This window comes from uncultured Fibrobacter sp., assembly GCF_947305105.1.
Lineage (GTDB): Bacteria > Fibrobacterota > Fibrobacteria > Fibrobacterales > Fibrobacteraceae > Fibrobacter.
Genome location: NZ_CAMZCS010000009.1, coordinates 1 through 57,671, shown reverse-complemented (window position 1 = coordinate 57,671; position 57,671 = coordinate 1). Strand labels below are relative to the sequence as shown.

46 protein-coding genes (1 of these 46 running past the window's edge) are annotated in these 57,671 nt (G+C 51.9%); 36 read left to right on the top strand and 10 right to left on the bottom strand.

The features are described from left to right. Positions 1–1,145 carry the 3' portion of a TonB-dependent receptor plug domain-containing protein gene (locus Q0Y46_RS06395; RefSeq protein ID WP_297945918.1) on the top strand. It extends 916 nt beyond the left edge of the window, so only the last 1,145 of its 2,061 coding nucleotides appear in the window; its start codon lies off the left edge, out of view; it ends in the stop codon at positions 1,143–1,145. A gap of 43 nt (positions 1,146–1,188) precedes the next feature. After that, on the top strand, positions 1,189–2,466 hold the full coding sequence (locus tag Q0Y46_RS06390) for a PQQ-binding-like beta-propeller repeat protein (protein WP_297945916.1): 1,278 nt from the start codon (positions 1,189–1,191) through the stop codon (positions 2,464–2,466). Between the two features lie 81 nt (positions 2,467–2,547). On the opposite strand, the gene Q0Y46_RS06385 is transcribed toward Q0Y46_RS06390, so the two are convergent. Beyond that, the gene (locus Q0Y46_RS06385) at positions 2,548–4,665 is read right to left on the bottom strand and encodes an HD domain-containing phosphohydrolase (protein ID WP_297945914.1); all 2,118 of its coding nucleotides are present in this window, start codon (positions 4,663–4,665) and stop codon (positions 2,548–2,550) included. A gap of 390 nt (positions 4,666–5,055) precedes the next feature. On the opposite strand from Q0Y46_RS06385, the gene Q0Y46_RS06380 reads away from it, so the two are divergent. The 7 genes from Q0Y46_RS06380 to Q0Y46_RS06350 all read left to right on the top strand — a co-directional run bounded on the left by Q0Y46_RS06380 (position 5,056) and on the right by Q0Y46_RS06350 (position 13,716). Continuing rightward, positions 5,056–6,588 (top strand): T9SS type A sorting domain-containing protein, encoded by a 1,533-nt coding sequence (locus Q0Y46_RS06380; protein WP_297945913.1) that lies wholly within the window; start codon positions 5,056–5,058, stop codon positions 6,586–6,588. Between the two features lie 155 nt (positions 6,589–6,743). Then, the gene (locus Q0Y46_RS06375; RefSeq protein WP_297945911.1) at positions 6,744–8,006 is read left to right on the top strand and encodes a putative DNA modification/repair radical SAM protein; all 1,263 of its coding nucleotides are present in this window, start codon (positions 6,744–6,746) and stop codon (positions 8,004–8,006) included. A 12-nt stretch (positions 8,007–8,018) separates the two neighbouring features. After that, positions 8,019–8,906 carry a TIGR03915 family putative DNA repair protein gene (locus Q0Y46_RS06370; RefSeq protein ID WP_297945909.1) on the top strand — a complete coding sequence of 296 codons (888 nt, stop codon included), beginning with the start codon at positions 8,019–8,021 and terminating at the stop codon, positions 8,904–8,906. Positions 8,907–9,051: 145 nt separating this feature from the next. Further along, positions 9,052–10,665, top strand: coding sequence for a cellulase family glycosylhydrolase (locus Q0Y46_RS06365; protein ID WP_295679625.1), 1,614 nt, complete (start codon positions 9,052–9,054; stop codon positions 10,663–10,665). A gap of 216 nt (positions 10,666–10,881) precedes the next feature. Then, a complete protein-coding gene (locus tag Q0Y46_RS06360) occupies positions 10,882–11,766 on the top strand; it encodes a TIGR02147 family protein (RefSeq protein WP_297945907.1) in 885 nt (294 codons plus the stop codon). After that, entirely contained in the window at positions 11,759–13,195 is a 1,437-nt protein-coding gene (locus Q0Y46_RS06355) for a LamG-like jellyroll fold domain-containing protein (protein WP_297945906.1), read from the top strand. The genes Q0Y46_RS06360 and Q0Y46_RS06355 overlap by 8 nt, the downstream gene beginning before the upstream one ends. Beyond that, positions 13,192–13,716 (top strand): PAS domain-containing protein, encoded by a 525-nt coding sequence (locus Q0Y46_RS06350; protein ID WP_295679618.1) that lies wholly within the window; start codon positions 13,192–13,194, stop codon positions 13,714–13,716. The genes Q0Y46_RS06355 and Q0Y46_RS06350 overlap by 4 nt, the downstream gene beginning before the upstream one ends. A gap of 145 nt (positions 13,717–13,861) precedes the next feature. On the opposite strand, the gene Q0Y46_RS06345 is transcribed toward Q0Y46_RS06350, so the two are convergent. After that, positions 13,862–17,722 carry a glycoside hydrolase family 9 protein gene (locus Q0Y46_RS06345; protein WP_297945904.1) on the bottom strand — a complete coding sequence of 1,287 codons (3,861 nt, stop codon included), beginning with the start codon at positions 17,720–17,722 and terminating at the stop codon, positions 13,862–13,864. A gap of 338 nt (positions 17,723–18,060) precedes the next feature. Here Q0Y46_RS06345 and Q0Y46_RS06340 point away from each other — a divergent pair, with 338 nt between their 5' ends. Beyond that, positions 18,061–19,719 (top strand): bifunctional indole-3-glycerol phosphate synthase/phosphoribosylanthranilate isomerase, encoded by a 1,659-nt coding sequence (locus Q0Y46_RS06340; RefSeq protein WP_297945903.1) that lies wholly within the window; start codon positions 18,061–18,063, stop codon positions 19,717–19,719. A gap of 5 nt (positions 19,720–19,724) precedes the next feature. Here the strand turns inward: Q0Y46_RS06340 and Q0Y46_RS06335 are convergent, their stop codons facing one another. Both Q0Y46_RS06335 and Q0Y46_RS06330 read right to left on the bottom strand, forming a co-directional pair. Next, complete coding sequence (locus tag Q0Y46_RS06335; RefSeq protein ID WP_297945902.1) at positions 19,725–20,396, bottom strand: hypothetical protein; 672 nt, start codon at positions 20,394–20,396, stop codon at positions 19,725–19,727. 12 nt (positions 20,397–20,408) lie between these two features. Further along, positions 20,409–21,929, bottom strand: coding sequence for a hypothetical protein (locus Q0Y46_RS06330; protein WP_297945900.1), 1,521 nt, complete (start codon positions 21,927–21,929; stop codon positions 20,409–20,411). A gap of 535 nt (positions 21,930–22,464) precedes the next feature. Here Q0Y46_RS06330 and trpB point away from each other — a divergent pair. Both trpB and trpA read left to right on the top strand, forming a co-directional pair. Next, positions 22,465–23,733, top strand: a complete 1,269-nt coding sequence (trpB, locus tag Q0Y46_RS06325; RefSeq protein ID WP_297945898.1) for a tryptophan synthase subunit beta — start codon at positions 22,465–22,467, stop codon at positions 23,731–23,733. Positions 23,734–23,855: 122 nt separating this feature from the next. Beyond that, positions 23,856–24,599 (top strand): tryptophan synthase subunit alpha, encoded by a 744-nt coding sequence (trpA, locus tag Q0Y46_RS06320; protein WP_297945896.1) that lies wholly within the window; start codon positions 23,856–23,858, stop codon positions 24,597–24,599. Here the strand turns inward: trpA and Q0Y46_RS06315 are convergent. Together Q0Y46_RS06315 and Q0Y46_RS06310 are read right to left on the bottom strand one after the other, a co-directional pair. Beyond that, complete coding sequence (locus Q0Y46_RS06315) at positions 24,596–25,591, bottom strand: hypothetical protein (protein ID WP_297945894.1); 996 nt, start codon at positions 25,589–25,591, stop codon at positions 24,596–24,598. The two genes, trpA and Q0Y46_RS06315, sit on opposite strands and share 4 nt — an antisense overlap. Further along, entirely contained in the window at positions 25,567–25,977 is a 411-nt protein-coding gene (locus tag Q0Y46_RS06310) for a hypothetical protein (protein ID WP_297945892.1), read from the bottom strand. Before Q0Y46_RS06310 ends, Q0Y46_RS06315 begins: the two co-directional genes overlap by 25 nt. On the opposite strand from Q0Y46_RS06310, the gene Q0Y46_RS06305 reads away from it, so the two are divergent. Genes Q0Y46_RS06305 through Q0Y46_RS06270 form a run of 8 tightly spaced genes read left to right on the top strand, consistent with a single transcriptional unit; the run spans position 25,960 to position 33,724 of the window. After that, positions 25,960–26,562, top strand: coding sequence for an ATPase (locus tag Q0Y46_RS06305; protein WP_297945890.1), 603 nt, complete (start codon positions 25,960–25,962; stop codon positions 26,560–26,562). The two genes, Q0Y46_RS06310 and Q0Y46_RS06305, sit on opposite strands and share 18 nt — an antisense overlap. Before the next feature lie 7 nt (positions 26,563–26,569). After that, positions 26,570–27,127, top strand: a complete 558-nt coding sequence (locus tag Q0Y46_RS06300; RefSeq protein ID WP_297945888.1) for a hypothetical protein — start codon at positions 26,570–26,572, stop codon at positions 27,125–27,127. A gap of 17 nt (positions 27,128–27,144) precedes the next feature. Beyond that, positions 27,145–28,902, top strand: a complete 1,758-nt coding sequence (locus tag Q0Y46_RS06295; RefSeq protein ID WP_295862367.1) for a V-type ATP synthase subunit A — start codon at positions 27,145–27,147, stop codon at positions 28,900–28,902. Next, positions 28,895–30,196 carry a V-type ATP synthase subunit B gene (locus Q0Y46_RS06290; protein WP_072799621.1) on the top strand — a complete coding sequence of 434 codons (1,302 nt, stop codon included), beginning with the start codon at positions 28,895–28,897 and terminating at the stop codon, positions 30,194–30,196. The genes Q0Y46_RS06295 and Q0Y46_RS06290 overlap by 8 nt, the downstream gene beginning before the upstream one ends. Position 30,197: 1 nt before the next feature. Further along, positions 30,198–30,830 carry a V-type ATP synthase subunit D gene (locus tag Q0Y46_RS06285; RefSeq protein ID WP_088627880.1) on the top strand — a complete coding sequence of 211 codons (633 nt, stop codon included), beginning with the start codon at positions 30,198–30,200 and terminating at the stop codon, positions 30,828–30,830. Beyond that, positions 30,827–32,755 carry an ATPase gene (locus Q0Y46_RS06280; RefSeq protein WP_297945885.1) on the top strand — a complete coding sequence of 643 codons (1,929 nt, stop codon included), beginning with the start codon at positions 30,827–30,829 and terminating at the stop codon, positions 32,753–32,755. Before Q0Y46_RS06285 ends, Q0Y46_RS06280 begins: the two co-directional genes overlap by 4 nt. 39 nt (positions 32,756–32,794) lie before the next feature. After that, positions 32,795–33,250 carry a V-type ATP synthase subunit K gene (locus Q0Y46_RS06275; RefSeq protein WP_083532182.1) on the top strand — a complete coding sequence of 152 codons (456 nt, stop codon included), beginning with the start codon at positions 32,795–32,797 and terminating at the stop codon, positions 33,248–33,250. 18 nt (positions 33,251–33,268) lie between these two features. After that, complete coding sequence (locus Q0Y46_RS06270; protein ID WP_072799628.1) at positions 33,269–33,724, top strand: V-type ATP synthase subunit K; 456 nt, start codon at positions 33,269–33,271, stop codon at positions 33,722–33,724. A 222-nt stretch (positions 33,725–33,946) separates the two neighbouring features. Here the strand turns inward: Q0Y46_RS06270 and Q0Y46_RS06265 are convergent, their stop codons facing one another. From Q0Y46_RS06265 to Q0Y46_RS06255, 3 genes are all read right to left on the bottom strand, one after another. After that, complete coding sequence (locus Q0Y46_RS06265; RefSeq protein ID WP_295679589.1) at positions 33,947–34,687, bottom strand: hypothetical protein; 741 nt, start codon at positions 34,685–34,687, stop codon at positions 33,947–33,949. Between the two features lie 177 nt (positions 34,688–34,864). Beyond that, positions 34,865–38,740: a phosphoribosylformylglycinamidine synthase gene (gene purL, locus Q0Y46_RS06260; protein WP_297945882.1), complete on the bottom strand. Its 3,876-nt coding sequence runs from the start codon at positions 38,738–38,740 to the stop codon at positions 34,865–34,867. Between the two features lie 115 nt (positions 38,741–38,855). Further along, positions 38,856–40,562 carry a hypothetical protein gene (locus Q0Y46_RS06255; RefSeq protein ID WP_297945880.1) on the bottom strand — a complete coding sequence of 569 codons (1,707 nt, stop codon included), beginning with the start codon at positions 40,560–40,562 and terminating at the stop codon, positions 38,856–38,858. A 297-nt stretch (positions 40,563–40,859) separates the two neighbouring features. Between Q0Y46_RS06255 and Q0Y46_RS06250 the strand changes: the two genes are divergently transcribed. From Q0Y46_RS06250 to Q0Y46_RS06175, 16 genes are all read left to right on the top strand, one after another. Then, positions 40,860–41,678, top strand: coding sequence for a hypothetical protein (locus tag Q0Y46_RS06250; protein WP_295679582.1), 819 nt, complete (start codon positions 40,860–40,862; stop codon positions 41,676–41,678). Positions 41,679–41,706: 28 nt separating this feature from the next. After that, positions 41,707–42,750, top strand: coding sequence for a hypothetical protein (locus Q0Y46_RS06245; RefSeq protein ID WP_295679580.1), 1,044 nt, complete (start codon positions 41,707–41,709; stop codon positions 42,748–42,750). Positions 42,751–42,767: 17 nt separating this feature from the next. Next, positions 42,768–43,457 carry a hypothetical protein gene (locus tag Q0Y46_RS06240; protein ID WP_297945878.1) on the top strand — a complete coding sequence of 230 codons (690 nt, stop codon included), beginning with the start codon at positions 42,768–42,770 and terminating at the stop codon, positions 43,455–43,457. 53 nt (positions 43,458–43,510) lie between these two features. Further along, entirely contained in the window at positions 43,511–44,323 is an 813-nt protein-coding gene (locus Q0Y46_RS06235) for a hypothetical protein (protein ID WP_297945876.1), read from the top strand. A gap of 61 nt (positions 44,324–44,384) precedes the next feature. After that, positions 44,385–45,356: a hypothetical protein gene (locus Q0Y46_RS06230; RefSeq protein ID WP_297945874.1), complete on the top strand. Its 972-nt coding sequence runs from the start codon at positions 44,385–44,387 to the stop codon at positions 45,354–45,356. A gap of 44 nt (positions 45,357–45,400) precedes the next feature. Next, a complete protein-coding gene (locus Q0Y46_RS06225; RefSeq protein ID WP_297945872.1) occupies positions 45,401–46,237 on the top strand; it encodes a hypothetical protein in 837 nt (278 codons plus the stop codon). A 30-nt stretch (positions 46,238–46,267) separates the two neighbouring features. Continuing rightward, positions 46,268–46,633, top strand: coding sequence for a hypothetical protein (locus Q0Y46_RS06220; RefSeq protein WP_297945870.1), 366 nt, complete (start codon positions 46,268–46,270; stop codon positions 46,631–46,633). A gap of 15 nt (positions 46,634–46,648) precedes the next feature. Next, positions 46,649–47,350, top strand: coding sequence for a hypothetical protein (locus Q0Y46_RS06215; RefSeq protein ID WP_297945868.1), 702 nt, complete (start codon positions 46,649–46,651; stop codon positions 47,348–47,350). A 74-nt stretch (positions 47,351–47,424) separates the two neighbouring features. Then, positions 47,425–48,501, top strand: a complete 1,077-nt coding sequence (locus tag Q0Y46_RS06210; RefSeq protein ID WP_295679564.1) for a TIGR04133 family radical SAM/SPASM protein — start codon at positions 47,425–47,427, stop codon at positions 48,499–48,501. Between the two features lie 159 nt (positions 48,502–48,660). After that, entirely contained in the window at positions 48,661–49,674 is a 1,014-nt protein-coding gene (locus Q0Y46_RS06205) for a hypothetical protein (RefSeq protein ID WP_297945866.1), read from the top strand. 141 nt (positions 49,675–49,815) lie between these two features. Then, a complete protein-coding gene (locus tag Q0Y46_RS06200; protein ID WP_297945864.1) occupies positions 49,816–50,817 on the top strand; it encodes a hypothetical protein in 1,002 nt (333 codons plus the stop codon). Positions 50,818–50,865: 48 nt separating this feature from the next. Then, on the top strand, positions 50,866–51,258 hold the full coding sequence (locus tag Q0Y46_RS06195; RefSeq protein WP_297945862.1) for a hypothetical protein: 393 nt from the start codon (positions 50,866–50,868) through the stop codon (positions 51,256–51,258). Next, complete coding sequence (locus Q0Y46_RS06190) at positions 51,255–52,331, top strand: TIGR04133 family radical SAM/SPASM protein (protein ID WP_297945860.1); 1,077 nt, start codon at positions 51,255–51,257, stop codon at positions 52,329–52,331. Before Q0Y46_RS06195 ends, Q0Y46_RS06190 begins: the two co-directional genes overlap by 4 nt. Before the next feature lie 16 nt (positions 52,332–52,347). Beyond that, positions 52,348–53,349, top strand: a complete 1,002-nt coding sequence (locus Q0Y46_RS06185; RefSeq protein ID WP_297945858.1) for a hypothetical protein — start codon at positions 52,348–52,350, stop codon at positions 53,347–53,349. Between the two features lie 31 nt (positions 53,350–53,380). Further along, positions 53,381–54,139 (top strand): hypothetical protein, encoded by a 759-nt coding sequence (locus Q0Y46_RS06180; protein ID WP_297945856.1) that lies wholly within the window; start codon positions 53,381–53,383, stop codon positions 54,137–54,139. Between the two features lie 393 nt (positions 54,140–54,532). Further along, positions 54,533–55,021, top strand: a complete 489-nt coding sequence (locus tag Q0Y46_RS06175; protein WP_297945854.1) for a hypothetical protein — start codon at positions 54,533–54,535, stop codon at positions 55,019–55,021. Positions 55,022–55,271: 250 nt separating this feature from the next. On the opposite strand, the gene nifJ is transcribed toward Q0Y46_RS06175, so the two are convergent. Further along, on the bottom strand, positions 55,272–57,671 hold a 2,400-nt coding region (nifJ, locus tag Q0Y46_RS06170), incomplete at its 5' end, for a pyruvate:ferredoxin (flavodoxin) oxidoreductase (RefSeq protein ID WP_297945852.1).

The window sequence follows — 57,671 nt, the reverse complement described above, 5'->3', positions numbered from 1 at the left end:
GCTTTTTTGACGATGCGCTTTTCTTGTATGGCGGGCTTTCGTACCGGTTCGACAAGAACGTTTCGAGTTCCTATTATCCGTTGGATCACCTGGGCTATTCGATCAACGAATATCTGGAATACGGTGCGGCGGTCTACAAGTTTGTCCCTGAAGTCTCGGCTGAATGGGCTTTGTGGAACCGTCTGAAGGGTGCTGCCCGTGTGGCTGCGGAGTGGGAACGCGCCGAAGCGCGTGGCGTTTCTAAGGATTGGGCGCTGGACCGCTTGAACTTGGTAGGCTCTGGAGACCTGTATTACCAGTTTTTCAAGTATGCGGGGCTCGGTGGCGAGGGCTCGGTGCATTTTCTGAAGGACCATCTGGACGAGGGAACCTTTGTTTTGCCCACGGGAGGCCGTACCCTGGATGAAGCTGAAGACCGTGATTTGACTCTTTCGGGGCGCGCCTACACTCGCCTCGGGAATTCCGAAATACCGGTGACGGGGGAGGTCTCGCTGGGCCGTTTTTACCAGCAGCCCGCCCTGATGGAACTTTACGGGACTTTCCCGGGAGCCTTGTCGAACCCGAAACTCAAACGGGAAAAGGCGACCAAGTTCGAGGCCTCTGGCTTGTTCAAGGTGCCGGGAGGCCACACATCTTTGAGGGCTGCGTACTTTGAATCGCATATCGAAGACGGTATTTGCTGGGTGATTGTCGTGGAACACCTGCATGCCGAAAACATCGCCCGTTCGCGGGTGCGCGGTGCCGAATTCGAACTCAACAGCACGCCTGCAAAATTCCTGGATGTCGTGTTGCGAGCCACATTCCAGAAAACAGAAGACCGTTCGAAATCGGATACGTATAACGGGAACAAACTCCCCGGGGAACCTGACCGCAGCTATTTTGCCGAGGCCACGCTCCACTTGCCGCTGCATCTGGATTTGATGTGGGCGTCGGAATGGCGCAGCATCATGTACAGCGACCGTGCGAACCGTATGGACCAGCCGGCTGTGGCAAACCATCGCGCCATGCTCTCGTACAATCCGTTCGAAAAGACGCGCCTCGCTTTTTCTGTGGATAACATCACCGACGAAAAATACCGCAATTTTTATACCCCATTCCCCATGCCGGGGAGGGAATACAAGTTCACCATAATACAGGGGTTCTAGCCCCCGCGCAAAAAAATGCGTAAAGCCAGAAAAGGAACACAAAATGAATAAAATGAAAAAGAATGTCATTGCGAGTGTGGCGAAGCAATCTTTCGCCGCATTGTCCATTGCCTCTCTCGTCTTTATGACGGCTTGCGGCGACGACTCCAGTTCGGGCCCGTCTTCTACAGGCGATGAACCGGAACTCAGTTCGTCGTCTAACGATGACGAAGGCAGCAGCTCTTCGAAGAAGAAGGACAAGAGTTCCTCTTCTGTCGAAGAAGCCAGCAGTTCTTCTGTTGAAGAATCCAGCAGCTCTTCGGAAATAAGTGTTTCCTTGACGGGTGTGGTCTTTGGTTCCGACTACTCGACTGGCGAACTCCGCTGGATTGACAAGGACGGAAAGATTTCTGAAAGTTCCCTCTCCTTCCACCAAGATTCCAAGGTCGTTACGAACGGAGCCGACCTCTATGTGCTGGAACGCAAGGGTGCGGATAACATTACAAAGATTGACCCCGAGAAGTTGGAATCCAAAGGCAAGAAGGCCGTAGTTTGGCAGGTTTCTTTGGACGATGAAGCGAATCCGGTTGACATGGCTTTTGATGGAGATCAGGCCTGGGTCGCTTTGCAGAATGCCGACTCCCTGGTGAAAATTTCGACGGAAGACGGCAAGGTTAAAAAATCCATCAAAATCGGAAAGTTTGCTTACGAAGGCGAACATTCTCCGTATGTGGCCGACATCGAACTCGATGACGGCTCCCTCTATGTGTTGATGCAGCGCTACACGCAGGATGAAAACTATGTGGTTACTTATCCCAAGGGCCTGCTCGCTATCTACGATGCCTCTACGGGCGACCTGAAGGATACGATCCAGCTCAAGAGCAAGAATCCCTCGAACGTCGCTGTTATTGGTGGTAATGTCTATGTGGCGACTCATGGCGAATACAATGCTGCTTACGGCACCGATGCCGACAGCCAGCGCGGTATCGAGAAGGTGAATGTCTCCAAGAAAAAATCCGAATTGCTGATTTCCGGTGAAGATCTGGGTGGTGGCATTGCTTCTATGGTTGTCGATGGCGAAGTTGTCTACGTGAGCATCAACCTCGGCTACGACGAAAATTATGCTGCAATACAGGCCTTGAAGAAGGTCGACATTTCGGCTAAGAAGGTGGATGATGTCGAAGGATTTACCGACATGTCCGGCTCCATGGCTATTGACGATGGTTTGCTCTATGTCGGTGACCGCTCCGTTCCTGCTGTTGTCACGTGGAACGGCAAGAAGAAGAATACCATCAAGCAGCCGAAGGGTGCCCTTCCTCCTTACAATATCGCTTTGTTTTAATTGCTGATTAAGCGATTGATGCTTGTATAATTGAATCGCGGCCCCTTTAGGGACCGCGTTCTTTGTAGTATGTTCAATGGATTAGGCTTGCGTTTCCGGTGGCTGTTCTGACTTGTTCAGTTTGGTACGTTCGTTGTAGAGCTTTTCGGAAATGTGGCAGAAGGCTTCTACGACCACGGGGTCGAAATGTTTGCCAGAACCCTCGGTAATGATGGCCATGGCCTTTTCGTAGGTGAACGGCTTCTTGTACACGCGTTCGGCCACAAGCGCATCGAACACATCGGCAACAGCCATGATTCTTGCAGACAAAGGAATCTCTTCGCCCTTGATTCCAGTGGGGTAGCCTGAGCCGTCCCATTTCTCGTGGTGGTAGTGTGCCATTTCGATGGATTCCTTCAGGTAGTTGTCGTCCATCGTGTTGTTCGCGTTTGCCTCGATCTTGGAAAGGATCTTCATGCCCTGCGTGGTGTGGCTCTTCATGATGGCGAATTCTTCGTCGGTGAGCTTGCCCGGCTTGTTCAAAATCAAGTCGGACACGGCAATCTTGCCGATATCGTGGAGCGGCGCGGAGCGTTTGAGCTTGTCTTTGTAGGTGTCGGTCAATATGTCGCTGAACTTGCCTTCTTTTTGGAGTTCTTCGGCAATGGCTTCCACGTAGAACGCCGTCTTTTTAATATGGTCTCCCGTACTCGTGTCTCTTGCTTCGACCATTTCGGCGAAGTTGATAATGATTTCATCTTGCATCCGGGTGATGCGGGCTGCTGCGGCCTCTAACCTTTCGATGAATTCCAGCGAGTCCTTACAAGTTTTTGTGAGCGCTTTGTAGAGGTATTCGATTTCGTCGAAGGTGCGGATCTGCAGGGATTCGAGTTCCTTGAGCCCGTTGACGCGGCCTTGTTCCAAACTGTAGGCAAAGTGAATCGAGGCTGCCGCCATGCGGTTCACTGGATGCACGATACCCCGGTTCACAAGTTCGAGGACGATGCTCATGATGATGATGGAAAGCCCGAAGAACATGGACAGGAGCTTGATGAAGAACTTGGCCTCCTCGTAGATGAGGTCTCCCATCGAAATGTCGACACCCACGTAGGCGACTGTATTCCCTAAGGAGTTCTTCAGCGGTTCGTAAGCAGTCAGCAGCCAGCCGTATTCGTCAATCGTGACAATCGGCTCGACATGTTCACCCCGGAGGAGGTTCTCGCGCACGGGTGCAAAGCCTTGGTTGAACGCAACTCGGTCGCCAGGCTTGTCCGGCAGAACACCGCTCGTGTCGCGCGCCTCCAAGTCGAATACGACGACACTGCTGTCGTTGGTAATCCTGTAGACGTAGAGGTAGAATACCTGTGGGAACCCATCGCGGATACGGTACAAGTCTTTCTCGATGTCGTCGTAACCTTGTGCATCGTGCCCCAGGGTCTCCCACTCCTTGATCCGGTCGCCGTCGATGATTGCTGCGGCCGAAGCCCCCACACCTTGAGCGATGGCCTTGTTCCTGGCAATCGTGACCTGGCGGTACAGGATGAATCCGGTGGTGCTGGCCAGGGCTCCGAGCAGGATTTCGGCAACGATAACCATGACGACAACCTTGCGCAGCAGGGAACGCTTGATGAGGTGGCTGCCGGACTTTCTGGAATGTTCACCGAGGTGCGGGTCGAACAGGAATACGTTGCTGAAAAGGCTCTTGAATTTGACGGGAATGTTGCGGTAGATGAGTAGAGATGTGGCGACTACGATTGTCTTGTCAATCATGTCGATGACAAAGTCTGCCGAAAGCTGGGAAAAGAATTTCGAGAACCCGAGGTGCTGGTAGATGGCGAGGGAGAACGGGGCCGAGATGCCTTCACCGAAGTCGTAACCGTACAAGAAGTAGGTGAGTATGGAGCCGAGCCCACCACCCAGGAGGGCGAATGTAACTATGACGATGCATATCCTGGAAATGGTCTTGTAAAATCCATATTGCTGGAAGAGTGCGGCCGCCACGCCAATGAGAATACTGATGATGCCGTAGTAGAGCGTTTCCCAGTTGGAAAAACCATTGATGACGTTAGAAAAGAAACCGACAATAACTGCGGGGAGCGTACCGCCGAGCATGGCGGAAAGCAGTGTGCCGACATTGTCTAGGAATACGGGAATTTCAGTGGCTAAGGCTATTTTTGCAGGGATTATGTTCGCTAAGAGCGAAACAACTATCAAACCCACTGCGGACAAGAATTTTCTCGATTTAGTCAAAGAGAGCTGTTTCATAACCGCCTCTAAATTTACAAATCATTACAAGTATAATTTATTATGAAAATAGCAAGATAATAACAAAAAACATCAAAAAAATAACATTTGCGTAAAAAATAAGAAAAAAAAGAGGTCTCTTTTAAAAAATGTATAGTGAATATCATTCGGAATGGCTCTTTGGGGTGGGGTGCGGAAGAATGTGGTAGCAAGTTTTCATTGAAATCAGAAGTTTTTGTTCCGCGAACGAGCGTAAAAAAGTTTTTATAGACAATTCATCCATAAGCAGGCGGTTTTTCGGTGTAATCTTCGTCACATTGCGGGTTAGATTAGTCTGTAATGAGGATTAGGGAAAAAGGAGTACACATGAAAACATCTCATCTGCTTACGACCGCATGCTTTTTGGCATGTTGCGGGGTTACTTCCGCATATACCGTAACGGGTTTGGTTTCCGACGACCAGGGTAAGGCCCTCAAGGATGTCGCTGTCAGCCTTCTTAAAGAGGGGAAGACCGCGACAACGGATGACCTGGGGAAATTCACCATCCACGAAGACGAGCAAGATTCTATCAGTTTGTCCGTCCATCCTGCGTTCAAGAATTCTGTCGGGTACATCGGTGTGAGCAATGGCGTGCTTTCGTATTCGCAGGGAAGTTCTTCGCCTGTGCAGATCAAGGTGTTCAATTCCCTTGGCCACCAGGTTTTCAAGAAGACCATGCAGGGCTCCGGTACGTATGACTTGAGTAGGGCAATCAAGGCTCGCGGTACGTATTTCGCGCATGTATCCGTGGGGAACGCCCAACAGAATTTCAGATTTACCGCCGATGGTAGCTTTGCCGGTTCCTTGACCGCTTCGGCAGAACATGCCCTCTTGAAAGCTGCCGCCCAGGGTGAGGCAATCCGCTTTGTCGCCGATGGCTTTGACACGCTCACCGTGCCGCTTGGCACGCTTGACACCACCCTCGATGTGAAACTCAAGGCTTCGGCTCCGCAGTTCAAGTTCGGGTATGCGCTCAAAAACGAGCCGACACCGAGCAAGGGGTGTGGCTCGGCATCCAAGTTGCAGAAGGTCAAGAGCGTCGAGAACGGCGACCAGTTCCAGATCAAGGTCGGCAGCGACAACCGCACCTACTTTATCACCCTGCCCAAAAACTACGACAACACCAAGCCGCACAAGGTACTGTTCGCGCTGCACTGCTACGGCAGCAACGGCGAGGACTTCGTACACCATGCCGCTGACTACGACCACCCGACTCCGTACTACGGCCAACAGGTTCTCGACAAGAACGGCGACTACATCTTTGTCTCTCTCGATGCGATTGGCGGCCTGTGGAACAAGGGCCAGGCCGACCACGATTTCTTCGCCCAGACGCTCACCACCCTGAACGAGAACTACTGCATCGACACGAGCCGCGTGTTCATTACGGGATTTAGCTACGGCGCCATGTTCAGCTACTCGCTGGCCCAAGACATGCAGGACCGCGTTCGCGCCGCTGCGACCTATGCCGTCGCCGATTACAACATCTGGCTGCCCGAAGGCGATGCCATGAAGGAATTGCCGATTGCCTGGATGAACGTACACGGCGTCAATGACGACCGCTGCGACTACAACCTTGCCAAGAACAGCGCTCTCCCGAGAATCCTCAAGCGGAACGCGAAAGTTGACGAAAATGGACAACGTGCCGAAGCTGAAAAAGAAAAGCCCGACGAAATCAAAGGCAATACGGGACATGTCTGTTATGACTTCACGGAAGTGGATCCGCGTTTCCCCGTCAAGTGGTGCAGCTGGCCTGGTAGCCACCAGTGGACTGCGCACGACACTGGCAACATGAGTGTCGGTTGGGACTGGCAGGGCACCTGGGTCCCCGAAGAGGTCCACAAGTTCTTTGAGCAATTCTAAAAAGTCTCCATAACCAACCCCCAGGGCCCGCCGGCGACGGCGAGCCTTTTTTTGTGAAAATCTATTGCATTTTTGAGCAGTATTTGTTAAATTAATGGTGAACAAACAAGCAAATGCTTTGTTGTGTAGTATTTTGCGTGTAATAGGCTAAAATCATGGATTTGCGTGAAAAGTTGAATATTTTGGGCGATGCGGCCAAGTACGATGTGTCGTGTTCGTCGAGCGGGTCGTCGCGCTGCGCCCCGAAGGGGGGCTTCGGCAGTGGCTGCGATGCGGGTATTTGCCACACTTGGGCCGCCGACGGGCGCTGCATTTCCCTTTTGAAGGTCTTGTTCAGCAACGCTTGCAAGTACGACTGCGCCTACTGTGTGAATCGGCGCAGCAACGATATTCCTCGGGCGACGTTTACTCCCAAGGAACTGATTGATTTGACGATGGAATTTTATCGGCGCAACTACATCGAGGGGCTTTTCCTGAGTTCGGCGGTTGTCGGTTCGCCGGACAACACGATGGAATTGCTTGTCCGCGTGGCAAAGGAATTGCGGACGGTCCACCATTTTGGCGGTTACATCCACTTGAAGGCGATTCCCGGGGCCAGCGCACGCCTGCTTTTCGAGGCGGGGCTTTATGCCGACCGCAGCAGTGTCAACATCGAGATTCCCTCGGATTCCGCCTTGCAGTACCTGGCCCCCGAAAAGAACTACGAGTCCATTTACCGCCCCATGAACTTCCTTGCCGAGCGCAAGATCGGCTACGATTCCGACCATGCCCGGCATTCCCCCAAGTTCTTGCCGGCGGGGCAGAGCACGCAGATGATTGTCGGTGCGTCGGGGGAGACGGACTTGCAGATTTTGAGGCTTTCCGCGGGGTTCTATCAGCAACAGCAGATGAAACGCGTGTATTTTTCGGGCTATGTCCCTATTAATGCGGACAAGCGCCTGCCCGCAATTTCGAGCAAGCCGCCTCTGCTGCGCGAACATCGCCTTTATCAGGCGGACTGGCTCATGCGTTTCTACAACTTCCGGCACGACGAAATCTTAGACGAATCCAATCCCAATTTGGATGTGGATTTGGATCCCAAGGCCATGTGGGCGCTCCGCCATCCTGAATTTTTCCCGGTCGACTTGCAGACGGCAGATTACGAGTCTATCCTCCGCGTTCCGGGAATCGGGGTCAAGTCGGCAAGGCTCATTGTGAGCGGGCGGCGCTTTACTCGCGTCCGTCTTGAAACCCTGAAAAAGATGGGGGTGGTGCTGAAACGGGCCAAGTACTTTATTTACCATCCCGATACTCCGGCGAGCCTCCGCAGGCTTTATCCCGAGATGGTGCGCCCGTTCCTTGTGGCCAAAAAAAGGCCCGAACAACTGGGCCTGTTCGACAACTATGTTCCCGCTTTGCCGGGAGCGCTTTCGCGATAGGCGGGGAAGGCCATGCTAGTTATTCATTATGATTCTACTTTTGACGGATTCCTGAGTGTCGTTTTCGAGATTTACCGCCAGCATCTCGACGTGGGCGATATTGTCCCGGTCCGGCCTTACGGGGCTGCCCAATCGGTGCCGACGGATTTGTTTTTGCAGCCGTTCCGGGTCGAATCAGACGAGGAATCTGCCCGGAGGCTCCGCCGGGCTATATTGAACTTGGCAGGCGAGGATGTGTTTGCTGTGTTGGATGCGGCCTTCCGGTCGGAGGAGTCGGGCGTCGAGATGAAGATTTTCGCTTACCTGCGCAAGCTCTTTGCGGGGGACGATCCCGCTTATGCCAGGAACCCGACGAGCGAGGAGATGTTGCCGCTGTTCTGTATTGCCCGTTCTGTCCGTCGCGAACAGGGGTTCATGCTCGGGGCGGTGCGTTTTTGCAAGGCTCCCGACGGCATGTACATTGCCGCGGTCGAGCCCAAGTACAACGTTGTCGACTTGTTGGCGCCTCATTTCCGCTCGCGCTTCCCCAACGGGCGCTGGGCCATTGTCGATATGGTGCGCCGTTACGGAATTTGCTACGAAAATTCGCGGACGCAGTTGGTGTCGGTCGCCGACCCGGAAGCAATTGCGGGGATTGAGCGGGCCGATAGTGTCGCGCGGATGTGGAAATCGTACTACGATTCGATGGCTATCAAGGAACGCCTGAACCCGGAACTTTTGAGGCGTTGCCTGCCTGTGCGTTATTGGAAGCACTTGCCTGAGCGCCAGGTGGATGCTTCTTCTCTGGTGATTGGCGGCAGGAATTCAGAGAAACGGGGTGATAATGGTCTAGGTGGAGCTAATTTGCCTTCTGCCGTGGCGCAGGGCCGTTCGCTAGCGTTGTCCCATAGCGGCATGTGATTTTTATCACACGCTACTTTGTAAAAAATATTGCTGCGTTTTCCTTCGCTTTTTTCTTTCTTTTTATTAGATTTTTTTTGTATTTTTTACGAAGTAATTTTTCGATGAAATGTTTCCCTCTGGGGCATTGAAGAGGTTTTTAGAGATGAATAGGGCTCCTGCCAAACCTGGCTTTTTTGTACAAGACCGCTTTTTGTACAGCAAGGACAACGAGAAGGTTGTCTTGCGCGGTATCAACCACATGTTTATTTGGACGGATCGGGATGGCAAAACGATTCCCGAAATTGCGAAGACGGGAGCCAATTGCGTCCGTATTGTCTGGAACACCCGTGGCCGCATCAGCGACTTGGACAACATCATCGGCCTTGCGATTGCAAATGGGATGATTCCTATTCCCGAAATCCACGATACGACGGGTAACTGGCGCCGCCTGCCCGATGCTCTTGACTTCTGGCTCCGCGACGAGACGCTCCAGGTCATCAGCAACCACCAGGAATATCTCATCATCAATATCGGTAACGAGCCGAGCGATGTCGAGCAAGACCCGAACGACTTTTTTGAAGCGTACAGCACGATTGTCATCAAGATGCGTGCCGCAGGCATTCGCGTGCCTATCATGATCGATGCCGACTTCTGGGGCCAGAGCGAAAAGAACATCTTCCGCATGGGCCACCAACTTTTGCAGGCCGACCCCGAACATAACCTCGTGTTCTCCATCCACATGTGGTGGCCTTCCGAAAGGCATAACGTTTCCTGCGGCTACGAGACCGTGGAAGGGCGTGTCACGGGCGTCCTCGAAAAGTCCGTGGAACTCAAGCTGCCCCTTATCGTGGGTGAATTTGCCCCGGTGGCCGCCGGCGACGTGAAGGAAATCCCGTACCGGCACATCATGGCGGAATGCGAACGCCTCAATATCGGCTGGCTCGCCTGGAGCTGGGGCCCGGGTAACTTCGACAGTCCCGAAATGGACATGACGGCCCACGGTTCCTACAACACCTTGATTGGGTGGGGCAAGGAAGTCGCGGTCGATAGCCCGCTCGGTATCCAGAATACGAGCGTTATCCCGGCGTTTATCCAGAACAAGAACTACACGACGGGCTCCCAGGGCACGGGTGCAAACCTTATCGAGAACGGTGATTTCTCGGCAGATCCGCCCCTCAGCGGCTGGACCACCGATTTCTGGGGTGGCAAGGCCGATGTGGTTGTCCATGGTGGCGAAGTCCGCTTCGACGTGAAGTCTGCCGGCAAGGAAACTTGGAGCTTGCAGTTCAAGCAGAGGCTCACCTTGCGCAAAGGCCTTACCTACATCTTTAGCATGCGTGCCAAGGCCGACAAACCGCGCACATTGAACGTGAATATCAAGAAGGATTGCGAAAATTACGTCCCTTATGCGAACGGTCGTATCCTTGACTTGAGCACGAGCTGGCAGAATTTTAGCTGGAAGTTCACGATGAAGGAAGATTCCGATACGGACGCCCTCCTCATTTACGATATGGGTGGCGTACCTATTTCGTGGACGCTGGCCGATATCTCGCTCGTGCATGCCCGCAGCGTGGCCGACCGCCTGAACCGTACGTTCCAGCGTAACGTCCAGAAGAATTCCGGGTTCTTCAATGCCCCGAACGGCCCTTGGGAACTCCATTTGTATTCTGCGACCGGCGAACTCCTCGAGGTGCTTGACCATGGCCATGGCGGGGAAGGGATGCGTCAGTATCCTAAGATTGAACGCAGCGGAATCATGGTTATCAAGGACATTTAGGGCGATTTTTCGCTTTTTTCCTCAAAAAAGGGACTTTTCGGGTTTTTCGCCCGGGGTCCTTTTTTTTATGCCTCCATTTGCCGTTACCAAACGGAATATTCCAGTTTGTGCGCTAAATCACTGTTTTTTTGAATCTTGTATCATAACTTTTTTGCGGTTTTTGATAAAAAATCGGCAAAAATACGCCTTATGTTAAAAAATTTTGATTTTTGTATCATGAACCTATTGCTTTTTGAAAAAGATGAATATAAATTAAGGACTATGAAACCCGTGATGGAATACAATAATTTTCGCATTTATGTACGCGACTTCTATTCGGAACGCAAGGACCGTTCCGGGTATACTTGGCGTGATTTTGCTAAAGCTGCCGGTTATTCTTCCCCTGTATTTTTGAAACTTGTGTGCGATGGCAAAGCGAATTTGAGCGATGTCGGTGTTGAACGTGTTGCTGCTGCGATGGGTTTGGTTGGTGTAGATCTGCAGTATTTCCGCCTTTTGGTGACGTTCAACCAGAGCAAGGATTCCGCGACGAAAAAAGCGGCCTATAAGCAGATGCGCTCTATTGCCGAAGAAAATTCCGTGAGCCTTGTCGGTGCCGATCAGTACGATTATTTTGAAACTTGGCACAATCCGGTTCTTCGTGAACTCGCTCCGAAAATGAAGGGGGCTACCCCGGCCAAGATGGCCGAACAAATCAAGTTCGGCGTCAGCACTGCCGAGGTCAAGAAGGCTTTGGCCATGTTGACCGAACTCGGCCTCCTCAAGAAGAATGAAAATGGTGAATATGTGCAGGCCAGCAAGTCCGTGACGACGGGCGATATCGATGTCACCGCGCTTGCCGTTCGCGATATGCACCGCCAGATGGGCAGCCTCGCTGTCAAGGCCATTGACGAAGTCCCCGTGGACGAAAGAGATTTCTCTGGAATGACCCTCGGTGTTTCCGAGGTGGCGTTCCACAAGATTGTGAAGGAAATCGCCGATTTCCGCCGCCGCATTGGCGCCATCGTCATGGACGATTCGGGTGCCGAACGTGTCTACCGCATGAATGTTCAACTCTTCCCCCTGACCAAAGATTTTATTGACGGAGGGGACCATGAGTAAGAAGAACCTTTGCATGCTGGTGAGCTGGGGCGTTGTTGCGGCGATTGCCTTCTTTGCGGCTTGTACTCCTGAGGATACGGCCGGTGGATTCGGGGAGGAGACGAATGCACTGGCTGGTATCCTCGTGAACGAGAAGGGTGAACCGCAGGCTAATGTTCGCGTATTTGCTCGCCATACTAAGGCGAACATCTCCGATCTTGTCGATACGACGGATGCCGATGGTAAGTTCGAATTCTCCTTGGTGCGCCAGGGCTCCTATGGCCTTTCTGCCACTAAGGGCAAATCGGCCATGTACAAGAGGGTCAATTATTATGGCCAGAGCATGGAAGTGAAGGCTCGCATGGTCGCTTCGACCGATGTCTCGGGCAAGGTCAACCTCCGTGAAGATACGTTGGCTTCGGATGTGGTAGTTTATATTCCTGGCAGCCCGTGGGAAGCCAAGACCTCGGACAAGGGCAAGTTCAGCTTTAAGGGCGTTCCGGAAGGCACTTATCCGGTGCTTGCGAAGTCCCCGGATCCGGTTCGCTTTGTCGATGTGTTCTACGTGGGTACGTTCGAAGATGGAAAGGCCGATTTTAACGGTCCTTATCCGGTGGATATGATCGACGCTGTCATGGCGAAGGCGGCTCCCGATTCCGCCAATGCCGTGGCTGATTCTTCTGAAGACTCCGAGGATGCCGATGTTCGTCTTGTGAACTCCGAAAAGTCGAAGAATATGCTCTTGCCGCTCTCTCCGGAGTATGGGACGCTTTGCTTGTGGCCGCTGGATTACCTTACCGAAGGGTTTGCCGGTACGAAGGTTTCGAGCGATGCCCGTGGGCGTACCGAAGGCGTGATTTTCTATGGGGACCCCGAACTCACGGAAGGCGTGTCCCGCAATGCGATTGTACTCAAGGGAGCGAATCAGTATGGCGTGGTCGAAAACGACCGCAATGCCTTGGATGACGCTACCGAAATGACGCTTGAAGCTTGGATTGACGTGGCGAAGCTGCCGTCGGATTCCGTTTACCGCAGGAACATTGTGGGTAAGCTCGGGTTCGGCTCCAGCGGCGACCAGGATGTGTTCAGTTTGTCGCTTGTCAGGGGCGAATGCGGCGTGAAGAAGCCGAAACTGGCATTCTTCATTGCGGCCGGTTCCGAAGAAGATTCCCTGGGCTGCGAAAATGCCGTCTTCTCGGACGTTGTCGAAACGGACAAGTGGATGTATGTCGCCGTAGTTTGGAACGGTTCTACACTTTCGATGTACGTGGATGGCCAGCTGGTCGATACTGCGAAGACGTCGGTCAAGAAAATTAATCCTTCTACCGAACCTATTATCTTCGGTAAGGAAAAACTGAATATTCAATTGGATGATGTGCGATTGAGCAAGACTGTGATTAATGGTGCAGACGTTCTCTATCGCTACTATCTTAAAGGAGGAGCACTATGATGGGCATGGATCTAAATTCATTGGAAACGGCCTGTTTCGAAGTTAACGAACATGGCCGCCTGATCAGCGGGAACAAGCGTTTCTGCCGCATGTTCGGCTTCAAGAGCGAAGACGAAGTGATGTGGCATTACGTCACGGACTTGTACCGCTACGAAAAGGATTGGGACGAATTCCGTAATTGCAACAGCACGGCACAACACCATTTTGTGTCCCGCATGCGTAACCGTAAGGGCCGCAGCTTCAAGTGCAGCATCGTTCGCGAAATTGTCCAGGATGCCGAAGGCAGGATGATTTTCCGTAACACGATTCGTCGCCTGGGCGATAAGGAAGTTGTGCAGGTTGTGGAACAGAACGAGGTGAATACTTCCTCGGTGGTGTTCTTGGCCAAGTGCGCTCACTGTGGCGAACAGATTCGCGTGTCGACCCTTGCCGAGACTCGTATGCGCATGCTTTGCGGCAGTTGTACCGCCAAGGCTTATCCCGAAGCATTTCATATATCCGCAGTCGCTGCGCAAATGTAGCGGCGTTTACTAAATGCCCAATTCATTTTAGTACTTCATCATATCTCCTAAGTCCGGCAGGTTGAACCTGCCGGGCTTTTTATATGCTAACAAAAAAGGCTCCCGTTTTTGCGGGAGCCATCCTTGTATGAATGTTTATGGCTGGCTATTTTATGCGGATTGTCTTTGAGACAAGCCTCGTGGAGCCTGTTGTGACAAGCACGTGCAGGGCACCGGTGCGGCGTAACGAGCGCAATTCTTCTTGCGGGATGCTCATGTTTTCGCTTTCAAATTGCGTTTTGTAAAGCGTGTTCCCGAGCATATCGAAGATGCGCACGGATTTCGTGCCTTTGCCGGGGGCGTAAATTTGCAGTGTGTTCGTGACGAGGGCGATAGAACCCTTCTGTGCAGGAACTGATAGCGGCTTTGTGCCGTAGTCGTCGGTTTTTTCCGGTGGTGGTTCGTGGAGGGCAGGCTTGTAATAGCCTTCCAGAACGGGAGTTTCTGGCCCGAATCCCGAAATGTACTCGTCATTGCGGAAAATCGTAATGTAGGGATTGACGGGGATGTAGTCAATGCTGTAATTTTTCTTTTCGAAAGGTAGACCGGCATATTCGGCACCGTCCTTGGCGGAATGAGCCATCCAGGACCAATCAGCTGTGGTTGCCGAGAGTTCCTTTTTAATTTTGGTCAGCATAACATCACAGGTGACGTAATTGTCCGTGGTTATCGCAGTAGAGAAGAAAATATCGATGCTTCTTACTGTCATTGGACTCATTTCGTTGAAATTGATTGGAATTGGGAAATAGTATGTGTATGTACCTGCCTTTTTGTCGTAGGTGCTTTCTATGCGGATGGGGTGGTTGTGTTTCATGGTGCTTGATAAATCATTTTGGTCGTTACATATCGTCATGAACCCTGCTTGGTCAGTGACTGTACACAAATCGTAAAAAGTGTGTATTTGGCATTTTTCAATTTCATCGGGCTTGGCAGTCATGTAAAGCCTGAGGGAAAGACTGTCGTATGCCTCGCGTTCGTTGTTGTGGACTGTTAGGCTCAGGAAGTCCATATCGGAGTAATCGTACTGGTATGCGGTGACTTCGATGTTGCGCTTGCTTGCCGGTGTCGTGAATTGCAGCTGCGCTCCCGAAGTGTCTGTGCATAAGGGGGTTCCGTCGCTTTCGACGCAATAATTGTAGGTTGTCAGCGCTTTCAGGTTATGCAGGCGAACGTGGTGATTTATGACGGGGCGGTCTACGAGATCGGCGTTGCCATCGCCTGTATTTTCCATATCCTTGGGCTTGGTTGAACTTTGGCTCCAGTAAACCTTAGAATTCAATTGTATGCTGGTTCTCCAGGTGATGTCGGCACTGTCGCCCGAGAGGGAAACTTCGAGATTCGTGATATCTACAGGTGTGATTTCCTTGAGCGTCTTGAAACTGAAAGGAGTCTTCTTGTCGTCTTTCCACTTTGTCGTGGTAGAGCTATCGTCAAGGATGTTGGTCAGTGTTACGTTGAAATAGTATGTTTTGTCGGCCGTTAATTGATTGAGGACGATAGTCTCCTTTTTACCTTTGGTGGTCACCGTCTTGGCCGAAGACAAATCCTGTTGGGTAGAATAGGTAAGGGTGATGTTGCTGTTCCTGTCGCTTGCGACATGGACGATGGCGGAATCCTTGCCTACATAGCTGACGTTCACCTTGATACCGCTAGGTGCGGCGGTGCGGTTGAAACTCTTTGCCACGATGGCTGTGGACGACATGAGTGTCGCCGATACGTCGAGGCAAGTTTCGGATATACGATAATCTTCCCAGCTCAAAGAGGAAGGTACCATGGAATTTACGTCGTTTGGTTCCTTTCCACCGAAAACGCCTCCAACGGGCGGACGGTATTTGTATTTGGGGGCCGGACCAGTGCGCCCTTCGGGGTTCGATGCACGGTGATGCGGGTGGGCATCGTTCTTGTCGCCGATGCCGTAGACAAACGAAATATCCCAGGGGTTCATGCCGAGCATGTAGTTGAGCTGGTTGATGCCGAGTTGACGAGTTTCGCCGGCTTTCCAGTTAGGGGTTCCGAGGGTGGGCAATTTTATATTGTTCTTTTCGAGGTCTGCTGCTACGTCTGCATAAGCGAGGACATCAAAAATGTTGCCGACATGGCCGCGGTTGACAATCCAGATGCTTGCGTTGTGCATTGTGTACCATGGGGGGGCGTAGCGGATGGAATTTGACGTCCATCCGATATCGCCTTGCGGCAGAGTGATTGTTTCGGTGCCTTCCTCCGATACATAGCCTAGGTTGGCAATCATGTCGATGACGCAGTCTTCGATGGCGCTCAGCCATTCTGCTTCGGTCAGGCCGAATTCCTTGGTCGCTTTGGCCTTGTCGGAAAGGATCAGTTTGTATAATGCATAAAGGGCGTAGGTGTGGGCCCCTGCCCAGCCTGTATTGATGCGCTTTAGTAGACCCCTATCTTTGGACATGAACCAACCGCCGTCGAAGCATCCTGCGCAACTGTCCATGAAGGCTTGGTCTTTGTGCAGGTCTTTGGCGCGGAGGGCGTCGTCGGCATACTGTTTTTTGCCTGTTGCGTAAAGGAGCGCGACGGATGCAAGTGCCATGTCTTCAAAAAAATCGATGGTGCCGGTATAGGCGGGGGAGTTCCAACCGGCGGCGAATTTGTTGTTCTTGAAGGTCTTGCCCCCGTCGTATTCGCTTTTGCCTTGGGCGAGAGCCTTGGCGAAGTCGTACATTTTTTCGGCGACCATCAGGCAGCTGTCGGCAAAATCCTTGTCGTACGGGGCGTATAGCTTGCCCACGAGCGCAAGGCCGGCCGCGGTTTCGCCACCGATGTTTGAACCGATTTCTCCCAAGCGTACAGTTCTAGCTGCAGGTCCTCCGCGGTTTGCTCCCGCACTGGAGGAGTCTGTCGGTAAAAGGTCTTGAATTTCAGGAATTTCCCACCAGTTGTGGTCCGAAGCAATGTTTCCTACCGAGAGGGCCATGTCGTCAATGACGCCCTTGGCACGTTTGAAGGAACGGAGTACAAAGTCGGCGCCGTGTTTTGCTTCGCGGAGCATGTCGGGGATTCCGTCGGTATTTGCTATTTCGCCTTGGTTGTAGGCGTAGTGGTCATTGTCCTTGTCGGCGTTTGTCGCTGCCATGACTGCTGCAACCATGAAAGCGTACATTTGCGTCTGTGATTCCTTGAGGTGGTCTCCGCAATCGTACCAGCCGCCTTCCAGAGTGCCTGCTTGCGATTTGTCGAATGGCCCGCGGACATCTTCTGCTTCGGTTACAACTGGTCCGCCACCGTCCAGGGTGTGGCTCGGACCATGGAACCAGGATTCCGAGTTGCCGCTGCGCTGGATGCCGTAGAACTTGAGCACGGCGTCGCGAACCATTGTGTACACGTCGTCGCTGACAATGAATGTGCTGGAAAATTCCTGGCCCACCTTGATGCGCAGACGCTTGTCGGTCGGGACCCCTTGCGGGATGTGTCCGATGCGGATGGTGCCCGAGGGACCGGTGAAATCAATTTGGTAGCGATATTTGATGTATTCTGTGACGCTCGTTCCGGCGATGATGGTCCAATCGGATGCTGTTGCGGTGTTTGTCGTTATGAATTCAGCCTTTACTGCCGGGCTGAGCGACTTGCCGTCTTCATCGACGACCTCAAATTCGGTAGCCTTGCCGACATGGTAGAACTGGCGCTCGGTATCGGAGGTCAGGTAGCCCGCCTGGTTCACGCGGATAGGCGAAATGTGGGTGTTCAAGGCGTCGAGGTAGGCTTGGTCCAAGGTGTCGGGAATAAAGGCGTTTGCCTTGTACGATGCCGGTGTTGCGTCTTTGGGGAGTATGTCGTGCAATTCCGTCACGGTCGTATCGTATGTGCCAATGATCGTGTCGTTCCAACTGAGTGGATAAACCGGCCGAATCAAGTCGTAGGGGGTGTCGGCTGCGAGTGCAGAAACAGCCATGCCCATGGCTGTAGTTCCGAAAATTGCATATTTGAACATGCTTTTCATCGGCTTACTCTCCTTCACATAGAGCGAATAAAGTGGTTTGTATGTAACATAAATGTACTATAATTTTCACCTCTTTGGTGTAAATACGTAATTGTATTTGCCTTTAATTGCGGTGTCTTGAGTGTAACTCACTTGCCAATGAGTTTTACGATTCCTAAATTGCGGGTATGCAGATTAAAGTGGCAAGTACAGCAAAAGAATTTTTTGCCAACCGCTGGTGGTGGGGCTCTATTGGATAGAGTCCGTGTTTGCGTTTAATCTGGAAAGGTTTACAAAGGCATTCGGACTCACCGGATGCCTTTTTTAGGTTCCGGGACCATGGTGCCAAAGAGGAAAAGATGAGTGAAGACATTCTGAGCAAGATAGTGCGGATGCGCCGTGAGGATATCGAGCGGTTAGGCTTGAATTTTGGAATAGAAATCCCGGAACGGCGCCGTGGTGGCCATACAGAATTTCTCGGCAATGCGGGGGCGATACTTGAAGTCAAGCGTGCATCGCCATCGAAGGGTGATATTGCGCCTGATTTGGACCCTGTGGCTTTGGCGACGACTTATGCCGAAGCTCATGCGCAGGCGGTTTCGGTGCTCACCGAAGGGAATTTTTTCAAGGGCTCTCTCCGTGACCTGATTGCGGTGGCCGACCTTATGGAACGCCGTCGTCAACAGGGCTTGCATGCGTGCGCAGTGCTCCGCAAGGATTTTCTCTTGTTCGAAGACGAAATCGATATCGCTTATCGCTGCGGTGCCGATGCGGTCCTCTTGATTGCTCGAATTCTTGATGACGAACAACTCGTGAAAATGGCTCGCCGTGCACAGAAGTTTGGGATCCAGGCATTTGTTGAGGTCCGGGAGAAGGATGATTTCCGCAAGCTGAACCTCGTGCTGGAAGCGCTTGGCGATGCAGCTGCAAAGACGGTTGTCGCGGGCGTGAATTCGCGCGACCTGGCTACGTTCCATACGGATCCGCTGGTGCCGGCATCGGTTCGCAGCAAGCTCCCGGCCAAGGCTGTCTTTGAATCAGGCATTTTGAGTGCTGGCGATGCTGCCTATGCGCGCAGCCTCGGATTCACGGGAATCCTTGTGGGGGAGGCCGTTGCGAAGAATCCTCCGCTGGCGAAAGAAGTGGTTGGCGCCTTTGAAGCGGGCTGCGAAAATGCGCGAGGCAAGTTCTGGAAAAAGTTTGCGGAACGAAAAGTGCTGAAACACATTCACGCATCGTCTAACGTCACTTGTCATTGCGAGGAACAAAGTGACGAAGCAATCTTTGGCAAGAATCGTCCTTTGGTCAAAATCTGTGGCATCACGCGCGTTGAAGACGGCATGCTGGCCGCCGAACTCGGCGCAGACATGCTCGGGTTTGTATTCAGCACCACAAAACGGCTCACGACCGAAACGTTTGTGCGCAGCTTTAAAGAGCGATTGCTTCGCCTTGCTCGCAATGACAATCAAAACGCTTGTCTCGCTTGTTCAATCCCGCTCCTCGTCGGTGTCATTACCGACCTGAATTCCGAAGAAGGCAAGACAGCCATCAAGCTCGCGCAGGAAGGCGTCCTCGATGCCGTGCAGTTCCATGGAATCCCGACCCCCGTGCTGTCAAAGCAAGCTCCTGCGCAATCAAACCAAGCATGTCATTGCGAGCACGAAGTGCGAAGCAATCTCTATCCGGATATTCCTTGCTATGCAGCCGTCCGCGTGGGCGAAGCCTCCGACTTCGAACAAGTCGCCAACCTCCGTAAGAACGGGGAACCCCGCATCTTGCTAGACGCAAAAGTTGAGGGCATTCCCGGCGGTACAGGCAAAACTATTCCTGAGTCATTGCTGCGCGAACAGACGAGCGATCTTCCGCTCTGGCTTGCGGGCGGCATCACGCCCGAAAATGTGGGCACGATTTGCGAAAAGTTCCATCCTGAACTCATTGACGTTTCCAGCGGTGTCGAAGACGCCCCCGGAATCAAGAACCATGAAAAAATGAGGGCGCTGTTTGCTACGTTGTCTTAATCTGATTAATATTTGATTGTGACATCCCATTTGAGCTCGTAATTTTTGGCCCAAGTATCGCTTTGTGGGATAATCGTGTTGACTTTTTTTCCGACATTGTTAATGTCGTAGCATTTTCCAGAAGATTTCCATACATCGCTTAATATTAGATTGCGTTCATATACGATTGGACAGATGCTGATTTGGTCAATTCCACCATTCAATTTTTTTGATAAATTTTCATGTCCACTCCAACTTCCAATATTGTCGTTTAGTCTAATTGCGTTCGTTCTGACGGAGTCTTTTAGGATGTTATTGGTGTATGTCCTAATCACAAAAGATATGCTTGGATCCCCATCACTGTAATTATTTTTGTTGCTTTGCTCCTCCTCCCAATTGGCCGAAAGCTGTTTGAACTTTGTTAAGTCAATTAGGATGGAAAAATTGCTGTTAAGCGTTGAATTAGCTCCGCTGTTATAATTGCTTTGTGAATAGGAACCGCTTTGGCTCTTAGAAGAATTTGTAGTAGAGTTGCTTTCTTTTGAATTGTAATCTCTGTCTATTTTATATCGAGTGTCTGCAATATCGTCTTCCGTTTTGTCAAATGGGTTTGCGTCGCTGCAAGCAGTAAAGAAACATGCCAAGAAAGAGATTGCGCAAATGAAATTTTTTGATGCTGTTTTGTTGAATAAATACATTCTCTTTGCTCCTTACCAAGCGATATCCATGCTGAATTTTACATAATCTGCATAATTCTGGATTTCTTCAGCATAAGTGACAATCCCTAAAGGCAATCCTTGAATCTGCAAGGAAAAATGCCTTGTGAGTTCAAAACCGATACCGATATTAAATAAGAATTCCCAATCGGTAATCTTGAAAAATCCATGGTTGATGTTGTAGTCATCATCCCATGACCTTTCGTATTTAACCCAGCCGTAAATGGGTTTGCGGATGTGGACGCTGGTGCTAAAGAACAATAGGGGTATTCCGAGTCTCATTTGTAGAGGAACTTCTATCATGGCGTTATGATACATGATTTCTTCTGAGATTTCGTCGTCAATTGTATGATAGACCATTTTTCCACCACTTAATGTTGACACCCCCCAACTCAGAACATCGTCATAATATGTACTAGTTTCTTTATTGTTGTTAGAATATATCATGTTGTTTTTGAGGACATAAGTAGCTCCATGGTAGAGGGCATTAAAGCCTATTTGGTACGATCCCCATCGGTAGAAGTATGTGCGTTTAAAGAAGCCGAGGATTAAACCGAAGTCATCATTGCTGTCATCTTTATCCTTTGTTTCGTAGCCCGCAACGTATTTTTCGTAGAAACCTTCAATTGCTAAAGTTATGCCATGATATACATTTTTTTCTTTTTTTGTAGAATCTCTTGTTGCCGTTGAATCTTTTGCTTTGCTTGTGTCTTGGACCGCCATGGGTGCAGTTGTGTTATTTATAAAAACTGTATCCGGCTTGGGTGGCGGGGGAGGCTCAAGTTCTTTGATTCCTGCAATGGTAAAGTTGTCCTGCTTTATACTGACTTTTACAGAGCAAGCTCGTGCTTGTGGCAGGTTATCGCAAAAATTGAAAATTTTGCTAGCAGACTCAAATGAAGCTTCCATGTCGGCAAGGCTTTTCTCCACGGCGGCAATGCTATCGGCAATGGCTTTTTCTTGTGCTTTTTTTTCTTCTTCCGCATGGATGCTGCAAAGGCATTGTTCTTCAACTTTTGTGCAAACGGGATTGTTTTTGTCGGCTGTGTTCTCGCATGTTTCACAGAGGTTTCTGCATTCTTCGCTTAGGGGTGGGAGGAAACTGATTGTGTCTGTTTTCTCTTGTACAGGAGTTGTCTTTGCTTTTTCTTGGGTCCCGTTTTCCTTGGTCAGGTTTAGAAATGTGCCATTAGTGATGTTTACTTTGAACAGGTTTGTGCTTGCGGTGCTGTTTTCCCGTATCGCAGTGGCAAGGGCTCGGATTTGCTCTTTTCGGAAGGCGAGTTTTTGTTCTTGTGCGATGGAATCTTGCACTCTTACTTGTTCCAGAGAGTCGCTTCGCTTTTGCAGGCTGTCGAGAATGAGGGTGCAACTGCCGCAGACTTGGTCTACTTTTTGACAGGTCTCGTTTTCGGGGGTTGAGGTGCAATCTACGCATAGCTGCACGCAAGGATTGTCTGCGTAGGATGTGACTATGGTTAATGCGATGACCAATATAAACAAGGTCTTGTTCATGGGCGGGCTCCAAACGAAGTAGTTGTAAATATATATTAATGCAAAAAAAAGAAAATGCGTTTTATTGCATTTAATGCGTAATTTGGACGTAATCGTAATATTTTTTTACAAAAATCTGTTTATAACCTATTGACAGACAACGAATTAGTATATATATTGCTTACCATAAAGATGAAATTGGCAATCCGCTTCGACGCTTGCGCAGCTTGCGATGAAGTTCTCGAAACGGGATTTTGGCTTTGCCAATTTCATCAAGTGTTTAACAGAAGGCTTCCGGACACACCGGAAGCCTTCCTTTTTTTCGTTTTTCTAAAGGCAACCCCTTGCCAGCGAAAAAAGACATTCCTAAATTATGCGCCATGAAGATGAATGAAGCAATCCGTTTCAACCGTTGGTGGTGGGGCTCTAGAACATAGAGTCCGGTTTTGCCGATTTCATCAAGTGTTTGCAAAAGGCTTTCGGACTCTCCGGAAGCCTTAATTTTTTTCCCGTTTAACCCCAGCCACTAATCACCAACCACTGTTTACTAACCACTATGATTACCTCCAACAACGGTTTCTTTGACAAGTTCGGCGGCAAGTATGTTGCCGAAATCATCCGCCGCCCGCTCGACGACCTCGAAACGGCATTCAACAAGTACATCCACGATCCGGAATTCCTCGAGGAGCTCCGCATCATCCAGCGCGACTACATCGGGCGCGAGACTCCGCTGTACTTCGCCCCGACGGCGACCGAACTCCTGGGCGGTGCGCAGATCTACATCAAGCTCGAAGGCCTCGCCAACACGGGCGCCCACAAGATCAACAACGCCATCGGTCAGTGCTTGCTTGCTAAGAAGATGGGCAAGACCCGCATCATCGCCGAAACGGGTGCAGGTCAGCACGGGCTCGCCACCGCCGCCGCTTGTGCGAAGCTCGGCCTTGAATGCGTCGTGTACATGGGCGAGGTTGACGTTCGCCGTCAGCAACCGAACGTGGCCACCATGGAAATGTACGGTGCGAAGGTCGTGCCGGTCACGAGCGGCAGCCGCACCCTGAAGGATGCCGTGAACGAGGCGATGCGCGACTGGGCCACGAACTTCCAGAACACTCATTATGTGCTTGGTTCTGCCCTCGGCCCTGCTCCGTTCCCGGATATTGTCCGTACGTTCCAGTCCATCATCGGCGAAGAAGTCAAGCGCCAGGCTGCCGAACGTAACATCAACATTGCCGCGATCGTCGCCTGCGTGGGTGGCGGAAGCAACTCCATCGGCGTGTTCACTCCGTTTATCGAAGACAAGAACGTGCGCCTGATCGGTGCCGAAGCCGGTGGCATTGGCCCGAACATGGGCGAAAACGCCTCCCGCATGACGGGTAACGCGAGCCGCGAAGGAATTGTGCAGGGTTACAAGAGCCGCTTCCTCATCGACGAAGACGGCCAGTCGCTGCCGACCCGCTCCATTTCTGCAGGGCTTGACTACATGGGTATCGGCCCGCAGCTTGCCGCCCTCGGTGAATCGGGACGTGTGGAATTCACGAGCATCCTTGACAAGGAAGCCTTGGATGCGGTCAAGTTCTTCGCCCGCAACGAAGGCATTTTGTTCGCACTCGAAAGCGCACACGCCGGTGCCGCCGCCATGAAGATTGCGAAGGAACTCCCGAAAGACAAGGCGCTCGTCATCAACATGAGTGGCCGCGGTGACAAGGACATCTTTATCACGAGCCCGGTGTTCCGCCCCGAAAAGTGGAAGGAATTCCTGAAGGCGGAACTCAAGCGCCTCGAAAACAACGAAGATATCCATGACGCGGAGATAATGAATAAATAGTAGACAGTAGGAAGTAGACAGTAGACAGTGATGTCCCGTATCCCACTTCCTACTTCTAACTTCCTACTTCCTACTAAAACCTTTTAACAGCGGCAAAGCCGCGAGAATTTATTATGAACCTAATGTCTCATCTCATTGCCGGGTTCCCGGACGCAGAAACTTCTATCGCCATCGCCGATGCCCTCGTGAAGGGTGGCGCGAACATCCTTGAAATCCAGCTTGCTTTCAGCGATCCGAGTGCTGACGGTCCCGCTATCCAGACGGCATCTACTGTCGCGCTTGAAAAGGGCTACTCCACCAAGCAAGGGCTTGAAGTTGTGAAGAAGATTCACGAACGCCACCCCGAAACGCCTATCTACATCATGACCTACGGCTCGCTCGCTTTTACGCCTGGCGTTGAGAATTTCGTGAAGATGTGCAAGGACGCGGGCGTTTCCGCCTGCATCATTCCGGACCTGCCGTTCGATTGCGACGAAGGCCTCACCGAAGCCTGCAAGAAGCACGGACTCGAGAACATCCCGGTGGCAGCACCCAGCATGACGAAGGAACGCCTCGAAACGATGGCTTCTGCAGGGTTCAAGTACATCTATGCGGCTCTCCGTGCAGGCACGACCGGCAGCGAAACCACGATTGACCAGGCAACGCTCGACTTTATCGACACTGTGGGTAAGGGTGGCGCGAAGGTGCTCGGCGGTTTCGGCATCCGCAACGGCGAGCAGTCCAAGGTGCTTTCCAAGCACGTGTACGCCGTGGTCGCAGGTTCCGTGTTTGTGAACATCGTGCTCGGCAACGAAGACTCTGCCGAAGGCCGCAAAAAAGCCATCGCCGAGATCGAGGCGAAGGCTAAGGAAATTGCTGGAATTTAAAGGTCTTTTTCGCCCACCCGGACTCTGTGCTTCGGGTGATTCACTTTGCCCGAATCGTTGTGCACTTTTTGCTGAGGATTGAATCGCCTGAAGAATGATTCTATGGCCTCTGGGTTTGAGGATTCCCATATCCCGCTTGCCCCGAAATTGCTTTCAAAAAGGTGCTTTTCCAGTTGCTCGTAGTGGGTTCCGACTACTTTAAGTTCTAAGACTTTTACGGAATCACGGTACATCGTGACTGTTGCTTTCGAGAGGCACAGGCACCCCCCGGCAAAAGACTCCTTCTTGGAATCTCGGAGGAGGCTGAGAAATTCCGTGAGCTGCTCTTGCGAAAGTTCCACGCGGTGCGACTTCATGTTTTCCTTGTCAAGTTCATTGGCGTGTGAAAGAATTTTAGGGAAAGAGAGTGTCGCCCTGTCTACGTTTTTCACAATGTCCAGGAGAGGAGTTCTGATTGCGGTATCGGACTCAAAAATCATGCTTTCCAGCACGTCTTGCATCGAGGTGGAATCTTCGCGAACGGCACAGGGCCTGAAGATTACCCCCTGATTGCGCATGAACTGGTTGATTTTCTTCATTATGACCGATTTCTCGGGTTCCCATACGCCGATATCGTTCCCGATGCGACCTATTTTTTCGGCAATGCGGAACTCGGCGACGGGCAAGGTATCGTTGAATAGCTGTACGCGCAGACCTGTCGAACATTCTGTATGGAACGTATCCTGCAGGGATTCCTTCGCGTCGGCAAGGCGCAACATCTGCACAAAGTTCTGGTAAGTGCGTTCGTCGATGACCTTGCCTTTTGCATATTTCCCGAGCCCTTCGGGTGTCACGAGCATCATGTTTGCGCTGTCCAGGGCTTTTAGGAGTGGCAACGTCTCGTGCCGGGAAAATTCCCCGTTTATATGTTCACAAAACACGGCCAGACTCACCGCCACGACCACACATGTTGCGGCTATACCGCAGATTACTCTTTTGTTTTTCCAGAACATGCCGTAAATATAATTTGATATACGGTCCATTTTAAAATGAATGTAAAACGTACCATTAAAAGCACTTTGAATTTACTCCGGAGCAATGGGCATTTTTGACTTTTTTGGCCGTTTTTCCCGAAATTTCGCCCTTTAAAAGGTAAAATTATAGTTACTTGTGGCTGTGCACCTTGACAACTCGGTTGCATTTTTTGCGTTTCTTCGCCATTTTTTGCGTTTTTATCCGAAAAGCGGAAATTCTTTTTTGATTCATCCGTTTTTTTGCGAAAAAAACTTTGTCTTTTTGTTTTTTTTGCTTGTATATTCTTTTTGGCTTTTTTCGGGAAAACGTTTTTTCCCGTGCCTGAAAAAGAATATTGGAGATATATATGGCAGAAGATTTGCAAGCCCTTATGCAACGCATCCAGAAGGATGCCGTAGATAAAGCAGAAAACGAGGCAGCGGCTATTATCGCTCGCGCCAAGGAAAAAGCAGCCGAAATCGTGAAGGCTGCCGAAGCCGAAGCCGCGGCAAAGCTTGAAAAGGCGGACAAGGACGCCGAAGCGTTCACCGAACGCAGCGAACGCACCCTGGAACAGTCTGCCCGCGACCTTCTCCTTTCTGTGGGCAAGAATCTTGAAAAGATGATTTTGGACCTGCTCAACCTCCAGGTGGAAAAGTCCCTCGACGAATCTACCGTGAAGGACATGCTCAAGACCCTTGCGAAGAACTATTCCTCCGACATCGAAGTGGACTTCTCCGAAGCCGATGCCAAGAAGCTTACATCCTTTGTTACGGGCGAATTTGCCAAGGAACTCGGCAAGGGCGTCAAGGTCGAAAGCGACAAGGGCGTCAAGTTCGGCTTCCGCATCAAGCTCGACGGCGGAAAGGTCACCCACGAATTTACCGAAGCTGCCATGGCCGATGCTCTCTCGGCCCTGCTCCGTCCTCAACTTTCCCGCGTTGTAAACGCCGCTGCCCAGGCCAAGTAGGTTAGCGATGAGCTCTCCTTCTTACCTGATGGCGTCTCTTCCGATGCTTGAGATGGGCGATGTTCCGCCCCTCTCCATGGAAGAGTTCCGTCACCGCTGCGTCGGTGTGCTGTCCGAGCCGGAACTTGCGGCCCTGGACGCCGTGCTCGATGACGGTGAATGCGAAGAATGTGACGACGAGTTCGTTCGTGCCTACAAGGCCCACGAAATCCAGATGAAGAACGTTTCGGGCAGGCTCCGCGCTGCTGCGTGGGGGCCCGATGTCCGTTTTACGGACAAGTCCTTCCCGGGCTACGATGTCACTTTCGCGAAGATGATTCAGGACGCGTTTGCCAAGTCGAATCCTATGGAAAAAGAGCAGGATATCGACAAGGCCCGTTTCTGGCTTGTGGACTGCCTTGCCGGTGTAGGCGAGGGGACTGTCAAGCATGTTTACGCATATGCGATCAAGCTGAAAATTTGTGAACGCTGGGCCCGCCTGACTGAAGAAGCCGGCGACAGCGCTGTTTTGAATGTTATTAATGCAAACGACCCTGCATACGCCTCTACGGCTGAGCAGGAATGACCGGAGGTCCATTTTCAATGGCTAGTATCGGAAAAATCATCGGCGTGAACGGAAACTTGATCCGCGTCAAGTTCGAAACCGCCGTGTCCCAGAACGAAGTGGCGTATGCCAAGCTTACCCAGAAAAACAAGGACGGCAAGTCCGAAGTTATCCCCCTTAAGAGCGAAGTCATCCGTATTCGCGGTGACTACGCCGAACTCCAGGTGTTCGAAGACACCACGGGGCTCAAGACGGGTGACGAGGTGGAATTCACCGGCGAACTTTTGTCCGTAGAACTTGGCCCCGGCCTTTTGACCCAGGTCTTTGACGGTCTGCAGAACCCGCTCCCGAAGCTTGCCGAAGAATGCGGCTTCTTCCTGCAGCGCGGTAAATATTTGAAGGCGCTCCCGCGCGATAAAAAGTGGGCATTTACCCCGGTCGCCAAGGTGGGCGATGTGGTTGTTGCGGGCGATACGCTCGGCACTGTTCCCGAAGGCGTGTTCACGCACCGCATCATGGTGCCGTTCCGCCTGCTCGGCAAGTGGACTGTTGAATCGGTTGCTGCCGCTGGCGAACATGTGGTTGAAGATGTGGTCGCCAAGCTCAAGAACGACAAGGGCGAAACCCAGGACGTGACGATGGTGCAGACCTGGCCGGTGAAGATGCCGATCAAGGCCTTCGAAGAACGCCTCCGTCCGAGCAAGCCTCTGACCATGCAGCAGCGCATTATCGATACGTTCTTCCCCGTGATGCAGGGCGGTACGTTCTGTACGCCGGGCCCGTTCGGTGCCGGCAAGACCGTGCTCCAGCAGCTCATGAGTCGCTACGCCGACGTGGATATCGTGATCTTGGCCGCTTGCGGTGAACGTGCAGGTGAAGTGGTGGAAACCCTCCGCGAATTCCCTGAACTGATTGACCCGCGTACCGGCAAGTCCCTCATGGAACGTACGCTGATTATTTGTAACACGTCTTCGATGCCGGTGGCTGCTCGTGAAGCTTCCGTGTACACGGGCGTGACTCTCGCCGAATACTACCGCCAGATGGGCCTGAACGTGCTCCTCTTGGCTGACTCTACCTCTCGTTGGGCACAGGCCTTGCGTGAAATGAGCGGCCGTCTGGAAGAAATTCCGGGCGAAGAAGCCTTCCCGGCTTACCTTGAATCCGTGATTGCCGCCTTCTATGAACGCGGTGGTGTGGTTCGCCTGAAGGACGGCTCTACCGGTTCCGTAACGATTTGCGGTTCCGTGTCGCCTGCAGGTGGTAACTTCGAAGAACCGGTGACCCAGGCTACCTTGAAGGTGGTGGGCGCATTCCTCGGCCTTAGCCGTGAACGTTCCGACCAGCGCCGCTTCCCGGCAATCCACCCGCTGGATTCCTGGTCCAAGTATGAAGGCATCATCGATAGCAAGAAGGTTGCCGAAGCCCGTCACATCCTCGCGAACGGCGTGGACGTGAACAACATGATGAAGGTGGTGGGCGAAGAAGGTACTTCTATCGATGATTTCGTGATTTACCTGAAGTCCGAATACCTCGATGCCGTTTACCTGCAGCAGGACGCCTATAACGAAATCGACGCCGCCTGCTCCGCCGAACGTCAGAAGTACGTGTTCGACAAGGTTTACACCATCCTCAAGACCCCGATGAAGTTCAGCGAGAAGGACGTCGCCCGTACGTTCTTCCTCAAGCTCACTCAATCGACGAAGGACTGGAACCGCGTCAAGTTCGATTCCCAGGAATTCAAGGACCTTGAACAAAGTATTTTCGCTTCCGTGAAGGAGGTTTCCGCTAATGCATAATGTGGCATACCATCGTATTGAACGCATCGCCGGTTCCGTGATTACGCTCCGCGCCGAAGGTGTAGCAAACCAGGAACTTGCCCAGGTGACAAGCTCGTTCGGAACATCCCTTGCCCGCGTGATCCGCATTGACGGCGACATGGTGGACTTGCAGGTGTTCGCAGGTGCCCGTGGTATTTCGACCGACTCCGAAGTGCGCTTCCTTGGTGAACCGATGAAGGTCCCGTACAGCGAAGCCTTGCTAGGCCGCGTGTTTAACGGTGCCGGCAAGCCCCGCGACAACGGCCCCGAAGTGGATGGCGAACGCATTACTATCGGCGGCCCTTCCGTGAACCCCGCCAAGCGTATCATCCCGAAGACGATGGTGCGTACGGGTATCCCGATGATCGACGTGTTCAACACGCTCGTGGTTTCGCAGAAGCTCCCGATTTTCTCCATTGCCGGTGAACCGTACAACGAACTTTTGGCCCGTATCGCATTGCAGGCCGAAGTGGACGTGATTATCCTCGGCGGCATGGGCCTGAAGCACGATGACTACCTGTACCTGAAGGACTTCCTCGAAAAGAACGGTGCTCTTTCCCGTACGGTGATGTTCATGCACACCGCCTCTGACCCGATCGTGGAATGCTTGCTCGTGCCGGATGCATCCCTCGCTGTGGCTGAAAAGTTCGCTACCGAAGGCAAGAACGTGCTCGTGCTCCTCACCGACATGACGAACTTTGCAGACGCCATGAAGGAAATCGCCATTACGATGGAACAGATTCCGTCGAACCGTGGTTATCCTGGCGACCTTTACTCTCAGCTTGCCAGCCGTTACGAAAAGGCTGTGGACTTCGAAGGTTCGGGCTCCATCACTATCCTTGCCGTGACGACCATGCCTGGCGACGACGTGACCCACCCGGTTCCGGACAACACCGGTTACATTACCGAAGGTCAGTTCTACCTGCGTAAGGGCCGTATCGAACCGTTCGGTTCCCTGTCTCGTTTGAAACAGCAGGTGAACGGCAAGACCCGTAGCGACCACCGTACCATCATGAACACCATGATCCAGCTGTACGCAAGCTACAAGGAAACTTTGGAAAAGCAGTCCATGGGCTTCAACATGAGTAACTGGGACCAGAAGCTGTTGAAGTATGGCCAGCGTTTCGAAAGCGAAATGATGGACCTTTCCGTCAACATTCCGCTGGAAAAGGCTCTGGACCTTGGCTGGGAAATCCTTGCCGACTGTTTCGCACCCGAAGAAACGGGTATTCCGACCAAGATGATCAACGAATATTGGCCCAAGAAGGGGTAATATGGCGAAGGTCAAGTTAACTAAAAACGCCCTCAAGGCGGAACGCGACGCATTGAAGCGCTTCCAGCGCTATCTGCCGACGTTGCTGCTCAAAAAGCAGCAGCTGCAGATGGAAATGCGCACGCTCCAAGAGAGGGTGATGGCTAAGCGAGAAGAGGAGGACAAGCTCCGCAAGAGCATGGCTTCCTGGATTTCGCTGTTTGCCGAACCCATCGAATGGTCAAAGTACCTGTCGGTGAAGGAAGTGCGCCAGGGCGAAGGTAACATCGCCGGCGTGAAGATTCCGACATACGACGGGGTAGACTTTAATATCGCCATTCCGGATTTCTTCACCACGCCCGTGTGGCTGGACGACGGTATCAGAAGCCTCCAGGGCCTGATATCGCTGCGTCTCGAACGCCGCGTGCTCGAAAAGCAGTACGAACTCCTCTCGAAGGAACTGCGTACCACGAGCCAGCGCGTGAACCTGTTCGAAAAGGTGAAGATTCCCGAAGCGAAGGAAAATATCCGCGTCATCAACATCTTCCTGGGCGACCAGCAGACGTCCGGCGTTGCCCGCAGCAAGCTTGCGAAGGGTAAGGCCACCGCCCGTACCGCTGCCCAGGATGCACTCGCGAAGGAGGCCGCCGCATGATTACTCCTATGAAGAAAGTGACGGTGCTGACGGTTGCAGGTGCAGTTGAAGAGACGCTCCAGGCGCTCCGTACGCTTGAAATTTTGCACCTCACGCCCTTGCAGGCGGCAGCAGGCGCCAAGCTGAACAAGGCCCGCGGCGAGATGAACCGTGTGCAGAAGGCCTTGGAAGTGGTGCCCGAAAAAGCCCCGAAGGGTGTGACTCCCGTGAAGGATGCCGCTCCGGCTGCAAGCCTTATCGATGAAATCCAGAACCTGGTTGCCGAAAGCAAGCAGGCGGAAATCGACAAGGAACAGGCCGAAGAGGAACTCACCAAACTTTCCATGTTCAAGAACCTGGACCCTGCAACGGCAGCAGCCCTGCAGGCGAAGGGTATCTTTGTCAAACTCTACCAGCTCCATGCCGGTAAAATCCCGTTCGAAGTCGATGGCGAAGGTGTCGTCGAGGAATTCGGCCAGGATGAAAACGGCAAGTACGTGGCTGTCGTGAGCAGGGGAGAAGCCCCTGTCGCCGTGAAGGGCAACTTCACCGAAATCTCGATGCCGCAGAAGTCGCTTGCCGAATACCGCGAAATGGAAGCGAAAGCCAAGGAAACGCTTGCCCGCGTCGAAAAACGCCTGGGTGAACTTTCGGGCGTCAGGGAATCTATCGAAGACAAACTCCTCGAAGTGGGTGACGACTACCGCATGGTCGAAGCCGAGGCCTCGATGGTGGGCGACAAGAACGTCGCTGCCGTGCAGGGCTTCTGCCCGGCTCCGCGTGTCGGCGAACTCGAGAAGGCCGCCCGCGAACACGGCTGGGGCCTCCTGGTGGACGACCCCGCCGACGGCGACGATATCCCGACGCTGTTGACCTACAGCAAACTCAGCCGCCCCATGCAGTTCCTGTACGACATCATCGGCATTTCGCCGGGGTACAAGGAAGTGGACGTGTCGGCCGTGTTCCTTTGCTTCTTCAGCATCTTCTTTGCGATGATTGTGGGCGACTCGGCTTACGGCCTGTTGTTCCTCGGTCTGGCTCTCTTTGCCCGCAAAAAGATGCCGAAGGCGAACCCTGCTGGTTTCCACTTTATCTACCTCATGAGCATCGCCACCATCGTGTGGGGTGTCATCAACGCAAGCTTCCTCGGGCTTTCTCCGGCGCTTGCGGGGTGGACGTATTACCTGGACATCACCAACTACGGCTGGTTGCCTGAACCGCTGAAGAACGCGATGCTCTGGATCCGCACCAGTGCCCCGACTGACCCTGCGAAGTTCGAAGCCTACAAGGCCTTCGCCCAGTCGATCACGATTCTGCCCGAAAGCTTCGTGCCGAAGGCCGCAGGTGCTTCCCAGATGCAGCATATCCAGCTGTTCTGCTTCTGCATCGCCGTGGTCCACCTGAGTATCGCTCACGTGTGGAACGTCTGCGTGCGCATCAAGCGCAAGGACTCCACGTTCATGGCGCAGGTGGGCTGGCTTATCGGCTGCTGGGTGATGTTCTTCCTTGCGTGCCAGATGGTGCTCGGTATCGACATGCCGAAGTTCGTCATCCCGATGTTCATCGTGGAAGCCGTTCTCCTGGTGCTCTTTACCGTTCCGCCGAAGCGCCTCAAACAGGACTTCATCAGCATCCCGATGCTCGTGCTCGACGTGGTGAACAGCTTTACCGACGTGATCAGTTACATCCGTCTGTTCGCTGTGGGCATGTCCGGTGCTGCCATCGCCGAGGCGTTCAACGACATGCTTTCGCCGCTGTTTGGCTCCGCTGTCGGTATCGCCGGTGCAGCCTTCTTGCTGCTCTTCGTGCATGGCCTGAACATCGCGCTTGCGGTCATGGGCGTCGCGGTCCACGCGGTACGTCTGAATACACTCGAATTTTCAAATGGACTTGGCCAGGAATGGAGCGGATTTGCCTTCGCCCCCTTCGCCAAGCAAAAAAATTAAACCAAGGGATGATTCCCGCTACTTAATGAGGAAAAAACAATGGAACCGAATACAATGGTGACTCTCGCTAAAATGGGTGCTGCAGCTGCGCTTGGCATTGCGGCTATGGGCTCTGCCCTTGGTTGCGGAACGGCCGGTATGTCCGCCATCACGATGTGGAAGAAGGCTTATGCCCAGGGCAAGTCCGCCCTCTTCACACTCCTGGTGTTCGTGGGTGCCCCGATTTCCCAGACGATTTACGGCATGCTTTTGATGAACTTCATCCTGAGCAAGGCTGCTGAATCCGGCTTTACCAACTGGGGCGGCTGCCTCGGCGCCGGTATCTTCGGCGGTCTCGGCATGATGGCTTCTGCCTGGTACCAGGGCAAGTCCGCAGCTGTGGCTTGCGACGCCCTCGGTGAAACCGGCAAGGGCATGGTGAACTACCTGATGGTGCTCGGTATCGTGGAAACCGTGGCCCTGTTCGTTCTCGTGTTCTCCATGATGGTGCTTTAATCCAGCGAGGTAACACGTATGGATCAAGCTCAACTTTTAACGCTCGCGAAACTCGGCGCGGTGGCGGCCTTGGGCCTTGCCGCGGTGGGTTCTGCGCTGGGCTGCGGGACTGCCGGCATGGCGGCCATCGGGGCCTGGAAGAAGGCGTATCTCAAGGGTAAGAACGCGCTGTTTACGCTGCTCATCTTCGTGGGCGCGCCGATTGCGCAGACAATCTACGGCATGCTCCTGATGATGTACATCCTGAACAAGTCCCAGGCGGCTCCGGCCAACTGGGCTGCATACCTGGGTGTCGGCATCTTCGGTGGCATCGGCATGATGGCTTCTGCCTGGTACGTGGGCAAGTCCGCTGCGGACGCCTGCAACGCCCTCGGCGAAACCGGCAAGGGCCTCGTGAACTACCTGATGGTCTTGGGCGTCGGCGAAACCGTCGCGCTGTTCGTCATGGTGTTCTCCATGATGCTGGTGTCGTAGCGGTGCTACGAGTAGGAAGTAGACAGTAGGCAGGATTGTCATTGCGAACCCCAATTTCAGTCTTGGATTCTTAGCCCAGGTGAGCTTAAGAATTGTATGCCAATGAATTGGCAACAATTCTATACCACCTTCGGTGTCAGAATGACAAACCTTTAAAAAATGCCCCGTCACTTAAAAAGTGGCGGGGTGTTTTGCCTTAAAAGAAAGACGATTCCTTGCTGTTTATCCCCCTATTGGGAAACTTGTATTTGGAGTGTTCCAAGTGTTATAGCAATTACTGTCACACCATACTTTAATTGTCGTTTTTATTGATGGTGCATCAACATTTAAGCGGAAATGAAGATATCGGTAATAGCCATCTGAGGCCGATGGCGGTTTAGAATTCGTTTCAACAATTTTAAAACTGTCTGGGGGAAACCACTTGTCAAATGTAATCCGTTTTTCTTCCTCAGGCTGGTCATAAAACCAGTGGAAATAGAAGGAAAGACCTTCTTTTATATAAACATGGACTTTCTTTGCGTTTTGACATCCATATTCCGTGCAACCGTATATATCGAAGAATACTTTTGCGATATCGTCATAAAAGTTACTTTCTGCTCCATTATCATGAATGACTCCGGCATATATCTGTAATGTGACGACATTGCTATCATTTTTATAAGATCCCATTAGTGCGCCTAGATTTAAACTCATTTTTCCCACTACGGAATTGTTTTCACATAGATGTATTTGCTCATGCTGGGGTACATAGATGTTCTCAAATCGCTCGCAATCAGCCCAATTTTTGTAATATGGAGTTAAAAGCTCTAATTTCGGCATCCAGTCCACAATTGCAGTGTCTAATTTCGGGCACCACAAATACTCTAGATCGGCCTGATTTGTCACATCGCAGCGTTCGCCATAAGTACAGCCCCAAAATGTAAACGGTAAAAATATTAGCAGACTAAAAAAGAATTTTTTCATACAATACCATATAGCTTTTATCTTATTTAATAAAATACAAATAGATTGTATTTTAAGAAGATGTAATTTAAACGAGAACATCTTTTTTTCGTAGAAATAAAAAATCCGTTTCGCAATGGGCGAGGAACGGATTTTTTTGTGTTGTTTGGGCGTGTTTTTTGGGCTGGCTCTGGTGCCTTAGCTCACGAAAATGCGGCCGTTGCGGAACAGCTGCATCCACGGACCGTCTTCGCCCCAGTCTGCCGGGTGCCAAGAGTACTGGCAGGTACGGAATACGCGTTCCGGGTGCGGCATCATCACGAGGGCGCGGCCGTCTTCGGAGCAGAGGCCGTTGATGCCGAACGGAGAGCCGTTGGGGTTCAGCGGGTAGCGTTCGGTGTATTCGTGCTTGCCGTCCACATAGCGCAGCGCCACGAGACCAGTCTTGAGGCAGGCTTCGGCGGCTTCGCGGCTAGCGAATTCCGCGCGGCCTTCGCCGTGTGCGACCGCAATCGGGAGTACAGAGCCTGCCATGCCCTTGAGGAGCACGGCCGGAGTGTCATCGACCTTGAGCGTGCAGAAGCGGGCTTCGAAGCGTTCGGAGAGGTTCTGCACAAAGCGCGGCCAGTGCTTGGCGCCCGGAATCAAGTCCTTGAGGTTGGAGACCATCTGGCAGCCGTTGCAAACGCCGAGCGTGAAAGTATCCTTGCGGTTGAAGTAGGCCTCGAATTCAGCGCGGGCCTTCGGGTTGAAGAGGATGCTCTTGGCCCAGCCTTCGCCAGCACCGAGAACGTCACCGTAGCTGAAGCCACCGCATGCCACGAGACCGTTGAAGTCCTTGAGGCTTACGCGGCCTTCGAGAATGTCGGTCATGTGAACGTCGATGGATTCGAAGCCAGCCTTCTGGAAGGCGGCAGCCATTTCGAGTTCGCCATTCACGCCCTGTTCACGCAGGATAGCCATCTTCGGGCGGCTGGCGTAGTCCTTCACGACCTTTGCACCCGCCGCCACGTCGAAGGTAACCTTCGGCGTGATACCCGGATTGTCCTGTTCCAGCTTGAGCGTGTATTCACTTTCGGCACAATCCGGGTTATCGCGGAGGGCCGCGATGCGGCGGGTCGTGTCGCTCCAGATGGCGCGGAGATCCGAGAGGCCTTCGGCGTAGTCGCCGATGACCAGGTTGTAAGTGTCGTTGAGCGTCGCGATTTCAGAAACCGTATCACCGAGACCGGCAGCGGCAAATGCGTCGCGCACAGCAGCGAGGTCGGCATTCTTCACCTGGAGAACGGCACCGAGTTCTTCGTTGAACAAAGCGTCAATGAGGTTGCCCTTGAGAGAGGCTGCGTCGAGCGTCACGCCAACGTGGCCAGCGAACGCCATTTCGGCGAGAGTCGTGTAGAGGCCGCCATCGCTCTTGTCGTGGTAGGCCATAATCTTGCCGGCCGCATTGAGTTTCTGGATGGTCTCGAAGAAGGCGCGGAGTTCCTTGGCGCTGTCCACATCCGGAGCCTTGTCACCGAGGTTGTTGTAAACCTGAGCTGCGATGGAGGCGCCCATACGATTCTTGCCGCGAGCGAGGTCAACGAGCACGAGCGTCGAATCCTTATCCTGCAGCAACTGCGGAGTGAGCGTCTTGCGCACGTCTGCACAAGGAGCAAAGGCACTGATGACCAGCGAAATCGGAGCCGTCACGCGGTGGTTGCCCTTGTCGTCGGACCAGACCGTGCTCATGCTCATGGAGTCCTTACCCACCGGAATCGTAATGCCGAGATCCGGGCAGAGTTCCATACCGATGGACTTCACGGCTTCGTAAAGGTCGGCGCCGTCGCCTTCGTAGTTCGGCGTAGCCATCCAGTTTGCGGACAAGTTTACGCGGCCCATATCGGGCACGCAGGCGGCAGCCATGTTCGTGAGGGATTCAGCCACCGTCATGCGAGCAGCGGCAGCCGGAGAAATCAAGGCAATCGGAGCGCGTTCGCCCATGCTCATGACTTCACCTTCGTAAGTATTGAGAGTTGCGCTCGTCACAGCGCAGTCAGCAACCGGAACCTGCCACGGGCCAACCATCTGGTCGCGGCAAATCATACCCGTCACGGAACGGTCACCGATGGAGATAAGGAACGTCTTGTCGGCGACGGTCGGGTTTGCAAGCACGCGGTGAGCCACATCCTTGATGGAGGCATCGGCCGGAACCACGGTAGAGTTCAGCGGGCGCTTCTGGCTCTTTTCGTTACGGATCATGCGGGGCGGCTTGCCGAGGAGAACGCCGAGCGGCATGTCAATCGGTGTCGTGCCGAAGTGCTTGTCGGTAAGCGTCAGGTGCTTTTCAGGAATGGCTTCGCCAACCACAGCGTACGGGCAGCGTTCACGCTTACAAATCGCATCGAACACGTCGAGCTTGTCACCCGCAATAGCGATAACGTAACGTTCCTGGGATTCGTTACTCCAGATTTCGAACGGGCTCATACCCGGCTCGTCGTTGGGAACGTTGCGGAGTTCAAACTTACCGCCCAAGCCGCCATCGTTCACGAGTTCCGGGAAGGCGTTGGAAAGTCCACCTGCACCCACGTCGTGAATAAAGGTAATCGGGTTTTCTTCGTCCATCGCCCAGCAGCGGTCGATGACTTCCTGGCAGCGGCGTTCCATTTCCGGGTTTTCACGCTGCACGGAGGCAAAGTCGAGAGATTCGTTACCGGCACCATTCTGCACGGAGCTGGCAGCACCACCACCGAGGCCGATAAGCATCGCCGGACCGCCGAGCACAATCAGGTGGTCACCCGGGTCGATGTGGCCCTTCTCGATATGCTGGTGCTTGATGTTGCCCAAGCCACCGGCCAACATAATCGGCTTGTGGTAACCGCGGACTTCCTTGCCGTTCTGGGCGTCGACTTCCTGTTCGAAAGTGCGGAAGTAACCGAGGATGTTCGGACGGCCGTATTCGTTGTTGAACGCGGCACCGCCGAGCGGGCCTTCAATCATAATGTCGAGGGCGGAAGCAATGCGGGACGGGCTACCAAAGTCCTTTTCCCAAGGCTGGACTGCACCCGGAAGCTTGAGGTTCGAGACGCTGAAGCCCGTGAGGCCGGCCTTCGGCTTGGACCCCTTACCCGTGGCACCTTCGTCACGGATTTCGCCACCACTACCGGTAGCGGCACCCGGGAACGGAGAAATGGCCGTCGGGTGGTTGTGGGTCTCGACCTTCATGAGGATGTCGACTTCTTCGTTGTGGAAGTCGTACTTGTTGTTGCGCGGGTCGGCGTAGTAGCGGCCGGCGACAGCGCCCTTCATCACGGCGGCGTTGTCCTTGTAGGCGCTAAAGATGTTGGAGTTGTGGAGCTGGTAGGTGTTCTTGATCATCTGGAACAAGGACTTGTCCTGCTTCACGCCGTCGATGGTCCATTCGGCACCGAACACCTTGTGGCGGCAGTGTTCCGAGTTGGCCTGCGCGAACATGTAGAGTTCCACGTCGGTCGGGTTGCGCTTGAGCTCGGTGAAGTTCTTCACGAGGTAGTCGATTTCGTCCGGAGAAAGCGCGAGGCCCATTTCCTTGTCGGCCTTCACGAGGGCGTCGCGGCCCTGGTCGAGCACCGGAATCACGTTCAGCGGACGCGGTTCTTCCTTGCTGAAGAGGACTTCGAGCGAAGCGGTGTCAGCGAAAACGGCCTGCGTCATGCGGTCGTGAATCTTAGCAGAAATCTTTTCGCGAGCGCCAGCCGGAACAGCGCCGTCAAACTTCACGTAGTAGGCAATCGCGCGTTCGATGCGCTTGATGGCCGGGAGACCGCAGATGTGAGCGATATCGGTCGCCTTGGAGCTCCACGGGCTGATGGTACCCGGACGCGGGCACACCACAAAGAGTTCGCCTTCGAGAGCCTTGGGTTCGCGGGCCGGACCGTAGTGCAGCACCTTCTTCAAGGTTTCGGTTTCTGCATCGGTCAAGTCGGCGGACAAATCCACCACGTGCAGGAATTCAGCGTAAACGGAAGCAACAGAGAGCCCCGCAGCCTTGAAATCGGAAGAAAGTTTCTGGAGACGGAAATCCGACAGAGCCGGCGTACCACGAAGAATAAGCATTAGTCACCTCGTTATTTTTTCTTACGAGCGTAAAGATAGAAAAAAGGGGTAAAACAGAAAAGGCATAAGCCTCTATGAGCCTATGCCTTTATATGGGGAGACAAAAAAATATCTTTTAGTTCAGTGTCGGGGTATCCCAGTCAATCCATTCAGACTTCTTGAAATCGATGGTCTGAGTGTTTTTGCTGTAATCAATCTTACCCGTCTTGGCATCCTTGCCGAGCAAGAACTTGTTCATGAAGTCCTTGACTTCGTCGAACTGTCCGTTCGGAAGCTGGCAGTGACCATGGCCGCCTTCCTGGCTGTAGGTGTAATTTTCTGTTGCACCGAGAGCGTCATAGACTTCCTTAGAAGCTTGTCCGCAGTAGTTCGACGGAACTTCGCCAAGCCATTCCTGGCCGGCGTTATCCAAGATGAGAAGCGCACGCGGGGCAACCATGGCAACCAACATGTGCTGGTCGAACGGGAGCGTATTTTCCTTGCCGTCGTAGTTCTTGAAGGAAGAAATCATCCACTTACCTTCGGTACCGGCGCTGTTCAGGCCCTGCACGAACTGCTTGCCCTTCTGCCTGTTGACCTGGGCGCCCACACGCCAGAGGGAAGCGCCACCAGAACCGGATTCCTGCGGAATCGTGAGAGCGATACGTTCGTCAAATGCACCCACAGCGAGCGTACCCTTGCCCCAGCGAGAGCAACCTGTCATGGCGAGGTGCTTCACGTCGATACCCGCTTCCGGAGTCTTTTCAAGAGCGTCAATAATGCGGCTCACGCCCCATGCCCATGCAATGATGGTGCCCTGGCCCTGGTTATAAAGCTGGAAGAACATGCCGCCACCGCTTTCCGGGGCGACGTCATCCGGGTTGAAAGTAATCTGAGCGATGTCGAGACCGTTCGTTGCATTGCCAAGGCTTCCGCAACCGCCCATCATGCCACCGCCAAAACCAATCATGGCCGGCTTCGGCTTGTCCTTCGTACCCGCGTTGCTGATTTTCACGGAGAAACTGCCGGATTTGCCCTTGTCCGTCACCTTGATGGTGAGCTTTCCGCCGGAGTAAGAACCTTCGACCTTTTCCGGGTTACGCGGCTTTGTACCGAACATGAGCTTTTCGAACATGGCACCGAGTTCTTCACGACGGCACTTCCAGTCGGCCTTCGAGGAAATTCTCTTGCCGTCGAGGCCCATAAACGGGTCCGGGAGCTTGGCGTTGTTTACGCTAGAGGGGATATTGCCGATCTGGCATTCGCTGCGGTGGTCTTCCACGAAGTCCGAACCAGCCTGCGTAGAGGGAGTCGAAGTGGGCGAAGGAGCCACCGACGAGGAAGCCGGATCCGCAGCCGGGCCGGACGAGGAGGAACTGCCATGATGGTGATGACCGCGCTCGCTAGACGAAGAACTCCCTGCAACAGGGGCGTTGCCCGAAGATGCCGGGCTGGAAATTCCGCTAGAAGATGCAGGATTTATCCCCGAAGATGCTGGATTGGCGGGAGTTGATGCGTCTGAGCTCGAGGAGCCTGTTTCTAAAGGATTCTGGGTCCCAGAGGACAATCCATCAATGGCGTCAACCGAAGACGAAGAATTTAAATTCGTCTCAAAATTTGCCATCAAAGTGATAACGGAGCGAATAGAATCAATAAAGCCCGGATTAGCAGTCTTGAGTGAATCCATGTTTACGTTGGGCCCTAAAGCGGCCTTGACAGCATCAACGACCTGCTGTTCAACGGGATCTTGCTGTGGCTGTGTAACGTTGGAATCTTCTTCACTACCGCATGCCCATAGGGCGAAAAACGCCGAAGCAAGCGGCAACAGATATCTTTTTCTCATAACCAACCCCTTGTAGGATTTGAAGTGTTGACAATATTGCTAATAATATATTAACCGGATTTAAAGAAATAGGCTTGTTTATATTTTTTTCCATTGCATTTTGTCATAGCGGGAGCGCAAATTTGCCATTTATTAAGCAAAACGCATGATAGAGCAATGGAATTTTTTAGAAAATGTTTTTCAGAAACAATCTACATGCAAAAAAGCATGATTTAGGTCATTAAAATGTTTTTTTTTGTTTTTTTATGGAATAGAGAAGTTATATTGTATGTTAGAGAGAGAAAGTGAGTTTTCGACATGTTCTACAGACACTGGAAAAAGGTCGCGTTAGCGTTGACTGCGTTTTTTTGGGTGGGCTGTGATGACTCTACTTCTGTTGCTCCAGTTGCAGTAGCTAATAATCCCGATCCTGAGCAATCCAGTTCCAGCATCGAGAATACCTTAACTCCCAGTTCTAGTTCCGAAACAGGTAATACAGGCGAAGCGAGTCAAACTTCGAGTTCTAGTGCTGCATCCAGCTCGGCAGAGCAAGTGCAATCTTCCAGCGACAGCTTTGAAGGCATGCATGCAATTGCTCTTTATGGGGTTAGAATTGACATGGACGTATCATCGTCATCTACCGAACCAGCAAGAACGCCCTGCTATCCAGACAATTTAACAACCGAAACAAACGATGCTACAAATGTAAATTCGTCGACTCGCCAAACCACACTCCGTTGTGAAGACGGCGTAATCTGCGTTGAATCAGAGAGAGAAATTAGTGGAAGTCTTCCCTGCGATACCGAGGAAACAGAAGAAGGTCTCTTAACAATTTGTCCTGATTATGGAATTGTCTCCATCAGCGAAAAGACCTATATGTGTGACGGTAAAGTCTATAACGAGGCCGAATTCCTGACCCGTTATTCCAAGAAAACAAGAAAAATTTCATGCGAAGTATTCGGGACCGAAGTAGAATGTGCCAATGGCGATTCATTCATCATTGAAGAAAAAGATGGGAAGAAAACCTACAAGAGTCTGTTTGCTGATCTTACCGAAGAGGAATTCAACGACAAGTACGAAATAACGGAACCTCTTCCTGCTCCGCTCTACGGCGTGTTCGTTAAAAAGGATTTGTAACGTCAACAAACCGAAAGGAACAAAAAAAATGCTTTACAAACACTGGAAAAAAATTGCCATTGCCCTGACCGGGTTCTTCTGGGCCAGCTGCGACGAAACCGCATCCGGTCCCGTTGCAGTGAACGAGGATACTCCGTCCAGTTCCATCAACGAGAATACCGAAGGGGAGGGGGGCTCTTCTAGTTCTAAAGCGAAAAGTGCAGCCTCTAGCGAAACGGCCAAGAGTGCCACTTCCAGTGTTGCAGCCGCAAGTGCAACGTCCAGCGCAAAAAGTGCGGCCAGCAGTTCCTCGAACCCGAGTAGTGAATCTCACGGCAATGCTGCTTCTAGCACAACAAGCGCCGCATCCAGCGAATCAGCCAAGAGCGCAGCGTCCAGCGCAGAAGAAGCAAGCGAGGAATCCAGCGCCGAAAGCACCGCCAGCAGCGTTTCGAGTTCTAGCTCCGAGCCTGCCAGCAGTGCCAAAAGCAGTTCCAGTGTCAAAAAGCCCCGTTCCAGCAACAGTCATTTGGACGAGCCTGTCGACCTGTACGGATGCCCCTCGGACATCTGCGGTCCGTTTATCACCGATTCCGTCACCATCTCCGACTCCATCTCCCAGATTGCCGCCAAATACGGCGTAATTCGCCCCAAGAGTTCCAGTTCTAGTTCCTTCTCCCAGATTGTTGCAAAATATGGCGTAATACGCCCTGAAAGTTCAAGTTCATTTACTCAAATCATCGCTAAGTATGGGGTGCCGAACAAACCGACTTGCGAACCATCCATGTCCAAAGACGGAACTGTTACATACAAATGCAGTGACGGAGTGACTTGCGTAGAAGAAACGACTACAGGAACGCAAGCTCCTGCATGCAACGGCGATGTTTGCCCCAAGTACGGAGTGGTCAAGATTTCCAAGAAAACGTACACATGCGACAATGGCCAAGTCTACAACGAGGCCGAATTCCAGATGCTCTACGACACGCTGCCCGAAATCAAGGAAATAGTCATTCACAAGGATTCTATCCAAGCTCCCATTGCCCTGTACGGCCCGCCCTGCGTGTTCGACGGGACCTGTAACAAAGAGAAATAAAAAAAAGGAGGAGTTGAATGTTTTACAAGCACTGGAAAAAAATCGTACTCGCCCTGGCCGGATTCTTCTGGGTCAGTTGCGACGACACATCTTCTAGTCCGGTCTCGGTTGAAAACGAGACTCCCTCCAGTTCCGTAACCGGAGGAGCCTCATCCAGTTCCAACGCAACCTCAGGAAACGAGGCCGCATCATCCGGCGAAGCCACAAGCGCGGCATCCAGCACCTCGGAGCCGAACAGCGTAGCCACCGAAAGCAGCACAAGTGTGGATAATCCGCGCAGCAGCAGTTCCCTGCTAGACGAGCCCATCGATCTGTACGGTTGCCCGTCGGATATTTGCGGTCCGTTTACTGCCGATTCCATGGTCGCCCTGTACGGCGTAATCGCGGCCAAATACGGCGTAGTCGCCCCCATAGCACTTGATTCCCTCGGCGAAATCATCGCCAAATACGGAGTGTCGAGTAAAACGGCCTGTCAAGCCACCCAAAACAACAACGGAAACACGGTATATAAGTGCGAAGACGGCGTAACCTGCGAGGAAGAGACCAAGGAAGCCTACCAGTCCCTACCTTGTTCGGGAGACGTTTGCCCCGCGTACGGAGTGGTCTCCATTTCCGAAAAGCAATACAAGTGCGACAACGGCAAAGTCTACAACGAAGCCGAATTCCAGATGTACTACGACGCTCCCGTGAATAAGCAGGACAACTAAGAACAAATAAAGATTATCAATCGGGTAGATTTGAGGATAGGAGGAAATAAGCCATGTTCTACAAACACTTTGAAAAATTCGCCGTCGCGCTGACTGCATTCTTTTGGAGCAGTTGCGGAGACACAATATCCGTCACGGGCGGTGATAACAATTCGAATCCGGAATACAGTTCGTCCAGCAGCGAAATCCGCATGAGTTCCACGATGTACGGGATCCCCTTCACCAGTTCCAGCATCAGGCCCGAAAGCAGTTCTTCTGCCGAAAGTTCCAGCAGCGAAATCCGCATGAGTGTGCCGGCGTACGGAGTTCCCTCCACCAGTTCCAGCATCAGGCCCAAAAGCAGTTCCTCAACCGAAAGTTCCAGCAGTGTAATCCGCATGAGTGTGCCGGCGTACGGAGTTCCCTCCACCAGTTCCAGCATCAGGCCCAAAAGCAGTTCCTCAACCGAAAGTTCCAGCAGTGTAATCCGCATGAGTGTGCCGGCGTACGGAGTTCCCTCCACCAGTTCCAGCAGCGAACTCCGCATGAGTTCCACGTTGTACGGAATTACATACAACTGTTTCAACACTACCGAAAACAATGCGGAAGGGGTTGAATTCGAGATTATCGAATGCGGGCCAAAGTCGGGCGATGGCATCATCGAGTCATCCAAGAAAAAATACCTAAGGAATCCCTATGATGCAACCAAGGACACGCCCCTTCCAGACGGAGTCCAGGTCTTTGCGCCCACGGCCGGTACAACCAGAGCAGCGAACTGCACAAGCGAATCGGACATTTGCATCGAACGGAATCCCAACATTCCAGCCGAGCAAGATTCGCTTGCCGGCTGCCACCCCATCATCGACTGCCCCGAAAAGCCGAATTAATTATTACACATAACTGAGAAAATATATGTTCTATAATCACTGGAAAAAATTTGCTCTTACGTTGGCCGCAATGTTTTGGACCAGTTGCGATGATTCCTCATCTGCAAAAAGCCTTGTTGTTGAAGCTCCCACATACGGGGTGGTCTGCGACTCGGATACTTGTATGGAAATTCCCGAAAGCAGCGGGGCAAATGATGCGCAGTCTAGTTCTAGCGAGGCTATTGCATCGTCAAGTTCCGAGGCCGCCAAGCCCGAAAGTTCCAGCATAAAATTTTCTGGCACTCATCATCTTGCCAGTGATACGAACGTAGTTTGTTCCTCAATAGGCTTGAACGAAACAGGCGAATGTTTACAGTACAGAAACCAGGCACACTCCAAAAAACAGCTAAAAACAGAAACTCTACTAGCTTTTACCAATGCAAATGCAATTTATGGAACCCTTACAGTTCCCAATTGTCTCCGATATGATTATATTGCGAACTATATATGCTCCGACGGGATTCAACGCAAAGCGCATAGTAGTATATCGGTCCTAAAAGAGGGCGACGGGGCCCTAGTACAAGGTCGCGATAAGCAAGGTCGCGATAAGCTCTATACACTGGAAGAGTATTTAGCCGAGTTTCCCAGCAGTTCCAGCTCCGAAGGGACTATTTCAAGTTCTAGCGATGTTGCAGAATCCAGTTCCAGTTTCGAAGTCCCTGTACCGACTTATGGTGGAATGGCTGTATATTGTTACAACGATACTGCCGTAAACGATTCGGGCAAGGTATTCGACATCATTGCATGCAAAGACGGAAAAAAATACCTGAGATTCCAAAACCTATACATGGACCTTCCCGAAACGCAAAAGGAATTGCCCGAAGGTGTTAATCCTGTTCCACCTACTCCAGCGTCAGGTTACGGTTATGCCCAAAACTGCACTAGAGAAGCGGACATTTGCATTGACGCATTTACCATAGATGAAAACGGGAACGAACAACCCATCGGTGGATGCTACCCATCCATCAACTGCCCTGAAAAACCCGAAACTTAACAGACTCTTTATTTCAACCGAACACCATTATGTTAAACAAATACTTGAAAAAAGTTCTGCTCACCACGGTCGCCCTCTTCTGGGCCAGTTGCGACGATTCTTCCTCTGTCAGTTACAGCGCTCCCGAATACGGCTGCCCGTCGGATGTTTGCGGCACTCCCGTACCCGGTCCCGACGAAACGACACCTTCGTCCAGTTCGGAAGAATCCGCATCCGGCAATGCGGCAGGATCCGGTTCCAGCACAACGATTGCATCGTCCAGTTCCAAGGCGGCCAAGCCCGAAAGTTCCAGCATCGAAGATTTCGCCCCTCTTTACGGAGATTTACCCGTATTCGGAGAATCGAGTTCAAGCATTGATCCGAATAGCGTGCCGTCAGATACACTTTATGGTGTATCTGTAACGGAAAAGACTTGTGTGCCCGGCGATTCGATCGTAAGCTATTACCCGCCAGCCTATTCGGCCGACATTTTGAAGATGAACGCAAAACAGCAGGCTGAGATGGAAATGGTAGACGTCATCGACAGCATTGTCGACCCGCGTCCAAAGGCAGAACGGGCCGAAGCGCCTCTTGACAGAATCAACTGGAGCAACTTCCCCCAATGCCTCAAGGAAATGAAAGACTCGCTTGAGCGCTTTGTCGCCCTGTACGGCGCCCCTGTAGCAGTTACCGTAGAAGAGGTTTGCAGCGACGGCACCAAACAGCCTACGGAAGAATACAAGAAATACCAGAAGATGATGGAAGAATGGGAAGCAAACAAGCCCGCTCTGGACGAAGAAATCAATAAGATTTTCGAGGACAGGTTCAAGGAACTTGAACAGCAGCTCAAGCAATGTCTCGCCAGAGAAACAAACAACGCACAATCAACTCCTAATTCCTAACCACCAACCACTAACCACTGTTTACTAACCATGTTTCGAAAACATTGGAAAAAATTTGTTCTTGCAATAGCAGCCCTGTTCTGGTTCGGTTGTGGCGACGATTCGTCATCCAGCGATGAGAAAACCGCATGCACCTTTAAAGGGGGAGGTTGCCCTGAATATGGTATCGACTTTTATTTTTGCGAGAACCCAGAAGATTATGAATCTCCTGACAAAGATGAAAAATGCACATTCATCCCTCGTGATCCATGTACCGATTATTACAAATGTGAAGATGGAGCTTCTTGCTACAAACAAGAAAACGAAACGGTTATGAGCTGCTACGATGCTCAAGGCAACCCTATCCCCCAAGACGAAATCGAGTCAAGATATTACGAAAAAGAAGACACCCACTAGACAATAACCATATCTATGTTCTACAAACATTGGAAAAAGATTGCACTCGCACTGACCGGATTTTTCTGGGCCAGTTGTGACAACACTTCGTCTTCAGCAGAAGATGACCCCCAAGTGTCCCCAGCCCTATACGGAATCGAAGTGCCCTGCGACACTGGACTCTGCTCGTCGATTCCCGTGAGCAGCGAGGCAAATGGCGAGGAATCAAGCTCTAGTTTTGTAGAAACAAGTTCTAGCTTTGTAGAATCAAGCTCAAGCTACGAAACTCCTGTGCCGACATATGGTTGCGGAGCGATAGAATGCCCCCCTTCACTCGACTTAAGCAGTTCCAGCAGCATTGAAGCTTACAGTTCCAGCAGCGAGGCACTCTCCTACAGCAGTTTTTCCGCGGTTTACGCGCCACAAACACCATGCAACCTGACCGACACCGCAGCCACCTGCGATTTCGACTCCCTGTTTAGCAGCAAAAGCTCAGAATACACAAACAAGATTTACGCCATATCTTGCAAACAATATAAATGCGATTCAAAAACATGTACCGAAGCAACGGCACAGGTCGATTCAGAACACAATCCCCCTTCTGAATGCAATGAAAATGGTTGCGTAGATTACAGTTTATTATCTTCTACACAAAAGAAATACACCTGTAGCGACGGAAAAACTTATGACCAAATCGAGTTTAATACAAGATACCGCATCAACGAGGACAAAAATTGAATTTAGATATTATATTAAAGATTGAATTTGCTTTTTTTTCACTTTAACCTCTAGCCCCTAGATCCTAAAAGCCTATGAAACTCTCTCTTAAAAAACGACTCGCTCTCGAAGCTTACCGCCTTTATCGTCATAACGAAATCAAGGCTCACCCCCTCACTTATTTTTTCTGGGAATGCACGTTGCGCTGCAACTTGCACTGCCTGCATTGCGGTAGCGACTGTGTCAAGGATGCCATCCCCGACATGCCTCGTGAAGACTTCATGAACGTGCTGGACAAGCTCGCCCCGCACATCGACCCCAAGCACTTTATCGTGGTGATTACTGGTGGCGAACCGCTCATGCGCCCCGACCTCGAGGAATGCGGTCAAGAAATCAAGAAGCGCGGCTACCCCTGGGGCATGGTGACTAACGGGCTTGCCATGACGCCCGAACGATTCGTGAAGCTTTTGAACGCGGGGCTCCGCTCAATCACCATCAGCCTCGACGGCTTGCAAGATAGCCACAACCATTTCCGTGGCGACCCGCATAGCTTTGAGCGAGCGCTGCGCGCCATCGACATGGCGGCGCACACGCCGGGGCTTACTTACGACGTGATGACCTGCGTGAACCGCCAGAACCTCAAGGAACTCCCGAAGATTCTCGATATGCTCCTGAAAATCGGAGTGAAACGCTGGCGTATCGCGACGGTGTTCCCGAAGGGCCGTGCCAAGGACAATCCGCTGTTCCAGATGACGAATCAGGAATTCCGCCAGGTATTCGACTTTATCCGCGAAGTCAAGAAGTTGAACGTCATCAGTGTGAACTACGGTTGCGAAGGCTTCCTCGGCAGCTACGAGAAGGATGCACGCAACTACCCGTTCTTCTGCCGTGCCGGCGTGAACGTGTCCTCGGTGCTTTGCGATGGCAGCATTTCGGCATGCCCGAGCTTGCGCGGCGACTACATTCAGGGCAACATCTACAAGGATGACCTCTGGGATGTGTGGCAGAAGCGTTACCAGGTGATGCGTGACCGCAGCTGGGCCAAGATTGGCGACTGCAAGAAGTGCAAGTACTGGCGCTACTGCGAAGGCTCGAGCCTGCATTTGCGCGACGAAAAGACTAAGGAACTGGCCTATTGCCATGTGCAGCGTCTCGAAGACGCGGGAGCATAATAGCAGTGAGCGATGAGCTATGAGAAAAGAAACGGGGTTCGGGTTCGGGCCCCGTTTCTTGTTCAAAAAACATGCCCTCAATCACGGAAAAATACGGAATTTGTAATTGCCTGTAAAACTCGGGAAAAAAAGGTATATTGCTGAAAAAAGGGATGTTTTATGAATATTCGCAAGCATTTAAGAAATTTATTCCTTGTTTCGACAGCACTGTTTTGGGCCAATTGCAGCAACGACGGCGATATCAGTTCTCCGAAGAACGACACGGAAGGATCGTCTATCAGTTCTAGCAGCATCGAAAGTTCTTCGGCGACAGAAACCAGCTCGTCGCAGCCGCTTTCTTCGTCAGAAAAAGCTTCATCTTCGTCAGAATCGTCTCTGAGTTTGATTATTCAGGAAGAATCTTCATCGTCAGGCAACTTGAATATATCGAAGATCATCAACATAAGGGACCAAGCGGAAATCGTTCCGGATTCCTGCGAGCCGAACCGAAACGGGTGCAACCCGTCATTTGGTATGAGTGCGGAACAGTTGGCGGAACAATCTGCACATTCTAGAATCCAGGCAATCCTGCTATCCGATTCCGGATCCGCCAATCCTATTTCCGAAGAAACCAAGGAATGCCTAAAAAGCATACTGGACACCATACAGAAGCCGGTAATGCTCTATGGCCCTTCCTCCGAGATTACTCTTGATATCAAATGCAGCGACGGATCCACTTTTTTTTCGCAGTCACTCAAAAAATATGCAGAACAAAGTCAAATAACCCCGGAAGAAGCTGTCCAGAAATCAGAACAATGCGACAAGGACCGCGAAAGAATAAAAAAGAAACTTGGTGAACAAATCGATAACTGCCTCGGCATCAAGGATTCTTCCGAAGCGGTCCTGTGCTACAACGATACCGCCAAGAATGCAGCGGGAACTTCTTTCGACATCATCGAATGCGACGACGGGAAAAAGTACCTGCGCGAACCTATCGTGAACGTATCGGAAAGTCGCCTTCCGTTGCCCGAAGGCGTCGAGAGAACGGCTCCGCAGCCTACGGCATCTTACGCCGCCAACTGCACACCGTCTTCGGTCTGCATCGACAATGTTGTCCTAGATGAGTTCGGGAACCCGCGAAATAACGGTGGGTGTGTTCCTACGACCGAATGCCCCTCTAGGCCGGTTCAATAGCGCGAACCATAAGAAACAGCTTGACTGACAAAACCAACGCCATGTGCCTCTAAAACGGGAAAAACGCTTACAATCATCGCAACTTATTATATATTAAAAAGAAACGTTCAAGTTAAGGCATCTTGCGATACGGGAGAAAATATGTTTTACAGGCATTGGAAAAAAATCGTTCTTGCGCTGACCGCTTTTTTTTGGGTAAGCTGCACCTACGAAGACGAAGCACAACCCCTGTACGGAGTTGCCCCACCACCAGTATCTTCTTCCGACAACGCTGCGTTCTCGTCGAGTTCCGAAACGTCAAACTCCAGTGGTATCGCCGAATCAAGTTCCAGCGAAGGCATTGCCGAAAGTTCAAGCTCTGCCGTAGTGGAGCAGTCCAGTTCCAGCCTCAGAGGCGACCAGTACCGGATGGGTAGCAATCCAGACATCACCTGTATACGGTCCAACGTTCCCGGTACCAACAATTGCCTCGATGCCGAAGATAAACGCTCTTGGACGGAAACTCGTAAAAAAATGCTGGAAGAAAACCAGACCCGCACATTGGCAGAACTTGATTCCCTCGAAGATGATTTGATAGTAGGATTTGATTATGGGGCACCCGAGTACGGTGTGCCGGACTGTACTCATAGGGATTTGGGATACGCCGTATATAAATGCACAAATAACGAAACGTATTCCGCAAGTTCGTTCTACAGCGACGAAATTCGAACCCTCTACACGGAAGAAGAATACAGGGCCAAGTATCCAGAAAAGTTCCAGTCCAGTTCCAGCGCCGAGCCGGAGTCCAGCAGCGCAACGCCCCCGTCCCCGCTTTGCCAAAAAACGGATTTCGCGACAACAGGCGAGCTCAGGGAATTGTTCGAAACGGACAAGGCAACCCTCCTGGACAGCGTCAAGGCTGAAAAAGGCGAAACGCTATCCCCGTCTGACTCCAGTTGTCTTTCGTATATCCAAGAATTGGGCGGCGAAATCATCTTGAAGAAGAACAAAGACTCTCATTCAGTCAACGTTCTCGCCAAAAAGCAGATCTGTGACGGCGACACCACCGTAAACCCGCACTATCAAAAGCAAATCGAAAAAATCGAGAATTTCCTCAAGAGGGAAATTGACGACTGCCTCACCCCACCAGACCCAGCTCCCTAGCCCCTGAGCTCTATGCCCTACAAGTTCCTCAAATACCTTTTCCTTTCCATGCTAGCCCTCTTTTGGGGGGCCTGCGAAAACAGCGACGATAGCGTAGCGACCTACGGCTGCAATTCCTACAAGTGCTACAATTCCACCGCCGTGACTCCATCGGGAAAGACCTTTGACATCATCGAATGCGAGAACAGGTACAAGTACCTGAGACATCCGAAACTCTACTACGATGATCCCGAAGTTCGCGACATGATAGACAAGGACCTCTTTTTCCGGGAAGACACACCATACCCGGACGAAAGGTGCGAGGCGACGAACTGCCAGTTCGTCGGGCCTGAAATTTGCTACGACGTAAACTACACGGACTCAGCCGGGACAATCCATTCATACAACGATTGCGTCGCCACCGTAGATTGTCCGAAAAAAAATAACGGGGAAAATAAATGAAGCTATCTCTGAAGAAGAAACTCGCCCTCGAGGCCTACCGTCTTTACCGCCACGGTGAAACCAAGGCGCATCCGCTCGAATATTTCTTCTGGGAATGCACGCTGCGCTGCAACCTGCACTGCCAGCACTGCGGCAGCGACTGCGTCAAGGATGCCATCCCCGACATGCCCCGCGAAGACTTCTTGCAGGTGCTGGACTCGCTGAAGCCGCACATCGACCCGAAAAAGTTCATCGTGGTGATTACCGGCGGCGAGCCGCTGATGCGCCCCGATCTCGAGGAATGCGGCAAGGAAATCCAGAAGCGCGGCTACCCCTGGGGCATGGTCACGAACGGGCTTGCGATGACTCCTGAACGCTTCACCAAGTATATGAACGCGGGGCTGCGCTCGCTCACCATTAGCCTCGACGGCCTCGAAGAAACGCACAACTTTTTCCGTGGCGACAAGCATAGCTTCGACAAGGCCGTTCGAGCCATCAACATGGCATCGCATGCCTGGGGGCTCACCTTCGACGTGATGACTTGCGTGAACAAGAGGAACTTGGCCGAACTGCCTCGCATTCTGGATTTGCTCCTCAAGCTCGAAGTAAAGCGCTGGCGAGTCGCGACCGTGTTCCCGAAGGGCCGAGCCAAGGACAATCCGCTTTTCCAGCTCACAAGCAAGGAATTCCGGCAGATTTACGATTTTATCAGGGAAGTCAAGAAGCAGAGAATCATCGGAGTAAGTGCCGACTGCGAAGGATTCCTCGGGAGTTACGAAAAAGAAGCCCGCGATTACCCGTACTTTTGCAGGGCGGGCGTGAATATCGCCTCCGTGCTTTGCGACGGCAGCATCTCGGCATGCCCGAGCCTGCGCGGCGACTTTATTCAGGGAAACATCTATAAGGATGACCTGTGGGACGTGTGGCAGAACCGCTACCAGGTGATGCGCGACCACAGTTGGGCAAAGACCGGTGATTGCAAGGACTGCAAGTACTGGCGCTACTGCGAAGGATCCAGCCTGCACCTCCGCGACGAAAAAACCGGGGAACTGATGTACTGCCACGTGAAGCGATTGGAAGAAGCGGGGACTTAAAAGGCACGAGGCGTTTATGAACATCCGTAAATTCTTGAATAAAATTATTCTTATATCGGCTGCGCTCTTCTGGGCGGGGTGTTCCAACGATTCTGTCACAAAGGCCGCCAGCGACAACGAGGACGCAACAGCCAACTCCGACACCCCAACAACAGACTCCGGAAGCTCAACCGTCGGAAACAAATCCAGCAGTTCGAGCCACGTTAAATCGTCAAGCAGCAGTTCTTCGAATTACTCTAATTGCCAATCGATTGATCACATATGGCCGATAGACTACCGGGATGAATCCTATAAAAAGGATCCAAAGGAAGACGCAGAAAAATCTGCCGAGCGGAGGGCGCAAATCGACATCCACGACTCTGTCTTGGAGCGGATTTTTCATGTAAAATATTATGACGAAGGTTACGAAACGATCTTTTACCCATATACGACAACATTCTGCCTCTTTAAAATGGCAGACACGCTGGCCCATCGTAACCCACCCTTATACGGAGCGCTTTCTACTGAAGGCAGTATAACAAAGTCCGTCTATTGCCCCGACGGAACAACGCGTCTCACGGAAGAATACCTAAGCTACGAAGAAGATCTCAAGGCTCACGAAAAAGAAGTCAAGGCTTACGAGGAACAGAAAGCGGCCTATGAGGAAGCATACGACAAGTATTATGATAAATACCGCAGCAAAAGATCCGCTGAGCTCATGTCCCTGCTGGATTCCTGCGTCAACCACCCGGACGATTTCAAGCTGGCTGATAAAGATGAAGAAGAACTCTATTGTTATTCACTAGAAAGTCATCCTCCTCGAGATTCCTTGGAATTCTATGATTCCGGTATATGCCTAAAAAATGAATACGAAGAAGAGGAAGAAACTAGCAGCAGTTCTAAAAAAGCGAAGTCGTCTAGCTCCGCTCCAGCAGAATCCTCCAGTTCCGAAAAGACTGTCGAGGCAAAGTCGTCCAGTTCCAGCAAGAAAAATAATGAAGGCGACTTCCATGGAGAATTCGCCAAGACTGGCTTGTAGTGAGAGTCTTTTGAAAATAAAAGGGGGTGTTATGAATATTCGCAAATTATTTAATAAAGTCTTTTTTATATCGGCAGCGTTTTTTTGGGCTAGTTGCTCTGACGATATTTCGAACAGCAATCCGGTGAATCTACAAAGTCCAGATTCGCAAGGCCAGGACATTCAACAACCAGAAAGTTCCAGTTCTGTATCAAGCAGTAGTCAGGAGGACGAACAATCAGAAAGTTCATCATCCATCGCGTCATCAAGTAGCCGTCAGAGAACTTGCTCGGAAAAAACAGTATTTAATAGGATTCCTGAAGAAGGAACAAGCAACTTAACCAAAATTAACGCAATAAAAAATGCAGAATCCAGTGCTCGCAGCTTGGCTGCCGGACGTGTTATGCATGAAGTTTATTCAAGACCGAATGCTTGTTCTGGCAAATATCCTAAAGGGACTCCTTTTTGCCTTTCTAAAATGGCCGATTCTCTAGCTGAATTTTCGAGCGCAACGTATTTGTACGGATCTCCAAGTTTCGATATCATAATAAAGGAACTCGTATGTGATGACGGCACGACGTATGTCACTGAACAATATCGTGCCTACGAAAAACTGCTTGAAGAGTACGAAAACAAATTAGCCATCTATCAAGAGAATTACAAACAGGCTTACGATAAGCGGGTCGCGGAATACACCGCATTGCTTGATTCCTGTATCAATCATCCGGATGATTTCAACCCGACAGATGAAGGCGAATTAAAGGCGTATAACGAGTCTATCTGCGATGTTGATGCCGAAGAAGATTCCTAAGTGGAATTCGCCAAGTCCGGCTTGTAGTGCATAAAAAAATCCTAACCACCAACCACTAACCATTGTCTACTTCCTACTTCCTACATTTTTTTTGTTTCGGTCGTGAGTTTGTTTGACAAAGTTGGTCCTTTTTCTTACATTCTCAAATAGAAGGAGATGATTATGAATAAAATGTTTGTTGTATTTGGCGTGGTGCTTGCCTTTTTGATAGCTTGCTCTTGATCGGATTCTGGAGGTGCAACGCAACCTTGCAATGACGCTTCTTGTTCGAACTCAAAAAATAATGCGTCCAAGTGCGACCTCGCCACTCAAAAACTTCCTGCATCTTCGCTTGCTTGGCAGCCGACATTAAGTGGTGGTTGTGAAGCCCAGCAACAAATTGCCTTGGACGAAATGCTGAAGTTTGACACGTTGCTGATTGCAAGTGGCTTCCAAAAAGAAGAACAGGTTCAGGAATCTTATCGCTATGTAAGAGATGCTTCTGATTATACAACGTTTATTTCTGTTAATGACACATTGACTTTTACCTATACGATGGGAACATTTGTCGGTAATTTCCGCTCGGTTACAGCTCCCATGAGCGACCGTGACTTGCAGAAAAAATTTGTAACTTCTGCTTGTCCAGTTCTGTTGCCTCCGGAAGCTTTATCCAGGAATAAGGTGTGTTCATCCGTTACTGAAAATGGTATTGTATTTGTGAACTCAGTATCGACATACAAATCTTTGGATGAGATTGAAAGTGATTTGGCTAAGTATGGCTGGTCTTGCTTAGGAACGGATCTTGTTATCTGTTCTGCAACATATGACTCCCAGAATTATACGTTGAGTTTTAGAGTTGGAGCCTCGGGGCCTGTAGATGTGATATTCATGTGGGAACGCTAATGCGCTGATTCCCACAGGAAAAGATTCGATAGAGCAAGATTCAAGATTAGATTGCTTTGCAACTATTTTTAGCATAAAAAAAGACGAGAATCAAGATTTCTCTTGACTCTCGTCTTTAAGTTTTCGTATCCGGTAGGGTAGTGTTGGTCTGGATTGCTTCGCCTCTAGATTCTATCGCTTCGCTCCAGAATGACAAGAGGCTCGCAATGACGTGTCCTGTCTACTGCCTACTGTTTACTGTCTACTTGCCCTACAGGCTGATCAGCCCTTCGGTATCCTTGGACATGGCATCATAGAATGCGTAGCGGGCATCGACTTCCTTCTGGAGGTCGTCGGCGAGCTTCTTGGCCACTTCCGGATTGTTACGGGTGAGCTGCTTGTAGCGGTTTTCGGTGTAGATGTATTCTGCAACCGGAATCGTCGGCTTCTTGGAGTCGAGGATAAGCGGAGCCTTTCCTTCGGCGGCGAGAGCCGGGTTGTAACGGAGCAGAGTCCAGTAACCGGAATCCACGGCCATCTTCTGGTGCTGAAGCTGGCTGTTGAGATCGAAACCGTGGTTGATGCAGGGGCAGTAGCAGATGATCAGGGACGGACCATTGTGTGCTTCTGCTTCCTGGAGAACCTTCAGGGCCTGAGCGTCGTTTGCGCCGAGGGCGATACGGCCCACGTACACGTTCTTGTAGCTCATGGCGATGAGGCCGAGGTCCTTCTTGCCGGCGCGCTTACCAGCGGCAGCGAAGAGGGCGACTGCGCCACGGTTCGTGGCCTTGGAAGCCTGTCCACCGGTGTTGGAGTACACTTCGGTATCGAGGACGCAGATGTTCACGTTTTCACCGGTTGCCATCACGTGGTCGAGACCACCGTAACCGATGTCGTATGCCCAACCGTCACCACCGAAGATCCACACGGACTTCTTCACGAGGTAGTCGGCGAATTCGTCGCGGAGGCTGACGGATGCTTCGTCGGTAGCACCGGCGAGAGCTGCCTTAAGGGCGGCGACGTTTTCACGCTGGGCCTTGATGCCGGCTTCGTCGTCCTGCTTCTGGGTCGTGAGCTTTTCCTTGAGTTCGGCAGGAACGTTCGCGGCTTCGAGGAGGCTGAGAGCCTGCTTGGCATGCTTCGTGATAGCGAGGCGCATACCGAGACCGAATTCAGCGTTGTCTTCGAAGAGGCTGTTGGCCCATGCCGGACCGCGGCCTTCCTTGTTCTTTGCCCACGGAGTGGTCGGGAGGTTACCGCCGTAAATGGAGGAGCAACCCGTAGCGTTTGCGACAACCATGCGGTCACCGAACAGCTGAGAAACGAGACGCACGTAAGCGGTTTCGCCGCAGCCTGCGCAAGAGCCAGAGAATTCGAACAGCGGTTCGAGGAGCATGGCCTGCTTGACGAGGTTCTTGTTGACCTTGGTGCGGTCGAATTCCGGGAGATCGACGAAGAAGTCCCAGCACTTGCCTTCCTGGACCTTGATGGGTTCCTGCGGCACCATGTTGATGGCCTTCTTGGTTTCGTCGGTCTTGTCCTTACCGATACAGGCCTGCGTACAGACGCCGCAACCCGTACAGTCGTAGCTGGACACGGAAATGGCGAACACCGGCTTTTCGGAACCTTCGAGCTTGAAGCCCTTGGCCGGGGTGTACTTGAAGCCTTCCGGAGCGTTCTTCACGGCGGATTCGTCAACGACCTTCACGCGGATGGCTGCATGCGGGCAGACCATGGCGCACTTGCCGCACTGCACGCAAGCGTCCGGATTCCAGGACGGGATGTTGAGGGCGAGGTCGCGCTTTTCGTACTTGGTAGTAGCGGTCGGGAACACGCCGTCGCAAGGCATCTTGGAAACGGGGAGCAGTTCGCCGTTGCCCTTGATGATTTCTGCGGTGACTTCGTTCACGAACTTCGGAGCGTCGCCGTGGATCGGAGCGCGGAATTCCTTCGTGCTGGTGACAGCAGCCGGAACCTTGACTTCGAACAGGTTAGCAAGAGAGGCGTCGATAGCGTCCCAGTTCTTCTGGACCACTTCCTGACCCTTCTTGGCGTAAGTCTTTTCGGCATACTTCTTGATGTACTTGATGGCGGTTTCGGCATCGAGCACGTTACCGAGCTTGGAGAAGAAGCAAGTCTGCATCACGGTGTTGATGCGGCGGCCCATGCCGGTCTTCGCGGCAACGGCGTAGGCGTCGATCACATACACCTTGAGGTGCTTCTTGATGATTTCTTCCTGCACCGGACGCGGGAAGGTATCCCACACGGTGTCGGCGGAGTGCGGAGTATTCACGAGGAAGGTAGCGCCATCCTTCGCGTACTTCAGCATGTTCACGGATTCCAGGTGCGGAGTGTGGTGGCATGCCACGAAGTCGGCTTCGTTTTCGCCAATCAGGTACGGGGCGTCGATGATGCTCTTACCAAAGCGGAGGTGAGAGGTGGTCATGGAGCCGGACTTCTTGGAGTCGTAAACGAAGTAGCCCTGAGCGTAGTTGTCGGTTTCGTTACCGATAATCTTGATGGAGTTCTTGTTGGCACCCACGGTACCGTCGGAACCCAGACCGAAGAACATAGCCTGGAAGAAGTCGCTTTCGAGCTTGAAGTTCGGGTCGATGGTGAGGCTCGTGTGGCAAACGTCGTCGTTGATACCGACGGTGAAGCGTGCCTTCGG

Excerpts from the sequence above, each read along its gene's own strand:
- Q0Y46_RS06315 (WP_297945894.1), bottom strand. The coding sequence starts at position 25,591 with ATGTTCTGGAAAAACAAAAGAGTAATCTGCGGTATAGCCGCAACATGT.
- Q0Y46_RS06175 (WP_297945854.1), top strand. The coding sequence starts at position 54,533 with ATGCTGAAGTTTGACACGTTGCTGATTGCAAGTGGCTTCCAAAAAGAA.
- Q0Y46_RS06300 (WP_297945888.1), top strand. The coding sequence starts at position 26,570 with ATGAGCTCTCCTTCTTACCTGATGGCGTCTCTTCCGATGCTTGAGATG.
- Q0Y46_RS06195 (WP_297945862.1), top strand. The coding sequence starts at position 50,866 with ATGCTAGCCCTCTTTTGGGGGGCCTGCGAAAACAGCGACGATAGCGTA.
- Q0Y46_RS06390 (WP_297945916.1), top strand. The coding sequence starts at position 1,189 with ATGAATAAAATGAAAAAGAATGTCATTGCGAGTGTGGCGAAGCAATCT.
- purL (WP_297945882.1), bottom strand. The coding sequence starts at position 38,740 with ATGCTTATTCTTCGTGGTACGCCGGCTCTGTCGGATTTCCGTCTCCAG.
- Q0Y46_RS06275 (WP_083532182.1), top strand. The coding sequence starts at position 32,795 with ATGGAACCGAATACAATGGTGACTCTCGCTAAAATGGGTGCTGCAGCT.
- Q0Y46_RS06345 (WP_297945904.1), bottom strand. The coding sequence starts at position 17,722 with ATGAAAAGCATGTTCAAATATGCAATTTTCGGAACTACAGCCATGGGC.
- Q0Y46_RS06240 (WP_297945878.1), top strand. The coding sequence starts at position 42,768 with ATGTTTTACAAGCACTGGAAAAAAATCGTACTCGCCCTGGCCGGATTC.
- Q0Y46_RS06285 (WP_088627880.1), top strand. The coding sequence starts at position 30,198 with ATGGCGAAGGTCAAGTTAACTAAAAACGCCCTCAAGGCGGAACGCGAC.
- Q0Y46_RS06280 (WP_297945885.1), top strand. The coding sequence starts at position 30,827 with ATGATTACTCCTATGAAGAAAGTGACGGTGCTGACGGTTGCAGGTGCA.
- Q0Y46_RS06350 (WP_295679618.1), top strand. The coding sequence starts at position 13,192 with ATGATGGGCATGGATCTAAATTCATTGGAAACGGCCTGTTTCGAAGTT.
- Q0Y46_RS06190 (WP_297945860.1), top strand. The coding sequence starts at position 51,255 with ATGAAGCTATCTCTGAAGAAGAAACTCGCCCTCGAGGCCTACCGTCTT.
- Q0Y46_RS06305 (WP_297945890.1), top strand. The coding sequence starts at position 25,960 with ATGGCAGAAGATTTGCAAGCCCTTATGCAACGCATCCAGAAGGATGCC.
- Q0Y46_RS06270 (WP_072799628.1), top strand. The coding sequence starts at position 33,269 with ATGGATCAAGCTCAACTTTTAACGCTCGCGAAACTCGGCGCGGTGGCG.
- Q0Y46_RS06265 (WP_295679589.1), bottom strand. The coding sequence starts at position 34,687 with ATGAAAAAATTCTTTTTTAGTCTGCTAATATTTTTACCGTTTACATTT.
- Q0Y46_RS06220 (WP_297945870.1), top strand. The coding sequence starts at position 46,268 with ATGTTTCGAAAACATTGGAAAAAATTTGTTCTTGCAATAGCAGCCCTG.
- Q0Y46_RS06185 (WP_297945858.1), top strand. The coding sequence starts at position 52,348 with ATGAACATCCGTAAATTCTTGAATAAAATTATTCTTATATCGGCTGCG.
- Q0Y46_RS06380 (WP_297945913.1), top strand. The coding sequence starts at position 5,056 with ATGAAAACATCTCATCTGCTTACGACCGCATGCTTTTTGGCATGTTGC.
- Q0Y46_RS06205 (WP_297945866.1), top strand. The coding sequence starts at position 48,661 with ATGAATATTCGCAAGCATTTAAGAAATTTATTCCTTGTTTCGACAGCA.
- Q0Y46_RS06365 (WP_295679625.1), top strand. The coding sequence starts at position 9,052 with ATGAATAGGGCTCCTGCCAAACCTGGCTTTTTTGTACAAGACCGCTTT.
- Q0Y46_RS06295 (WP_295862367.1), top strand. The coding sequence starts at position 27,145 with ATGGCTAGTATCGGAAAAATCATCGGCGTGAACGGAAACTTGATCCGC.
- Q0Y46_RS06290 (WP_072799621.1), top strand. The coding sequence starts at position 28,895 with ATGCATAATGTGGCATACCATCGTATTGAACGCATCGCCGGTTCCGTG.
- Q0Y46_RS06215 (WP_297945868.1), top strand. The coding sequence starts at position 46,649 with ATGTTCTACAAACATTGGAAAAAGATTGCACTCGCACTGACCGGATTT.
- Q0Y46_RS06335 (WP_297945902.1), bottom strand. The coding sequence starts at position 20,396 with ATGTATTTATTCAACAAAACAGCATCAAAAAATTTCATTTGCGCAATC.
- Q0Y46_RS06340 (WP_297945903.1), top strand. The coding sequence starts at position 18,061 with ATGAGTGAAGACATTCTGAGCAAGATAGTGCGGATGCGCCGTGAGGAT.
- Q0Y46_RS06370 (WP_297945909.1), top strand. The coding sequence starts at position 8,019 with ATGCTAGTTATTCATTATGATTCTACTTTTGACGGATTCCTGAGTGTC.
- trpA (WP_297945896.1), top strand. The coding sequence starts at position 23,856 with ATGTCTCATCTCATTGCCGGGTTCCCGGACGCAGAAACTTCTATCGCC.
- trpB (WP_297945898.1), top strand. The coding sequence starts at position 22,465 with ATGATTACCTCCAACAACGGTTTCTTTGACAAGTTCGGCGGCAAGTAT.
- Q0Y46_RS06235 (WP_297945876.1), top strand. The coding sequence starts at position 43,511 with ATGTTCTACAAACACTTTGAAAAATTCGCCGTCGCGCTGACTGCATTC.
- Q0Y46_RS06355 (WP_297945906.1), top strand. The coding sequence starts at position 11,759 with ATGAGTAAGAAGAACCTTTGCATGCTGGTGAGCTGGGGCGTTGTTGCG.
- Q0Y46_RS06180 (WP_297945856.1), top strand. The coding sequence starts at position 53,381 with ATGAATATTCGCAAATTATTTAATAAAGTCTTTTTTATATCGGCAGCG.
- Q0Y46_RS06210 (WP_295679564.1), top strand. The coding sequence starts at position 47,425 with ATGAAACTCTCTCTTAAAAAACGACTCGCTCTCGAAGCTTACCGCCTT.
- Q0Y46_RS06360 (WP_297945907.1), top strand. The coding sequence starts at position 10,882 with ATGAACCTATTGCTTTTTGAAAAAGATGAATATAAATTAAGGACTATG.
- Q0Y46_RS06200 (WP_297945864.1), top strand. The coding sequence starts at position 49,816 with ATGTTTTACAGGCATTGGAAAAAAATCGTTCTTGCGCTGACCGCTTTT.
- Q0Y46_RS06375 (WP_297945911.1), top strand. The coding sequence starts at position 6,744 with ATGGATTTGCGTGAAAAGTTGAATATTTTGGGCGATGCGGCCAAGTAC.
- Q0Y46_RS06330 (WP_297945900.1), bottom strand. The coding sequence starts at position 21,929 with ATGAACAAGACCTTGTTTATATTGGTCATCGCATTAACCATAGTCACA.
- Q0Y46_RS06255 (WP_297945880.1), bottom strand. The coding sequence starts at position 40,562 with ATGAGAAAAAGATATCTGTTGCCGCTTGCTTCGGCGTTTTTCGCCCTA.
- Q0Y46_RS06245 (WP_295679580.1), top strand. The coding sequence starts at position 41,707 with ATGCTTTACAAACACTGGAAAAAAATTGCCATTGCCCTGACCGGGTTC.
- Q0Y46_RS06250 (WP_295679582.1), top strand. The coding sequence starts at position 40,860 with ATGTTCTACAGACACTGGAAAAAGGTCGCGTTAGCGTTGACTGCGTTT.